Source organism: Cellulomonas sp. APG4 (assembly GCF_009996735.1).
Lineage (GTDB): Bacteria > Actinomycetota > Actinomycetes > Actinomycetales > Cellulomonadaceae > Actinotalea.
Genome location: NZ_JAACYI010000017.1, coordinates 1 through 57,671, shown reverse-complemented (window position 1 = coordinate 57,671; position 57,671 = coordinate 1). Strand labels below are relative to the sequence as shown.

General features: G+C 74.1%; 47 protein-coding genes (1 of these 47 running past the window's edge). 29 read left to right on the top strand and 18 right to left on the bottom strand.

Features of this window, described 5'->3' with window-relative positions; all coding sequences use genetic code 11:
• Nucleotides 1–983 carry the 5' portion of a cation:proton antiporter gene (locus GXB85_RS12810; RefSeq protein ID WP_161918050.1) on the bottom strand. The gene continues 235 nt to the left of window position 1, outside the view, so only the first 983 of its 1,218 coding nucleotides appear in the window; the start codon lies at nt 981–983; its stop codon lies beyond the left edge, outside the window.
• 180 nt (nt 984–1,163) lie between these two features.
• Here GXB85_RS12810 and GXB85_RS12805 point away from each other — a divergent pair, with 180 nt between their 5' ends.
• Nucleotides 1,164–1,820 carry a hypothetical protein gene (locus tag GXB85_RS12805; protein WP_161918049.1) on the top strand — a complete coding sequence of 219 codons (657 nt, stop codon included), beginning with the start codon at nt 1,164–1,166 and terminating at the stop codon, nt 1,818–1,820.
• 165 nt (nt 1,821–1,985) lie between these two features.
• On the opposite strand, the gene GXB85_RS12800 is transcribed toward GXB85_RS12805, so the two are convergent.
• On the bottom strand, nt 1,986–3,956 hold the full coding sequence (locus tag GXB85_RS12800; RefSeq protein ID WP_161918048.1) for a DUF4914 family protein: 1,971 nt from the start codon (nt 3,954–3,956) through the stop codon (nt 1,986–1,988).
• 361 nt (nt 3,957–4,317) lie between these two features.
• A complete protein-coding gene (locus GXB85_RS12795; RefSeq protein WP_161918047.1) occupies nt 4,318–4,755 on the bottom strand; it encodes a nitroreductase family deazaflavin-dependent oxidoreductase in 438 nt (145 codons plus the stop codon).
• A gap of 114 nt (nt 4,756–4,869) precedes the next feature.
• On the opposite strand from GXB85_RS12795, the gene GXB85_RS12790 reads away from it, so the two are divergent.
• Entirely contained in the window at nt 4,870–5,730 is an 861-nt protein-coding gene (locus tag GXB85_RS12790; protein ID WP_161918046.1) for a tetratricopeptide repeat protein, read from the top strand.
• Nucleotides 5,731–5,740: 10 nt separating this feature from the next.
• Nucleotides 5,741–6,127 (top strand): YciI family protein, encoded by a 387-nt coding sequence (locus tag GXB85_RS12785; protein ID WP_161918045.1) that lies wholly within the window; start codon nt 5,741–5,743, stop codon nt 6,125–6,127.
• Between the two features lie 9 nt (nt 6,128–6,136).
• Here the strand turns inward: GXB85_RS12785 and GXB85_RS12780 are convergent, their stop codons facing one another.
• Nucleotides 6,137–6,757, bottom strand: a complete 621-nt coding sequence (locus tag GXB85_RS12780; RefSeq protein WP_161918044.1) for an L-threonylcarbamoyladenylate synthase — start codon at nt 6,755–6,757, stop codon at nt 6,137–6,139.
• Nucleotides 6,758–6,794: 37 nt separating this feature from the next.
• On the opposite strand from GXB85_RS12780, the gene GXB85_RS12775 reads away from it, so the two are divergent.
• Nucleotides 6,795–7,280: a DUF2809 domain-containing protein gene (locus tag GXB85_RS12775; protein ID WP_161918043.1), complete on the top strand. Its 486-nt coding sequence runs from the start codon at nt 6,795–6,797 to the stop codon at nt 7,278–7,280.
• Here GXB85_RS12775 and GXB85_RS12770 read toward each other — a convergent pair.
• The 3 genes from GXB85_RS12770 to GXB85_RS12760 form a co-directional block, all read right to left on the bottom strand.
• Nucleotides 7,246–7,869, bottom strand: coding sequence for a bifunctional 2-polyprenyl-6-hydroxyphenol methylase/3-demethylubiquinol 3-O-methyltransferase UbiG (locus tag GXB85_RS12770; protein ID WP_161918042.1), 624 nt, complete (start codon nt 7,867–7,869; stop codon nt 7,246–7,248). The genes GXB85_RS12775 and GXB85_RS12770 overlap by 35 nt on opposite strands.
• A gap of 219 nt (nt 7,870–8,088) precedes the next feature.
• Complete coding sequence (locus GXB85_RS12765; protein WP_370524223.1) at nt 8,089–8,802, bottom strand: flavodoxin family protein; 714 nt, start codon at nt 8,800–8,802, stop codon at nt 8,089–8,091.
• A gap of 63 nt (nt 8,803–8,865) precedes the next feature.
• Nucleotides 8,866–9,846, bottom strand: a complete 981-nt coding sequence (locus GXB85_RS12760) for an ABC transporter ATP-binding protein (RefSeq protein ID WP_161918040.1) — start codon at nt 9,844–9,846, stop codon at nt 8,866–8,868.
• Nucleotides 9,847–9,848: 2 nt separating this feature from the next.
• Between GXB85_RS12760 and GXB85_RS12755 the strand changes: the two genes are divergently transcribed.
• From GXB85_RS12755 to GXB85_RS12745, 3 genes are all read left to right on the top strand, one after another.
• On the top strand, nt 9,849–10,535 hold the full coding sequence (locus tag GXB85_RS12755) for an ABC transporter permease (RefSeq protein WP_161918039.1): 687 nt from the start codon (nt 9,849–9,851) through the stop codon (nt 10,533–10,535).
• Nucleotides 10,532–11,311, top strand: a complete 780-nt coding sequence (locus GXB85_RS12750; protein ID WP_161918038.1) for an ABC transporter permease — start codon at nt 10,532–10,534, stop codon at nt 11,309–11,311. The genes GXB85_RS12755 and GXB85_RS12750 overlap by 4 nt, the downstream gene beginning before the upstream one ends.
• A gap of 197 nt (nt 11,312–11,508) precedes the next feature.
• Complete coding sequence (locus tag GXB85_RS12745) at nt 11,509–12,513, top strand: glycine betaine ABC transporter substrate-binding protein (protein WP_161918037.1); 1,005 nt, start codon at nt 11,509–11,511, stop codon at nt 12,511–12,513.
• Between the two features lie 39 nt (nt 12,514–12,552).
• Here the strand turns inward: GXB85_RS12745 and GXB85_RS12740 are convergent, their stop codons facing one another.
• Together GXB85_RS12740 and GXB85_RS12735 are read right to left on the bottom strand one after the other, a co-directional pair.
• A complete protein-coding gene (locus GXB85_RS12740; protein WP_161918036.1) occupies nt 12,553–13,371 on the bottom strand; it encodes a siderophore-interacting protein in 819 nt (272 codons plus the stop codon).
• A 34-nt stretch (nt 13,372–13,405) separates the two neighbouring features.
• Complete coding sequence (locus GXB85_RS12735; protein WP_161918035.1) at nt 13,406–14,254, bottom strand: siderophore-interacting protein; 849 nt, start codon at nt 14,252–14,254, stop codon at nt 13,406–13,408.
• A 139-nt stretch (nt 14,255–14,393) separates the two neighbouring features.
• Here GXB85_RS12735 and GXB85_RS12730 point away from each other — a divergent pair, with 139 nt between their 5' ends.
• From GXB85_RS12730 to GXB85_RS12715, 4 genes are read left to right on the top strand one after another with little or no spacing between them, the layout of a single operon-like run.
• Complete coding sequence (locus GXB85_RS12730; RefSeq protein ID WP_370524222.1) at nt 14,394–15,377, top strand: siderophore ABC transporter substrate-binding protein; 984 nt, start codon at nt 14,394–14,396, stop codon at nt 15,375–15,377.
• 46 nt (nt 15,378–15,423) lie between these two features.
• Nucleotides 15,424–16,458: an ABC transporter permease gene (locus tag GXB85_RS12725; protein WP_161918034.1), complete on the top strand. Its 1,035-nt coding sequence runs from the start codon at nt 15,424–15,426 to the stop codon at nt 16,456–16,458.
• On the top strand, nt 16,451–17,566 hold the full coding sequence (locus tag GXB85_RS12720) for an iron chelate uptake ABC transporter family permease subunit (protein WP_237728239.1): 1,116 nt from the start codon (nt 16,451–16,453) through the stop codon (nt 17,564–17,566). Before GXB85_RS12725 ends, GXB85_RS12720 begins: the two co-directional genes overlap by 8 nt.
• Complete coding sequence (locus tag GXB85_RS12715; RefSeq protein ID WP_161918033.1) at nt 17,563–18,321, top strand: ABC transporter ATP-binding protein; 759 nt, start codon at nt 17,563–17,565, stop codon at nt 18,319–18,321. Before GXB85_RS12720 ends, GXB85_RS12715 begins: the two co-directional genes overlap by 4 nt.
• Nucleotides 18,322–18,411: 90 nt before the next feature.
• Here GXB85_RS12715 and GXB85_RS12710 read toward each other — a convergent pair whose 3' ends face one another.
• A complete protein-coding gene (locus GXB85_RS12710) occupies nt 18,412–19,356 on the bottom strand; it encodes a type IV toxin-antitoxin system AbiEi family antitoxin domain-containing protein (RefSeq protein ID WP_161918032.1) in 945 nt (314 codons plus the stop codon).
• Between the two features lie 319 nt (nt 19,357–19,675).
• On the bottom strand, nt 19,676–21,784 hold the full coding sequence (locus GXB85_RS12705) for an elongation factor G (RefSeq protein WP_161918031.1): 2,109 nt from the start codon (nt 21,782–21,784) through the stop codon (nt 19,676–19,678).
• Between the two features lie 444 nt (nt 21,785–22,228).
• On the opposite strand from GXB85_RS12705, the gene GXB85_RS12700 reads away from it, so the two are divergent.
• Both GXB85_RS12700 and GXB85_RS12695 read left to right on the top strand, forming a co-directional pair.
• A complete protein-coding gene (locus GXB85_RS12700; protein ID WP_161918030.1) occupies nt 22,229–24,700 on the top strand; it encodes a GH36-type glycosyl hydrolase domain-containing protein in 2,472 nt (823 codons plus the stop codon).
• Between the two features lie 96 nt (nt 24,701–24,796).
• The gene (locus tag GXB85_RS12695) at nt 24,797–25,726 is read left to right on the top strand and encodes an aldose 1-epimerase (RefSeq protein ID WP_161918029.1); all 930 of its coding nucleotides are present in this window, start codon (nt 24,797–24,799) and stop codon (nt 25,724–25,726) included.
• Between the two features lie 66 nt (nt 25,727–25,792).
• On the opposite strand, the gene GXB85_RS12690 is transcribed toward GXB85_RS12695, so the two are convergent.
• Nucleotides 25,793–26,782 carry an FKBP-type peptidyl-prolyl cis-trans isomerase gene (locus tag GXB85_RS12690; RefSeq protein WP_161918028.1) on the bottom strand — a complete coding sequence of 330 codons (990 nt, stop codon included), beginning with the start codon at nt 26,780–26,782 and terminating at the stop codon, nt 25,793–25,795.
• Between the two features lie 132 nt (nt 26,783–26,914).
• Here GXB85_RS12690 and GXB85_RS12685 point away from each other — a divergent pair, with 132 nt between their 5' ends.
• The 3 genes from GXB85_RS12685 to GXB85_RS12675 all read left to right on the top strand — a co-directional run bounded on the left by GXB85_RS12685 (nt 26,915) and on the right by GXB85_RS12675 (nt 30,250).
• Nucleotides 26,915–28,045, top strand: a complete 1,131-nt coding sequence (locus tag GXB85_RS12685) for a Gfo/Idh/MocA family oxidoreductase (RefSeq protein WP_161918027.1) — start codon at nt 26,915–26,917, stop codon at nt 28,043–28,045.
• Between the two features lie 63 nt (nt 28,046–28,108).
• Entirely contained in the window at nt 28,109–29,089 is a 981-nt protein-coding gene (locus GXB85_RS12680; RefSeq protein WP_161918026.1) for a TIGR03557 family F420-dependent LLM class oxidoreductase, read from the top strand.
• A gap of 84 nt (nt 29,090–29,173) precedes the next feature.
• The gene (locus tag GXB85_RS12675) at nt 29,174–30,250 is read left to right on the top strand and encodes a VIT1/CCC1 family protein (protein ID WP_370524221.1); all 1,077 of its coding nucleotides are present in this window, start codon (nt 29,174–29,176) and stop codon (nt 30,248–30,250) included.
• Nucleotides 30,251–30,262: 12 nt separating this feature from the next.
• On the opposite strand, the gene GXB85_RS12670 is transcribed toward GXB85_RS12675, so the two are convergent.
• The gene (locus GXB85_RS12670) at nt 30,263–31,477 is read right to left on the bottom strand and encodes an MFS transporter (RefSeq protein WP_161918024.1); all 1,215 of its coding nucleotides are present in this window, start codon (nt 31,475–31,477) and stop codon (nt 30,263–30,265) included.
• Between the two features lie 140 nt (nt 31,478–31,617).
• Here GXB85_RS12670 and GXB85_RS12665 point away from each other — a divergent pair, with 140 nt between their 5' ends.
• Complete coding sequence (locus GXB85_RS12665; RefSeq protein ID WP_161918023.1) at nt 31,618–34,302, top strand: EAL domain-containing protein; 2,685 nt, start codon at nt 31,618–31,620, stop codon at nt 34,300–34,302.
• A gap of 51 nt (nt 34,303–34,353) precedes the next feature.
• Here GXB85_RS12665 and pgm read toward each other — a convergent pair whose 3' ends face one another.
• Entirely contained in the window at nt 34,354–36,042 is a 1,689-nt protein-coding gene (gene pgm / locus GXB85_RS12660; RefSeq protein ID WP_161918022.1) for a phosphoglucomutase (alpha-D-glucose-1,6-bisphosphate-dependent), read from the bottom strand.
• 94 nt (nt 36,043–36,136) lie between these two features.
• On the opposite strand from pgm, the gene GXB85_RS12655 reads away from it, so the two are divergent.
• Both GXB85_RS12655 and GXB85_RS12650 read left to right on the top strand, forming a co-directional pair.
• Nucleotides 36,137–36,973 carry a DUF5926 family protein gene (locus tag GXB85_RS12655; RefSeq protein WP_161918021.1) on the top strand — a complete coding sequence of 279 codons (837 nt, stop codon included), beginning with the start codon at nt 36,137–36,139 and terminating at the stop codon, nt 36,971–36,973.
• 73 nt (nt 36,974–37,046) lie between these two features.
• Entirely contained in the window at nt 37,047–37,835 is a 789-nt protein-coding gene (locus GXB85_RS12650) for a glycosyltransferase (RefSeq protein WP_161918020.1), read from the top strand.
• Here the strand turns inward: GXB85_RS12650 and GXB85_RS12645 are convergent.
• Nucleotides 37,821–40,181 carry a hypothetical protein gene (locus GXB85_RS12645; protein ID WP_161918019.1) on the bottom strand — a complete coding sequence of 787 codons (2,361 nt, stop codon included), beginning with the start codon at nt 40,179–40,181 and terminating at the stop codon, nt 37,821–37,823. The genes GXB85_RS12650 and GXB85_RS12645 overlap by 15 nt on opposite strands.
• Before the next feature lie 94 nt (nt 40,182–40,275).
• Here GXB85_RS12645 and pheA point away from each other — a divergent pair, with 94 nt between their 5' ends.
• Nucleotides 40,276–41,256 carry a prephenate dehydratase gene (gene pheA, locus GXB85_RS12640; RefSeq protein ID WP_161918018.1) on the top strand — a complete coding sequence of 327 codons (981 nt, stop codon included), beginning with the start codon at nt 40,276–40,278 and terminating at the stop codon, nt 41,254–41,256.
• Between the two features lie 26 nt (nt 41,257–41,282).
• Here the strand turns inward: pheA and GXB85_RS12635 are convergent, their stop codons facing one another.
• Nucleotides 41,283–42,464, bottom strand: coding sequence for a diacylglycerol kinase family protein (locus tag GXB85_RS12635; RefSeq protein ID WP_161918017.1), 1,182 nt, complete (start codon nt 42,462–42,464; stop codon nt 41,283–41,285).
• A gap of 113 nt (nt 42,465–42,577) precedes the next feature.
• On the opposite strand from GXB85_RS12635, the gene serS reads away from it, so the two are divergent.
• The 7 genes from serS to GXB85_RS12600 all read left to right on the top strand — a co-directional run bounded on the left by serS (nt 42,578) and on the right by GXB85_RS12600 (nt 50,641).
• Nucleotides 42,578–43,861, top strand: a complete 1,284-nt coding sequence (gene serS / locus GXB85_RS12630) for a serine--tRNA ligase (protein ID WP_161918016.1) — start codon at nt 42,578–42,580, stop codon at nt 43,859–43,861.
• Nucleotides 43,858–44,673: an HAD family hydrolase gene (locus tag GXB85_RS12625; RefSeq protein WP_161918015.1), complete on the top strand. Its 816-nt coding sequence runs from the start codon at nt 43,858–43,860 to the stop codon at nt 44,671–44,673. Before serS ends, GXB85_RS12625 begins: the two co-directional genes overlap by 4 nt.
• Before the next feature lie 215 nt (nt 44,674–44,888).
• The gene (locus tag GXB85_RS12620) at nt 44,889–45,926 is read left to right on the top strand and encodes a LacI family DNA-binding transcriptional regulator (RefSeq protein WP_161918014.1); all 1,038 of its coding nucleotides are present in this window, start codon (nt 44,889–44,891) and stop codon (nt 45,924–45,926) included.
• A 221-nt stretch (nt 45,927–46,147) separates the two neighbouring features.
• Complete coding sequence (locus tag GXB85_RS12615; protein WP_161918013.1) at nt 46,148–47,533, top strand: ABC transporter substrate-binding protein; 1,386 nt, start codon at nt 46,148–46,150, stop codon at nt 47,531–47,533.
• Nucleotides 47,534–47,661: 128 nt separating this feature from the next.
• Nucleotides 47,662–48,702, top strand: coding sequence for a carbohydrate ABC transporter permease (locus GXB85_RS12610; protein ID WP_370524218.1), 1,041 nt, complete (start codon nt 47,662–47,664; stop codon nt 48,700–48,702).
• A complete protein-coding gene (locus tag GXB85_RS12605; RefSeq protein ID WP_161918012.1) occupies nt 48,699–49,685 on the top strand; it encodes a carbohydrate ABC transporter permease in 987 nt (328 codons plus the stop codon). The genes GXB85_RS12610 and GXB85_RS12605 overlap by 4 nt, the downstream gene beginning before the upstream one ends.
• Before the next feature lie 71 nt (nt 49,686–49,756).
• Nucleotides 49,757–50,641, top strand: a complete 885-nt coding sequence (locus GXB85_RS12600; protein WP_370524217.1) for a DMT family transporter — start codon at nt 49,757–49,759, stop codon at nt 50,639–50,641.
• On the opposite strand, the gene GXB85_RS12595 is transcribed toward GXB85_RS12600, so the two are convergent.
• Complete coding sequence (locus GXB85_RS12595) at nt 50,638–51,207, bottom strand: bacterial proteasome activator family protein (RefSeq protein WP_161918011.1); 570 nt, start codon at nt 51,205–51,207, stop codon at nt 50,638–50,640. The genes GXB85_RS12600 and GXB85_RS12595 overlap by 4 nt on opposite strands.
• A 128-nt stretch (nt 51,208–51,335) precedes the next feature.
• On the opposite strand from GXB85_RS12595, the gene GXB85_RS12590 reads away from it, so the two are divergent.
• Nucleotides 51,336–52,580, top strand: coding sequence for an AGE family epimerase/isomerase (locus GXB85_RS12590; RefSeq protein WP_161918010.1), 1,245 nt, complete (start codon nt 51,336–51,338; stop codon nt 52,578–52,580).
• A gap of 15 nt (nt 52,581–52,595) precedes the next feature.
• Here the strand turns inward: GXB85_RS12590 and GXB85_RS12585 are convergent, their stop codons facing one another.
• Nucleotides 52,596–53,570, bottom strand: a complete 975-nt coding sequence (locus GXB85_RS12585) for an NAD(P)H-quinone oxidoreductase (RefSeq protein ID WP_161918009.1) — start codon at nt 53,568–53,570, stop codon at nt 52,596–52,598.
• 185 nt (nt 53,571–53,755) lie between these two features.
• Between GXB85_RS12585 and GXB85_RS12580 the strand changes: the two genes are divergently transcribed.
• Nucleotides 53,756–57,671 (top strand): nitrate- and nitrite sensing domain-containing protein (locus GXB85_RS12580; RefSeq protein WP_161918008.1); only part of this gene is annotated, 3,916 nt, incomplete at its 3' end.

Below are 57,671 nucleotides of genomic sequence, written 5' to 3'. Positions count from 1 at the left end.
AGCCGTCGCAGCAGCAGCACCCCGACGACGACGGCGATCGCGGCCGGCCCCAGCGCGGCCCAGCCCGACCACGGCACCGTGGCGCCGAGCACCACGAACAGCGGCAGCACCGCGTAGCGGTTGATCGCCTCGTCCACGCGGTCCTGGGTCGAGCGCTCCTCGTCGGCCGCTCTGCCGCCGCGCTCGAGCACCGCGTTGTAGGCGAGGCCCGCGATGAACACGGCGAGCACGCCGCCGGTGTGGGCCACGCGCGCGATCCCGAGAGTCCCGAGGGCGAGCAGCAGGGTCAGCACGAGCTCGGGCCCGGCCTCGAGCGCACGGTCCACCGTGGCGCGGCGCGTGGCCCGTGCGGTGAGGACGCCGAGCGCGAGGCCGATCGCCGTGCCGCCGAGCACCTCCCACGTCACGCGTCCGAGCGCGTCGCCGAGCCCGCTCCCCGGCAGCGCGGCGGCGACAGCGACACCCACGAGCGCGAGGGCGAGCCCGTCATTGGCCCCGCTCTCGACGGTCAGCATGCGGCGCACGCGTCCGGGCAGGTCACGCTCGGCGGGTTCCCCCGTCACGACCGAGGCCGCGAGCACCGGGTCGGTGGGCGACATGCACGCGCCGACCACCGCCGCGAGGGCCAGGGGGAGCCCGAGCAGCAGCGTCAGCGCGCCCGTCACGACGGCGGCGAGGGGCATCGCGACGGCGAGCAGGATCGCGACGGGGCGCACCACGTCGCGCAGGTCGCGAGCGCGGAAGCGGAGCGCGGCCGCCATCACGGAGGCCGCCAGGAGGAGGCGCGAGCCCTCGAGCAGCACCACGTCGCGCGCCTCGGGGCTCACGACGAACCAGCCGAGGGCCGCGGGCCCCAGCAGCACGCCGAGCACGAGGGCGACCAGCGGTTCGCTCACCGGGGCCTCGCGCAGCCGCCGGCTCACGAGCGCGAGCGCCACGGCCGACCCACCCAGCACCGCGTACAGCACATGGAGCTCGGGCATCCCCCGACGCTAGGCCGCACACTCGCCCCCCGCATCCGCGCTCGCGCTTCCCCCGCCCTCGCCCGCCCCCTCCCGCGCCGGTGCCGGTGGCGGTGCCGCCGGTGGCGGGCCGGGTCGGGCGGGAGGGTGGGAGCGCGGGCGGTCGGGTGAGAGGGTGGAGGCCCCCTGCCGAGGAGAGCCGTGGAACGTCGTCAGACCGTGCGGTGGCGCGCCGCCGCGCTCGCGCTGCTCGTGCTCGCCATCGGCGTCGCTGTCGGCGCGCTCGTGGGCGCGTGGGCGGCGTCCCTCGTCGAGCCCGTGCCGTTCACCGAGCCCGAGGCCGACGACGAGTGGACCGGCCTGCTCTTCACGCTCGCCCTGCTCGAGCTGCCCGAGACGCCCGCGCTCGTCGGTGGGGTGGTCGGCGTGCTGGTGGGCGGCGCCACGTGGGCGGTGGGCCTGCTCGGGGTCGCGCGCAGGCTGCTCCCGCGCCGGCGGACCGGCGCTCCGGTGCTGGCCGCGCTCGCGACGGCATGGGGCGGCTCGGCCGTCGTCCTGCTCGTGTGGGGTGCGGCGCGCGGTGCAGAAGCCCCGCCCTCCCTCGCCGCCGTGACCGCCGTCGTCGGCGTGCTGACCCTGGCCGGGTGCGCCGTCTTCGGGCAGGTCGCGGCCCGCGTCGCGGCGGGACCGGCCGAGCGGGTCGCGAGCCTCGAGGTCATCGACGGCTGGCTCACCCGCGAGCCCGCGCACCCCGTGCCCGACGGCGACGCGGCGCCCGCGCCGACGGCGTCCGCGCACCGCGGCCCCGGCGGCCCCGACGCCCCGCCCGTGGAACCGCACGACCACCCCCACGCCTGAGGCCCCACCTGCGGGTCCTGCCCGCCGCCTGGCTGAGATCGCACTCCTGCATCGAGTTCGCACTGTGGGGCGTGCGAACTCGATGCGGGTGTGCGAACTCGCCGGCGGGGAGGGGCCGCGTGACGGGCGACGGCGACGACGGGCGCGAAGGGCGCGCGGGGCCGGTCAGGCCTGCATCGGGGTGAGCTCGGCGTAGCGGTCCACCGGCGCGTCGGCGAGGCAGGCCTCGATGATCGCGCGGCCCAGCGGGTCGAGCTCGGGCGTGAGGAACGGCGCGAGCTCGGCCTTGAAGAAGCCCGTGAGGATCGCGGCGCCCGCGTCGTAGGCCTCCTCGCCCACCTGCGACTGCTGGTCGGGCCGCAGGAACGTGGGCCGGATGAGCTGCCCGTCGATCTTCATCTCGCGCAGCGTGTACCCGAACAGCGGGCACCGCGACGGCACCAGGTGCTCGGGCCGGATGCGCCCGGCGCCGCGCCGGGCCAGGTACTCGCGCGTGAGCCACTCGGCCGCGAAACCCACGCGGTAGGCGCCCACGTGCTGGTTGGGCGTGAGCACGTACCGCACGCGCGGTGCGTCGACGATCTGCCGCAGCAGCAGGTTCGCGGCCGCGACGCGCGTGCCGGTCGAGAACGGCCAGAACGAGCCGACCCCCTCGGCCACCATGCCCCCGTGCGCCAGGACGGCGTCCGCCGAGCTCTCACCGATCGACGGGTTCTTGTCCCCGCGCGGCGCGATGAGCCGCCACAGCCAGGCCACCGACGGTGGCACCAGGTGCATCATGCCCATGATCCCGTAGCTCGGCGCCGTGCGCGTGCACGCCGGCATCCGCACGCCGAACGTCCGCACGTCCACCTGCTCGGGCTCGTCCACCACGTCGCGCACCAGACGGCGGGGCACGACGACGCGCGGGTTGGGGCACGGCTTGCCGGTCGAGTCGAGCGTGTGCTCCCACGGCAGCACGGTCGCGTCCGGCATGCCCTGGAGGTTGAAGAAGACCAGCGGCTCGGCGGGGTGGATGATCACGCGCTCGAGGTGCACGTCCTCCCCGTACTCGGTGAGGTTGTCGACGCGCACGAACCAGCCGTCCTCGGCGTCGGCCACCGTGAGCGTGCCGTCGCCGGCCTGGAGGTCGCGGTGGCACAGCGTCATGTCGTCCGTCACGGGCTCGAGGCGGCTGGTCTCGCCCAGCGTGATGACGTACGGCTCGTCGGTCACCACGTTGGTGCCGAGCAGGATCCGACCGTCCTCGCGCCGCCGGAGCTCCTGGCACATCTCGGACTTGCCGCCGCCCGAGGCGCCCTCGTGCATCACGACGGTCTCGTTCTCGTACGGCGTGGTGACGCGCACCGACGACGCGTGGGCGGTGAGCCAGCCCTCGTGCTCGCCGATGTCGAGCAGCACCGAGAACACGCCCTTCTTGGCGCTCGGCCCCGGGTACAGGTTGTAGGCGAACACCTCGTGCAGCGTCTCGGAGCGGTCGTGCACCACCACCTGCCGGCCCGCGAAGTGCGTGTGCCGGAACGGCGGTGCGACGTACAGGATCGACCGCGGCTCCCACGCGCCCACCTGGGTCTCGAGCTCGTCGAACGTCACCCAGCCCTGCAGGTCCACGAGCGCGAGCGCGAAGAACGCGGCGTTGAGCGGGCACACCGCGAGCGACGGCGAGCCGAGCCGCGGGCCCCCGGCGCGGAACGGCACCACCACCAGCTCCTGACCCGCGAGCCAGTCGAGCGTCTCGGCCTTGACGGGCGCGAAGTCGTGGCCGTAGACGTCGCGGTAGCGCGGCTTGTCGGTGGGCAGGGAGTCCGCGATCCGCATGCAGTCCGGGTCGCGCCGGCGCATGTAGTCCTCGGGGTAGTTGACCGCGATCCCGTTGCGGCAGCGCACCACGTCGGCCTCGACCACCGCGCGCCCACCCGCGTCGTAGACGACGTCGAACCGCGGGCCGCAGTCGGGTCCCAGGGCGAGCGCGTACAGCTCGGCACGGGTCGCGGGAACGACGACGCGCGGCGCTGCCTCGATCGCGGCCCGCACCGCTGGTGGGAGCAGCACGCCGTCGGGCACGCGCCCGACGGCGGTCCCGGCGTACGTGCTCTCGAGGGCGGCGGACAGGGCGGGGGCGACGGGACGGCTCATGCCGGACTCCTCGGTGGCAGGCGGTGAGGACTGCGAGCGACGCTGCTCTGCTGCCGCGCCCGAGGGGTCTCCTGCTGCCCGGCTTTACCCGGACGTTACGACTCGATGGGACGGTGCCGGTGGGACCTAGGGCCACTCTTCGCGAACGGGCTCGGGACGTGGGTCGAGGGTCCCGGAATCCCGGCCGGCCGGGCGCCGATGGTAGAGGTGACCTGCTGGAACGAACCCGAAGGCACCCCCGTGAACGACACGCTCACCCCCGACGTCATCCTCGACGAAGAGCTCGTCCACCCGTTCTGGGACTGACCTCTCCCCGTCCCCGCGTGCCCGCGTCGGCCGCCCGGCACGCCGTCGTCGTCGGTCAGTCGACCGGCGTGAGCACGAAGACCGGGATCAGCCGGTCGGTGCGCTCGGCGTACGCGGCGTAGTCGGGCCAGACCGCGACCGCGCGCTCCCACCAGACGGCGCGCTCGTCCCCGGTGACCTCGCGCGCCGTGTAGTCGCGCCGCACCGGACCGTCCTGGAGCTCGACCAGCGGGTTCGCGACGACGTTGTGGTACCAGACCGGGTGGGTCGGGGCGCCGCCCATCGACGCGACCACCGCGTACTCGCCGTCGTGCTCGACCCGCATGAGCGGGGTCTTGCGGAGCTTGCCGCTGCGCGCACCGAGCGTCGTCAGGATGATCACGGGCACGCCGCGCATCGTGGTGCCCTCGGTGCCGCCCGAGCTCTCGTAGAGCTCGGCCTGGCTGCGGGCCTGGTCGGACGGGCTGGGTGCGTACTCACCGGTCAGAGGCATGCCATCGCCAACCCCGGGCGCGGCACGCGCATTCCGGGCGTGCAGCAGGCGGTTCGTGACATCTCGGACGCCCGCACGGTTCCGCCGCGCGGGTCGAGGTGCCACCATCGGGGCGTGGAACCGCCCCTGACGGCGCAGGACGTGCGCGCGATGTGGGACGTCCACGACCCCGAGGGCACCGCTGCGAGGTTCGCGCAGGCGGCGGCCGACGACGCCCGGCCGCCGCGCCAACGCGCCGAGCTCGCGACCCAGCACGCGCGCGCCCTGGGTCTGCTGGGTCGTTTCGCCGAGGCGCACGCCGTGCTCGACCAGGTGGTCTCGAGCACCGGGCCCGACGACGTCGCACGCGTCCGGGTGCTGCTCGAGCGCGGGCGCCTGCACCGCTCGGCGGGCACGCCACGGCTCGCGATGCCCGTGCTGCGCGAGGCCGTGCGCGCGGCCGAGGGCGCCGGACTGACCGTGCTCGCGGTCGACGCGCTGCACATGCTCGCGCTCATCCACCCCGCGGGCGCGGAGAGCTGGACGGTGCGCGCGCTGAACCACGTGCGCGCGTCGGCGGACCCCGAGGTGCGGCGCTGGGCGGTCGCGCTGCACACCAACCTGGGCTGGGGACTGCACGACGAGGGCCGCCTCGCCGAGGCGTTCGCGCACTTCGAGGACGCGCACCGCGCCGCGCTGGACCGGCTGCACGCGCCGTCGGCCGTGCCGGGTGTGCCGGACGCGGACGCGGTCGAGACCGAGCAGGTGGCGCGCTGGGCGATCGGGCGGTGCCTGCGCTCGTTGGGCCGCACGTCGGAGGCCCTCGCGATGCAGCGACGCCTGCTGGTCGAGCGGCCCGACGACCCCTTCGTGCGCGAGGAGATCAAGGCCCTCGGCGAGAGTCCGGGCGCGCGCGTGACGGTCGAGGGCGAGGATGAGGATGTGCCGGACGCGCACGAGCGCGTGCCGGGCGGGCGAGTCGACGACGGCGGCTGAGGGGGAGACGATGCGCTACCTGCTGGTGCTGACCTACGGACGGATCCACGGCGTGCCGCCGGCCGACGAGTGGGAGGCCGACGACGTGCGCGCGCACGCCGCGTACCAGGAGGACCTCGCGGCCGAGCTGCGGGGTCGCGGCGAGCTCGTCGAGACCCAGGCGGTCGCGGGGCCCGACGGCGCGCTCGTGGTCACGGGCGACGGCGCGAATCCGCCGGTGCTGCGTGACGGTGCGCTGACCGAGCCCGCGCTCGCCGGGTACTGGTTGGTCGAGGTCGCGAGCGAGGACCGCGCGCTCGAGATCGCCGGGCGCGTGTCGGCCGCTCCCGGTCCGCGGGGTGAGGCCCTCCAGCAGCCGGTCGAGGTGCGCGCCGTCGTCGGGCCCCGGCCGCAGTAGGTCCGGGCGCTACTCGAAGCGGGACGGGTCGCCCGCGCCCACGCGGACCACCTCGGGGTAGCCCTCGGACCAGTCGACCACCGTGGTGGGCTCGGTGCCGCAGTCACCGGCGTCGATCACGACGTCGACCACGTGGTCGAGCTCCTCCTTGATGAGCCAGCCCTCGGTCATGGGCTCGTCGTGGTCCGGCAGCAGGAGCGTGCTCGAGAGCAAGGGCTCGCCCAGCTCGCGCACCAGCGCCTGCGCGACGCGGTGGTCGGGCAGGCGCACGCCCACGGTCTTCTTCTTCTCGTGCGCGAGCCGCCGCGGCACCTCCTTGGTGGCCGGCAGGATGAACGTGTACGGGCCCGGGGTCGCGGCCTTGATCGCGCGGAACGCCGCGTTGTCGAGGTGGACGAACTGGCCGAGCTGCGCGAAGTCCGCGCAGACGAGCGTGAAGTGGTGCCGGTGGTCCAGGTGCCGGATGCGGCGGATGCGCTCGACGGCGGTGTGGCTGTCGAGGCGTGCGCCCAGGGCGTAGCACGAGTCGGTGGGGTAGGCGATGAGCGCGTCGTCGCGCAGCATCGCCGCGACCTGCGCGATCGTGCGCGGCTGTGGGTCCTGCGGGTGCACGTCCAGGTAGCGCGCCATGGTCCGAGCCTAGGACCACGTCGCCTACCGTGCAGGGGTGCGTGTGCGGGCGGGGGACGGATCGCGCCCGACGGCGTGGCCGGGCGGCGGGGGTGCCGTGGTGGCCGGAGCGGGCGGTGGTGCCCGACGGCGGTCGCGCGTGCGCTGGGCGGGCGTGCTCGCCCTGGTGGTGGCGACGGGGCTGGTGACGGCGCTGCTCGGCGACGGCTGGTGGGCAGATGCGCTCGGGAGCGTGCTCTACACCGCGGCGGTCTTCGTGGGGCTCGTGCTGCTGCGCCCCGGCGCGCGCGGGTGGGTGCTGGCGACGCTCGCATGCGCAGTCGCGGCGGCCGTCGAGCTCGCCCAGCTCACGCCCGTGCCGGCCGCGCTCGCGGAGGCGTGGCCGCCCGTGCGGCTGCTGCTCGGCACGAGCTTCGACCCGCGTGACCTCGCCGCGTACGCCGTGGGCGCTGGCGTCGTCGGAGCGCTCGACGCGCTCGCGGCACGCGTCAGCGCCCGCCGCGCCCGCCCGTCGCACGGCTGAGCACCGCGACCACGAACTCGGACTCGCGGTCGAACGACCGCAGGTCCCACGTCGAGAACACCTGGTCCAGGCGCAGCCCGGCGCGCTCGACGTCGGCGAAGAAGTCGCCGAACGCGTAGCCGCGCCCCGCGCCGAAGCCCACCACGGCACGCCCGTCGGGCCGCAGGTGCGCGGCGAACCGGCGCAGCACCTCGACCTCGGTGCCGGCGGCGAGGAACGTCATCACGTTGCCCGCGCACACGATCAGGTCGAACGGCTCGTCGATGCCGCGCGCGGGGAGGTCGAGCTCGGCGAGGTCGCCCACGAGCCAGGTGGGCCCGGGGTGGTCCGCCTGCGCGGCCTCGATCAGCACCGGGTCGACGTCGACGCCCACCACGTGGTGCCCGCGGGCCGCGAGCTCGCCGCCGACACGACCGGGCCCGCACCCCGCGTCGAGGATGCGCGCCCCGCGGGGCACCATCGCGTCGACGGTGCGGGCCTCACCGGCGAGGTCGGCGCCGTCGGCCGCCATGCGCCGGAACCGCTCGACGTACCAGTGCGAGTGCTCGGGGTTCGCCTCGACCTTCTGCTGCCACCGCGAGATCGCCATCCCCCGACCGTAACCCCCTCCCGAGAGCCGCCCCACGCCCGCCCAAAGGTTCGAAGGCGAACCTCTGCGCGGGATGGGGCGTACTGAACGGCAACATCTGCGTAGGAGCTCGAACCTGGCGCGGGTCGCGTGTCGCCGGGCGGAGCCACCCGCATCCGGGCGAGGCCGACCGCGTCCGGGCGGAGCCCGCGTCTGGCCGTGCCCGACGTCGTCCTGGGGTCAGAGGGCGTCGCCGCGGGGGTGGTCGAAGCGCGCGCCGTCCTGCCACGCTGTCGTCGACGTGCCGTGCGCAGGGATCCCGTCGGACCGCTTGAGCAGCGCGGCCATGTGCATGAGGTTCCAGGTCATGAACGTGAGCGTCTGCTGGGTGAACGAGCTCTCGGGGCCGCCCGAGCCGTCGTCGGCGTAGGACGGGCCCGGGCCGATCTCGCCCACCCAGGCGGTGTCGGACTGCGGTGGGACGGTGAAGCCCAGGTGCTGCATCGAGTAGGTCAGGTTCATGCCCACGTGCTTGTACCCGTCCTCGTTGCCGGTGACGACCACGCCCGCGACCTTGCCGTAGTACAGGTACTGGCCACGGTCGTTCGTCTCGCTCGAGTGGGCGTAGAGCCGCTCGACGACGCGCGTGCACACGCTCGACTTCTCACCGAGCCAGATGGGTGAGCCGAGCACCACGATGTCGGCCGCGCGCACCTTGGCCATGAGCTGCGGCCACTCGTCACCGGGGAACTGGTCGGACATGTCCGGCTGGACGCCGGGCGCGATGTCGAGGTCCACCGCGCGCACCAGCTCCGTCGCGACGCCCTGGCGTCGCATGATCTCGATGCTGTCCGCCATGAGCGCCTCGGTGTTCGACGGCGCGGGCGACGGGGTGAGCGTGCAGCTGACGAACAGGGCACTCAGGTCGGAGTAGTCGTACGGGCGTTCGGTCACGGTGGCCTCCTCGGGGTCGACGGCCACGCAACCACGGCCGCCGTGGGCCCGCACCCGGACCGGTCAGGGGGTGGGGTCGGGTGGGTAGTCGATGCTCAGGATGCGGTGCCGGGTGACGAGGCCGACGACGGCGTCGCCGTCCGTCACGCGTGCGACGTCGGCGTTGGTGCGCAGCAGCACCGCGAGGGCCTCGTACAGGGACGTGCCCAGCGCGACCGCCGGGACGCCGTCGGGCACGGGCGCGACCGGGTCGAGCAGGTCCTCGGTCACGGGAGTCACGGACATGCGCCGGATGGCCCGGTCGCGGCCCACGAACTCGCGCACGAACGGCGAGGCCGGCTCGCCCAGCAGCTCGCGCGGGGTCGCGAGCTGCTCGAGCACACCGCCCTGGGAGAGCACCGCGATGCGGTCGCCGAGTCGCACGGCCTCGTCGAGATCGTGCGTGACCAGCACGATCGTGGTGCGCACGCCGTCCTGCAGGCGGAGGAACTCCTCCTGGAGGTTGCCGCGCGCGATCGGGTCGACGGCCGAGAACGGCTCGTCCATGAGCAGCACCACGGGCCGGGCCGCGAGGGCCCGCGCCACGCCGATCCGCTGGCGCTGACCGCCTGAGAGCTCGCTCGGGTACCGACGCCCGTAGGTGGCCGGGTCCAGGCCGACGAGCTCGAGCACCTCGGCCGCGCGCTCACGCACGTCGGCCTTCGACCAGCCGAGCAACCGCGGCACCGTGCCGACGTTGGTCAGCACGTCCTGGTGCGGGAACAGCCCCACGTTCTGGATCACGTAGCCGATCCGACGCCGCAGGGTCACCGGATCCACGGACGTGACGTCCTCGTCGCCCAGCAGCACGCGCCCGGCGGTGGGCTCGATCAGCCGGTTCATCATCCGCAGCACGGTCGACTTGCCGCAGCCCGACGGCCCGATGAGCACCACGACCTCACCCGCAGGCACGTGCAGGTCGAGGCCCGTGACCGCGACCGTCCCGTCCGGGTACTCCTTGCGCACTCCCTCGAGAGTGATCGGTGCCGCCGCTGTAGCGTCCATGCATGCGCTCCCTGCTCCTGGCCGCCGACCCCGGCAATCCCTGGGTCGACCTCGGCTACGTGCAGGACAACTCCACCACGGTGCTGTCGGCGCTGCGCGAGCACGCCGAGCTGACCGGCCAGGCCGTGCTGGTCGCCGCGCTCGTCGCCGTGCCGCTGGCCGTCCTGGCCTTCTGGTTCCGGTCGCTGACGGGCCCGATTCTGGCACTGACCGGCGTGCTCTACACGATCCCGTCGCTCGCGCTGTTCGCGTTCGTGGCGCCCTACCTCGGGACGGGGACCCGCACCGTCGTCGTCGGACTCGTGCTCTACGCGCTGCTGCTGATCGTGCGGAACACCGTGGCCGGGCTCGCCCAGGTGCCCGACGACGTGCGCGACGCCGCGGCCGGGATGGGGTACAGCCGGTGGGGCAGGCTGCTGCGCATCGAGCTGCCCCTGGCCCTGCCCGGCATCCTCACGGGGCTGCGGCTCGCGACCGTCTCGACCGTCGCGCTGGTCACCGTCGGGGTGCTGGTGGGGCACGGCGGCCTGGGCCAGCTGATCCTCGGCGGCTTCCGCAACAACTTCTACCGCGCGGAGATCCTCACCGGGACCGTGCTGTGCGTGGTCCTCGCGCTCGTGCTCGACCTCGCGTGGGTGGCGGTCGGGCGCGCGCTGACGCCGTGGACCCGGCGGGGGGTGCCGGCATGAGCGCGGGGCTGGTCGTGGCGGGGCCGACGGCGGTGGGTGCCGCGGTGCGCCCGTCGCCCGTGGAGCAGGCGGTCGTGTGGCTCAACGACCCGCTGAACTGGACCAACCCGGGCGGGGTGGTCGACCGGCTGACCGAGCACCTGACCATCTCGGCGCTCGCGGTGCTGCTGGGGTGCGCGGTGGCGTGGCCGCTCGGGCTGTGGCTCGGGCACGTGCGTCGCGGCGGTGGGCTCGTGGTGGTCCTGTCCAACGTGACGCTCGCGATCCCGGTCATCGCGATGCTCACGATCCTGCCGTTGACCTTCCTCGGGTTCGGGCAGGCGCCCGTGGTGGTCGCGCTCGCGGTGTTCGCGGTGCCGCCGCTGCTCGCGACCGCGCACACCGGCGTGCGCCAGGCTGATGCCGAGGCGCGCGACGCCGCCCGCGGGCTGGGGCTCTCGGGTGCCCAGGTGCTCTGGCGCGTCGAGCTGCCGCTCGCGGTGCCGTACCTCGCGGCGGGCTTCCGGACGGCGGCGGTGCAGGTGGTCGCGACGGCCGCGCTCGCGTCGTTCGTCAACGGCGGCGGGCTCGGGCAGATCATCAGCGCGGGCTTCGGGCTGGGTATGGCCGTGGGCGGCGGGCAGATCCTCGCGGGCGGCGTGCTGGTCGCGGTGCTCGCGCTGCTGGTCGAGGGTGTGCTCGCCGTGGTCGAGCGCGCGGTGACACCCCGCCCGCTGCGCAAGCCGTCGCGCTGGGCGGCGGTGCTGCGGCGCCCGACGGCGACCGGTCGCGCCTGAGCAGCACGACCTGTCCGTCCCCGCGGGGGCTCGCCGTCACGACGACGCCGCGCCCACCGAGGTGTCGGATAGGTCACGATCCGGCCGCTGGCCGCGCCGGTGTCGGAGGTGGCTCGTAGCGTGATCCTCGGTGGGCGAGCGGCCCGCCGGACACGCGGCGCCGGGACCACGGCGCCGGGACACAGAAGGCGAGAACCGTGCGCACCACACGTCGGCCGTCGGTGACGGCAGCAGCAGTCCTGGGCCTGGGCCTCGTGCTCGCGGCCTGCGGCCAGGAGGGGTCCTCGGGCACCAAGGCCGCACCCGAGGCGACGTCGGGCAGCGAGGGCTGCGCGCCCGTCGCCGGGGAGCAGCTCGTCGTCCTCGAGGACGACAAGATGCTCCAGAACACCGACAACGTGATCCCGGCGGTCAACGCCGAGGTCGCGACCCCCGAGCTGATGGCGGCGCTCAACGCCGTCTCCGCGGCGCTCGACACCGAGCAGCTGATCGAGCTCAACCGTGCGGTCGACGTCGAGCGGGAGACCCCGCTCGTCGCTGCGCAGACCTACGCGGAGGAGGTCGGGCTGACCGAGGGCCTCGAGGCCGGTGACGGCGGTTCGATCGTGATCGGCGCCGCCAACTTCTCCGAGAACCAGACCCTCGCGGAGCTGTACCGCATCGCGCTCGAGGGCGCCGGCTACACCGTGACGGTCCAGACCATCGGCAACCGTGAGCTCTACGAGCCCGCGCTCGAGGCTGGTGACATCCAGGTGGTCCCCGAGTACGCGGCGACCATGGCCGACTTCCTCAACGGCAAGGTCAACGGACCCGAGGCGGAGCCGGTCTCGTCCTCGGACCTCGAGGAGACCGTCGCCGCGCTCGAGGACCTGGGTGAGCAGGTGGGCCTCGTCTTCGGCGAGGCCTCGCCGGCGCAGGACCAGAACGCCTTCGCCGTGACCCAGGAGTTCGCGGACACCTACGGCGTCTCGACGCTCACCGAGCTGGCCGAGAAGTGCTCGGGCGAGGCGACCGTGCTCGGCGGCCCGCCCGAGTGCCCGGAGCGACCCAAGTGCCAGGCCGGTCTGGAGGAGGTCTACGACTTCCGCGCCGGCTCGTTCAGCTCGCTCGACGCCGGCGGCCCGCAGACCAAGACGGCGCTGACGGACGGCACCATCAGCGTGGGCCTCGTCTTCTCGTCGGACGCGGCGCTCGGCGGCTGACCCTCAGGACGCACCTGCGGGGCCCGGGGTGCCGACGCGTCAGGCGTCGGCGCCCTGGGCCTCCGGTGACTTGTGGTCGAAGTTCGCGGTGCCGCGGCGCCAGTAGCCCGTCATCGAGCACGACGCGCGATCGATCCCACGGTCGGTGACGACCTTGCGCACGGCCTGCACGGCTCGCGCCTCGGCGCCGGCCCACACCCAGCCGGGGGCCGCGGTGTCGAGGTCGAGCGCAGCGACCGCATCGGCCAGCAGCGTCGTGGAGCCGGCAGCGGCGCCGTCGCGGTGGAGCCACGTGACCGGGAGGCCGCCGGGCAGGGGGACCTGGGCCGCGGCGTCGTCGACCTCGGCGAGAGCCAGTACGCGGGCCTCGGCCGGGAGACGCTCGAGCCAGTTCGTCAGGGCCGGCAGGCCCGTCTCGTCCGCGACGAGCAGGTACCAGGCGCGGTCCATCGGTGGGAGCTTCGACGTCTTCGGTCCGTACACGCCGAGCGTGTGCCCGGGCTCGGCCGCGGCCGCCCACCTGCCGGCGGGGCCGTGGGCGTGGGTCGCCATGTCGAGCACGAGCGCCCCCGCCGCCGGGTCCCACGTGCGCACGGTGTAGTCGCGGCACACGTAGCGCGGGTCCTGGCGGTTGGTGAACCGGCCGTCCGTGAGCTCGGGGAGCTGGGGTACGCCGCCCGGTTCGGCGGGGAAGAAGACCTTCGCGTGGTCGCTCGGCCCGAAGCACTCGAACCCGTCGAGATCGGGCCCCTCGAGCTCGACGCGACGCATCGCGCTGCTCAGCGTCGTGACGGTGCGGACGGTCAGGTGACGCAGGCGCGCGTCGAGCGCGATCCGCTGCGTGGGGCTGGTGCTCATCGGGCCCATCCTCCCCCGCGCTGCCCCGCAGCGCTCAGGCGTCGGGTGCGTGGTGGTCGAAGTTCGCCGTTCCGCGCCGCCAGTAGCCCGTCATCGCGAACGACGTACGGTCGTGGCCGTCGGCGGTGAGCAGCTCGCGGATCGCGCGGACGGACGACGTCTCGGCCGCCGCCCAGCTCCAGCGCCGCGCGGGCGGGACGTCGCGTAGGCCCTCGTGCGCCGTGCGTACCGCGTCGACCAGCAGCGTCGTCGTGCCCGGCTCGGCGCCATCGCGGTAGACCCACGTCACGTCGACGCGCGCGAGCGCGGGCAGGTCCACGTGGTGCTCGGGTGAGTCGACCTCGACGACGGCGTGCACCCGCGCCGACGCAGGCAGGCGGTCGAGCCAGTTGAGCAGCGCCGGGAGGCCCGTCTCGTCGGCAGCCAGCAGGTAGTGGGTGCGGTCGAGGGGCGGGAGCATCGAGCCGCGCGGGCCGAGCACCCCGAGTGAGAGTCCCGGCTGTGCGGCTGCCGTCCAGCGCCCCGCGGGGCCGTGCCCGTGCACCACCATGTCGAGCGTCAGCCGCTCGCCGTCGAACGTGCGCACCGTGTAGTCGCGGTACGTGAAGCGCGGGTCCCCGTGGTCGAGCCACCGGCCGTCGCTCACGGTCGGCAGGTGCAGCACGCCGTCGTCGGCGGGGAAGAAGACCTTCACGTGGTCGGCGGGTCCGTGGGACGCGAAGCCGAGCAGGTCCGGGCCGGTGAGGTGCACGCGGCGCAGGGAAGGGCTGAGGTCCTCGACGGCCTCGACCACCAGCTCGCGTGCGACGAGGGAGAGGGGCACCCGCCGCACCACGTCGTCCGTCCCGGGTCGCGTGCGGGTGCGCGTGGCGTCGACGGTCATCTGCTCTCTCCGGGGTTGTCGGTCGCGGCGTGGCCACGGGCGGCGTGCGGTGGGACGGGCCTTGCGAACCTCGTCGTTGCTTAGGCTAACCTAACTCGCGCCAAGCAAGATGAGGCTCACCTAACTTCGAGGAGTACCCGTGCTCACCCATCGTTCCGTCGCCCGGCGCAGTGCCGCCGCCGTCGTCGTCGCAGGTCTCGGCCTCGCCCTGACCGCGTGCGCGAGCACCGCCGAGCCGGGCGCTGAGGTCGACGAGTCGCCCGCCGAGGTCGAGGAGGGGCCGAGCGAGATCACGGTGACGCACGCGCAGGGCGAGACCACCGTGCCGGTCAACCCGGAGACGGTGCTGACCTTCGACCTCGCGACGGTCGACACGCTCGACCAGCTGGGCATCGAGGTGGACGGGCTGCCCAAGTCGAACCTCCCCGGCGACCTCGAGCGCTTCGCGACCGACGACGTGCTGGACATCGGCACCCTGTTCGAGCCCGACTACGAGGCCGTGGCTGCGGCCGCGCCCGACCTGATCATCGTCGCGGGACGCTCGTCCGAGGCACTGCCCGAGCTCGACAAGATCGCCCCGACGATCGACCTGTCGAACGACTGGGCGGACTTCCGCGGCAGCATCGAGGAGAACTCGCGCACCCTCGGCGAGATCTTCGACCGCGAGGACGAGGTCGAGGAGCTCATCGGTGACCTCGACACGAAGATCGAGGAGACCAAGGCGCTCGCGGCCGACGCCGGCAACGGCCTCATCGTCCTGACCAGCGGCGGCGAGGTGACCGCCTACGGCCCGGGGTCCCGCTTCGGGTTCCTGCACGACGAGCTGGGCCTGACCCCGGCGGTCGAGGACGTCGAGGCCGCGACCCACGGCGAGGCGATCAGCTTCGAGTTCCTCGCCGAGACCAACCCTGACTGGATGTTCGTCGTCGACCGCGACGCCGCCACGGGTGAGGCGGGCGCCGCGGCCGCGCAGGTGCTCGACAACGAGCTCGTGCACGGCACGACGGCGTGGAGCGAGGACCAGGTCGTCTACGTCGACTCGGTCGACTGGTACATCGTCAACGGTGGCCTCGGCACGCTCGGCCGCATCACCGACGAGGTCGCGGCGGCCCTCGCCCCGTGACGACCTCCCCGCACGCGAGCCGTCGGCCCCGGCTCGACCAGGCCCGATGACGGCGATCCTCACCGCCGCCCGACGGCCGGACGACAGCGCCCCGGTGGGTCCGCGGACCCGCCGGGCGCTGTTCGTCGTGCTCGTCGTCGTCGTGCTCGCGCTCTCGGCGGTGAGCCTCGTGGTCGGCGTGAGCGACGTGACCCCCGCGAGCGTGCTGCGCGCGCTGCTCGGCGCCGCGGACCGCGAGGCCACCGTGGTGCTGGTCTCCCGCGTCCCGCGCACCGTCGCGATCCTGCTGGCGGGGGCCGGCATGGCCGTCGCCGGGATGATCATGCAGATGCTCGCGCGCAACCGGTTCGTGGAGCCGTCGACCGCGGGCACCGTCGAGTTCGCGGTGCTCGGGATCCTCGTCGCGACGCTCGCGGTTCCCGGTGCGCCGCTCATGGTCAAGATGGCGGCCTCGGTGGTGTTCGCCCTCGCCGGGACGGCGCTCTTCCTGCGGATCCTGCGCGCGGTGCCGCTGCGCTCGGTGCTCGTGGTGCCGCTCGTGGGGCTCATGCTCGGCGGGGTGGTGAGCTCGGTCGCGACGTTCCTCGCGTACCGCAACGACCTGCTCCAGTCGCTCGTCGCATGGACCACGGGCGACTTCTCGGGCGTGCTGCGCGGCCGGTACGAGCTGCTGTGGGTGGTCGCGGGGCTCACGCTCGTGGCCTACCTCGCGGCCGACAGGTTCACCCTCGCCGGCATGGGCGAGGACTTCACCACCAACCTCGGCCTCAACCACCGGGCCGTCCTCAACCTGGGGCTGACGATCGTCGCGCTGGTGAGCTCGGTCGTCGTCGTGACCGTCGGCGTGATCCCGTTCCTGGGCCTCGTCGTGCCCAACGTCGTCTCGATCCTCCTGGGTGACAACGTGCGCCGCACGGCCCCGTGGGTCGCCGTCGGCGGTGCGGGACTCGTCCTCGTCTGCGACCTGATCGGCCGCGTGGTGCGCTACCCCTACGAGGTGCCCGTGGGCGTCGTCGTCGGCGTGGTCGGCAGCGTCCTGTTCCTCTTCCTCCTGCTGCGCAAGGGGGCCCGCGTTGCGTGACCCGGTCCGCGTGCACCTGGACGAGCAGGACGGCGACGCGCCTCCCGGCGCTCTGCCGGACGGCGGCGTGCGCGCGACGGTCGCGAGGGGCCAGGCCCCGCCCTCGCCTGGGACGCCGTCGGGCGACTCGCCCGTCGCCTCGACGCGACCCGCCTGGGCGCTCGCGGGGATCTGGGGCCTCGTGCTCGTGGCCGCCGTGGCGTTCATGACGGTGGGCGCGAACGGCGCCTGGGACTTCGTGCTGCCGTTCCGCGGCACCAAGCTCGCGGCGCTCGCGCTCGTCGCCTACGCGGTCGCCGTCTCGACCGTGCTGTTCCAGACCGTGACTGACAACCGCATCCTCACGCCGTCGATCATGGGCTTCGACACCCTCTACGTGCTGCTGCAGACGGTCCTGGCGTTCACGCTCGGCTCGGCCACGGTCGCCGGGCTCGACCACCGGCTGCGGTTCGCGGTGCAGGTGGTGCTGCTGGTCGCGTTCGCGGGCCTGCTGTTCCGGTGGCTGTTCACGGGCGCTCGGCGCAGCCTGCACCTGCTGCTGCTCGTGGGGCTCATCCTGGGCGTGCTGTTCCGCTCGCTGGCGTCGTTCATGCAGCGGCTCATCGACCCCAACGAGTTCGCGGTGCTCCAGGGCTCCTTCTTCGCGAGCTTCAACGGGGTGGACCCGGCGTTGCTCGGCGTCGCGACCGTGCTCGTGGCGGGTGCGTCGGTGCTCGCCTGGCGGCTGCGGAGCACCTTCGACGTGCTGCTGCTCGGCCGGCCCACCGCGACCATGCTCGGCGTCGACCACCGCCGCGTGGTGACCCTCGTGCTCGTCGTCGTGGCCGTGCTCGTCGCGGTGTCGACCGCCCTGGTGGGACCCGTGACGTTCTTCGGCCTGCTGGTCGCCCACCTCGCCTACCTGCTCGCGGGCTCGCACCGGCACCGGTACGTGCTCCCGGCCGCCGTCGGCGTCGCCGTCCTGTGCCTCGTGGGTGGCCAGACCGTGCTCGAGCGCGTGCTCGGCTACGACACGACGCTGAGCGTGGTGATCGAGCTGCTCGGCGGCCTGACCTTCCTGACCCTGCTGCTGCGAGACGCCCGTCGGGCGAGTGGAGGTGCCCGATGATCGACGTCGCCGGCGCGACCAAGGTGTACGGCGAGCTGCGCGTGGTCGACGACGTCGACCTGCAGCTCCCGCGCGGGGGGATCACCTCCGTGATCGGGCCCAACGGCGCGGGCAAGTCGACCCTGCTGTCGATGATGAGCCGGCTGCTGCCCATGGACGGCGGCACCGTGACGCTCGAGGGCCACGACGTGCACCGCGCGCCGGGTGACCTGCTCGCGCGCCGGCTCGCGACGCTGCGGCAGGACAACCACGTCACCGCGCGGCTCACGGTGCACGACCTCGTGACCTTCGGGCGCTACCCGTGGTCCAAGGGCCGGCCCACGGTCGAGGACGCCGAGCACGTGCGTCGCGCGCTCGAGTTCCTCGACCTCGAGCCGTTCGCGGGGCGGTTCCTCGACGAGCTCTCGGGTGGGCAGCGGCAGCGCGCGTTCGTCGCGATGGTGCTCTGCCAGGACACCGACTACGTGCTGCTCGACGAGCCGCTCAACAACCTCGACCTGCGCCACGCCGCCCAGATGATGCGCCTGCTGCGCCGCGCGGCGGACGAGCTGGGCAAGACGATCGTCCTCGTGCTGCACGACATCAACTTCGCGGCGCGCTGGTCCGACCACGTGGTCGCGATGCGCGACGGCCGCGTGGTCCACCAGGGCACGCCGCGGCAGATCATCGAGCCCACGGTGCTGCGCGACGTCTACGGCACCGAGATCGCCGTCCACCTGCTCGACGGCTCCCCCGTCGCCGTCTACTTCGGCTGACCCGCGCGCACACGCGGCGCGCCTGGGCCGGTGGCGCGAGCTGGTGGGGCTTCCCGCCGATCGCGCGGGGATCCTCACCCGATCGCACGGTCAGAGGGTGCGGCCGACGGCACAGGTGGGGGAGCACGCGCGCGGTCGTCCGCGCCAACCCCGTGAGCGCAGCGCGGCGCCGACCTGCGCCGCTGTCGTGCAGGGTGAGCGACGCACGTGCGACCAGCGGTAGCGGAGCGTGAGGTCACCGCGCTCGATCAGGACGGCGTTGTCCCGCCAGGTGTCGCGGTCGGTGCGACCTGCCGGGTGGGCCAGTGCGCCATCGAGCTCGACACGCACTCCCAGGCCGTCGTAGACCGCATCGGCCCTGATCCAGTGACCGTCGACGAGCTCCCGCCGCTGCCGGGTGGATCGGGGCAGGCCGTGTCGCCGCTCCACGTCACGGTGGTACCGACGTTCGAGCGGGGACTCCGCTCCGTCGTCCACAGCTGCCAGGACCTCGAGCAGCAGGGGGCGCCCTGGCAGTCGGGAGCGCCTGGACATCGCGGCCAGCAGGGTCTCCGGCCGCAGGCCCGCCCGGACGCCGCGGGTCACCAGCCCCACGGCGTCGTCGTCAGACCTGGCCGATGCGACGAGGTCCAGGACGGTCGTCGGCAGCGAGGTGACTGAGAGCCCGTTCAGGACGGCGACCTCGAGCTCGGTCCGCCGCCGGATGCGCACCTGGGACGTCGCGGTGACCTGGCGCGGCCGCCGGACGCTCACCTCGACCAGCCGCGGGGGGCGGTCGACGAGACCGTGGACGTACGCGGCCGAGCCGTGGCTGAGTGCGGCACCCGCTCCGGCGTAGAGCAGAGCCGCGACGGCGCGGACCCGCCACGTGAGCGGGCCGTTGTGCGTGACCATGACGCCGCGGTGCAACCGACGCCACTCACCCCGCCGGACCAGACGCTCGAAGCGGTCCGCCGACATCCCCGCCCGCAGGCACTGGGCCGTGGTCACCACGCCGTGCTGTCGATCTGCGACGGGGATGCGGATGCGTGGCACAGCGCGACGATGGCTCGCTCGTCCGGCCGGGGCGCAGGGGGCCCGCGGTACCTGTGGACCCGGCGCACGCCCTGACCCGGTGGATCATCGACGCGACCGTCCCGACCCCCCGCCTGAGCGCTCCGCCATGTCCGGGTGGGCTTCGCGCCTGATCGGGTGACCTTCGCCGCGCGATGCGCGGAGATGTCCACCCGTTCCCCCTGTCAGGCGGCGGGCGGGCGGGCCCACGGGAGATCGGGCGTCACGCTGAGCCGGAGCCGGAGCCGGAGCCGGAGCCGGAGCCGGAGCCGGAGCCGGAGGGTGCGGGTCGGCGCCGGTGTCACACCAGGGCGGCGCCCAGCACGCGGTCGACGAGGTTCGCGGGGACGGCGTCGTAGTGGTCGTGCTCGGCGGTGAACGAGCCCCGGCCGCCCGTGAGCGAGCGGAGGTCGAGCACGTACCGCGCGAGCTCGGCCTCGGGGACCATCGCCTCGATCACGCTGCGCCCGTCGGGCAGCACGTCCGAGCCGCTGATCCGCCCGCGCCGGCCCGAGAGGTCGCCCAGCACGTCGCCCTGCAGCTCGCCGGGCACCACCACGCGCACGCGGGACACGGGCTCGAGCACCACGGTGCCGGCCTTGGTGAGCGCCTCGCGCAGACCGTGGGCCGCCGCCGTCCGGAACGCCATGTCCGACGAGTCGACCGAGTGGTACTTGCCGTCGTAGGCCTCGACCTGCACGTCGACCACGGGGAACCCGTGCAGACCGCCGGCCTCCATCGCCTCCATGGCCCCGCGTTCGACGGCGGGGATGTAGTTGCGCGGGATGGCTCCGCCCACGATCGAGTCGACGAACGTGTTGCCGTGACCGCGCGGGGTCGGACCCACGCGCAGCTGGCAGACCGCGAACTGCCCGTGCCCGCCCGACTGCTTCTTGACCTTGCCCTCGGCCTCGGCCGTCCCGGCGATCGTCTCGCGGAAGGCCACGCGCACCGGCTCGGTGGTGACCTCGACCGAGAACTTGCGTGCGAGCCGCTCGAGCGCGACCGCGAGGTGCACGTCGCCGGTGCCACGGAGGACCGTCTGGGCGTGCAGCACGGGCTGGGACGAACCGGGAGCTGCGGCCGTCCCGGGGATCCGGTCCACCGACAGCGTCGGGTCCTCGGCGACCAGGCGCGCGAGCGCCCCCGACAGCTTGTCGTCGTCCTGCTGGGTCACGGGGACCAGGGCGAGCGCGTACGCGGGGGCGACTGCGGGTGGCGCCGGGACGCGCACCGGCGTGCCGCGTCGCGCGAGCGCCGAGCCCGTGGGCGACGCCGTCAGCTTCGCGACGGCCGCGATGTCCCCGGCGACGACGGCGCCCGTGGGCAGGTGCTCCTTGCCGCGCAGGTGGAACAGGCCGTGCAGCCGCTCGTCGGTGCCCGTCGCCGTGTTGACCAGGTGGTCGTCGTTGCGGATGGTCCCCGAGAGCACCTTGAGCAGCGAGACCTGCCCGACGAAGGGGTCGGCCACCGTGCGGAACACGTGCACCAGGGGGTCGCCGTCGGGGTCCGGCTCGACGCTCAGCTCGGTCTCGTCGCCGACGACGACGCGCGTGGCCCGTGGGGCTGGGCCCACCTCGCACAGGTAGTCGGCGAGTCGGTCGACGCCGACCTCCGAGAACGCCGAGCCCACCAGCACGGGCACCTCGGTCCCGGCGAGCACCTCGTGGGCGAGGGTCGCCTCGAGCTCGACCGCCGTCGGCACCTCGCCCGCGAGGTAGCGCTCGAGCTGCTCGTCGTCGCCCGAGACGATCTCCTCGGTGACCTCCTCGTGCAGCGCGCGCTCCTCGGCCGCGACGTCGTCGGGCATGGTCGCGGTGTGGTGCGTGCCGTCGGCGTCGTACTCGAAACCCTGGTCCGAGAGCACGTCCGCGACCCCGTGGAACGCGTCCTCCTCGCCGATCGGCAGCTCGAGCGGCACCAGGCCCGCGCCGAACGTCGACCGCAGCTGGGCGAGCACGCGGTGGAAGTCCGCGCGGGGCTTGTCCTCCTTCGTGACGAAGACGAGGCGGGGGATCCCCGCCTCGACACACCTGCGCCACACCGTCTCGGTGCCCACCTCGACCCCGTCGACGGCGCTCACCACCACCACCGCGAGGTCCACCACCGCCAGAGCCGCGTCCACGCCGCCCACGAAGTCCGCGTACCCCGGGGTGTCGACCAGGTTGACCTTGTACGTCTCGCCGTCGGACGCGGTCCACGTGAACGGCGCGACCGCGGGTGCGAGGGTCATCCCGCGTCTGGCCTCCTCGGGCTCGGTGTCGCACACCGTCCCGCCGTCCTCGACGCGCCCGGCGCGGGGGATCACCCCGGCCCTGTGGAGGAGTGCCTCCGCGAGCGTGGTCTTGCCGACACCGCTGTGGCCCACCAGGGCCACGTTGCGGATCCTCGGCGTCGCTGCCTGGTCCATGTCGGATCTCCTTCGTCGGAGTGGCCCTAGGTCGCCAGGCTAGCCACGCCACCTCCCCACGTGAACAGGACCATCGCCCCTCCCGCCCACCCCTCCACCCCGCCGACCCCTGCCCAGCGCACCACCTCCGCCGAGGTCGCCACTTCACGCCGAGGTCGTGGCTTGCACCTGGCGACCTCGGCGCGGACTGGCGACCTCGGCGGGTGGTGGCGGGCGGTGGGTGGCGGCGGGGGTGGCCGCGAAGCGCGGAGAAAGGGCCTGCCGGGGGCCGGGCGTGTGTGGCTATCATGGGCGCGGCCGCATGGGAGCGCTCTCGCGCGCGGCGGAGCAGGTCGTCGACGATCAGCCCGCCCGCCGGGGCCGTCGCTCCCGGCGCCAGCTGGGGAGCGCTCCCGCGCCCCGCTCGGCCACGACGAGGTAGAGAGAGCAAGGGGCTGCACCGCTATGCGCTACGGGCACTTCGACGACGAGAGCCGCGAGTACGTCATCACGACGCCGCACACCCCCTACCCGTGGATCAACTACCTGGGCTCCGAGCAGTTCTTCTCGCTCGTCTCGCACCAGGCCGGGGGCTACGCGTTCTACCGCGACGCCAAGATGCGCCGCCTCACGCGCTACCGCTACAACAACGTGCCCACCGATGAGGGCGGCCGCTACCTCTACGTCCACGACGACGGCGACGTGTGGACCCCCTCGTGGACGCCGATGAAGGCCGAGCTCGACCACTTCGAGGCGCGCCACGGGCTCGGCTACACGCGCATCACCGGCGAGCGGGGCGGCGTGCGCGCCGAGACCCTGCTCTTCGTCCCCATGGGCGAGACCGCCGAGGTCCAGAAGATCACGGTGACCAACACCTCGGACGCGACCAAGAAGCTCACGCTCTTCACGTTCGTCGAGTTCTGCCTGTGGAACGCGCAGGACGACCAGACCAACTACCAGCGCAACCTGTCGATCGGCGAGGTCGAGGTGGAGCCCGACGGCCCGCACGGCAGCGCGATCTACCACCGCACCGAGTACCGCGAGCGCCGCGACCACTACGCCGTCTACGGCGTGAACACACGTGCCGCGGGCTTCGACACGGACCGCGACACGTTCGTGGGCGGCGTGTACCGCGGGTTCGCGGACCCGGAGGTGCCCCTGCGCGGCACGGCAGGCAACTCGGTGGCGAGCGGCTGGTACCCGATCGGCTCGCACGCGCTCGAGGTCGAGCTCGAGCCCGGGGCCTCGCAGACCTTCGTCGTGGTGCTCGGCTACGTCGAGAACCCGCAGGACGAGAAGTGGGCCGACGACGCCCACCAGGTGATCAACAAGGAGCGTGCGCACGCGCTGCTCTCGCGTTTCGCGACCACCGCCCAGGCCGACGAGGCGTTCGAGCGCCTGCGCACCTACTGGACCGAGCTGCTGTCGACGTACTCGGTCGAGTCGACCGACGACAAGCTCGACCGGATGGTCAACATCTGGAACCAGTACCAGTGCATGGTCACGTTCAACATGTCGCGCTCGGCGTCGTACTTCGAGACCGGGATCGGCCGCGGCATGGGCTTCCGGGACTCGAACCAGGACCTGCTGGGCTTCGTCCACCTGGTGCCCGAGCGCGCGCGTGAGCGCATCCTCGACATCGCGGCGACGCAGTTCCCCGACGGCAGCGCGTACCACCAGTACCAGCCGCTCACCAAGCGCGGGAACAACGACATCGGCTCGGGCTTCAACGACGACCCGCTGTGGCTCATCGCCGGCACCGCGGCGTACCTGAAGGAGACCGGCGACTGGTCGATCCTCGACGAGCAGGTGCCGTTCGACAACGACGACGCCCTCGCGGACACGCTGTTCGAGCACCTCACCCGCTCGTTCCGGTTCACGGTCGACAACCGCGGCCCGCACGGCCTGCCGCTCATCGGGCGCGCTGACTGGAACGACTGCCTGAACCTCAACTGCTTCTCGAACGAGCCCGGCGAGTCGTTCCAGACCACCGAGAACCAGGCCGGCGGGGTCGCCGAGTCCCTGTTCATCGCGGCGCAGTTCGTGCTCTACGGCGCCGAGTACGCCGAGATCGCCGAGCGGCGCGGCCTCGCCGACGTCGCGGCGGCGGCGCGCGCGGAGGTCGAGGCGATGCGTGAGGCCGTGCTGACCCACGGCTGGGACGGCCGCTGGTTCCTGCGCGCGTACGACTACTACGGCAACAAGATCGGCACGGACGAGCACCCCGAGGGCAAGATCTGGATCGAGCCCCAGGGCTTCGCGGTCATGGCCGGGATCGGCGTGGGCGAGGGGCCCGACGACGCCTCGGCGCCGGCCGTGCAGGCGCTCGACGCCGTGGGCGAGATGCTCGCGACCGACCACGGCATGGTGCTCCAGTACCCGGCGTACACCACCTACCAGGTGCACATGGGCGAGGTCTCGACGTACCCGCCCGGGTACAAGGAGAACGGCGGCATCTTCTGCCACAACAACCCGTGGGTGATCATCGGCGAGACCGTCCTCGGCCGCGGTGAGCGCGCGTTCGACTACTACCGCCGGATCACGCCTGCCTACCGCGAGCAGATCAGCGACGTGCACCGGCTCGAGCCGTACGTGTACGCGCAGATGATCGCGGGCAAGGAGGCCGTGCGGCACGGCGAGGCCAAGAACTCGTGGCTCACCGGTACGGCCGCGTGGAACTTCGTCGCGGTCTCGCAGTACCTGCTGGGCGTGCGCCCCGACCACGACGGCCTCGTGGTCGACCCGCAGATCGGTCCGGACGTCCCGCGCTTCACGGTGCGTCGCGTGGCCCGCGGGGCGACCTACGAGATCACCGTCGTGAACTCGGGGGCCGACGGCGCCCGCGCCCGCCTCGAGGTGGACGGCGTCGCGGTCGAGGGGACCACGGTCCCCTACGCCCCGGCCGGCTCGGTCGTCCGGATCACGGCGACCCTCTGACGGCGGTCGGGCGCTTCATCCAGGGGGGCGCCCGACCGCTCCCACCCCCGCGGCCACGCGGCCGCCGGGGTGGGCCTGCGAGGCCCGGGAGGCCCGATGCGTGACGACAGGGTGCTCGCGATCGCGAGCTCGGTGTGGGAGGTGGGCGTGCTGCCCGCCGCGGGTGCGTCGCTCTCGCACGGCCGCGTGCGCGGGCCCGACGGCGAGTGGCGGGATCTGCTGCGTCCCACGCGCGCGGCGGCGCGGCGCACCCCGTGGGGCTGCTCGAGCTACGTGCTCGTGCCGTTCTCGAACCGTGTGCGCGACGGCGTGCTGCGCTGGGACGGCCGCACCTGGCAGCTGCGCCCCAACTCGCCCGACGGCAACGCGATGCACGGCACGGGGCTCGAGTACCCGTGGCGCGTCACCGCGCACTCACCGGTGGCCGTGACCCTCGAGCTCGACACGCGCGAGGCGGTGGGCGCGAACTTCCCGTGGCACTTCCGTGCGACGGTCACGTACGCGCTCGACGGGCCGCGCTTCACGGTGCGCACGCACGTGCGCAACCTCGCGGACGAGCCGTTCCCCGCGGGTTTCGGCCACCACCCGTTCTTCCGCCGCGGGCTCGTGGACCCGGCCCTCTCGGAGCTCAGCCTGCGACTGCCCGCGCGCGCCGCGTACCCGCTCGACGCGGGCCTGCCGACGGGCCCGGCCGGGCCGGTGCCGCGGCTGCTCGACTTCCGTGAGCTGCGTCGCCTCGACGGCGAGCTGCTCAACGACTGCCTCGTGCGTGACCCCGCGGGCGGCCCCGTGCGCCTCGAGTGGCCGGAGTCGGGTGTGGGTGTGGACCTCGTGGCCGACGACGTGCTCGCGCACACCCTGGTCTACGCACCGCGCGGGCGCGGCTACGTGGCCGTCGAGCCGGTGACCAACGCCAACGACGCGTTCAACCTCCTCGCCGACGGCGTCGAGACGCACGGCCTCCAGGTGCTCACGCCGGGCGAGGAGCTCGTGGGCGCGTTCCACCTGGACCTCGAGCACCTCTGACGCGGCCGACCCCCGCCGCGACGTGCGCGACGGGGGTCGGTGCGGTGACGGGTGGGCCCGCCGAGGTCAGGAGCCGACGGGAGCCGTCGCCTCGAGGATGTCGACGACGAACACGAGGGTCGCGTCGCCCGGGATGGTTCCGCTGCCCTCGGCGCCGTAGCCCTTCTCGGGCGGGACCACCAGCAGCACCTGGCTGCCGACCGTCTGTCCCACGACGCCCTCGTCCCAGCCCTCGATGAGCTGACCGGCGCCGATCACGGCCTCGAGCGGCTGCCGGCCCCACGAGGAGTCGAACTCGGTGCCGTCCCACAGCACGCCCGTGTAGTGGATGCGCACGTTCTGACCGGCCTCGACCACGGCCCCGTCGCCCTTGATGAGGGGCTGGACCACGAGCTCGGTCGGCTTCTCGGCGTCGGCCGGGATCTCGATCGACGGCTCGCCGTTCTCGCCGAGCTCGACCGTCGGCAGGCCCGCGGGCGGCTCGACCGGCTCGCCCTCGGCACGCGGGAAGGTCGCCTCGACGACCTCCATCGCGATGACCGTCGCGGGGCTCGCCGGGATCTCCTGCGTGGTCTCGGTCGCAGCCTGGCCCTCGGTCCCGGGCGCGGCGAACAGCAGGCGCGTGCCCACCTGCTGGTCGGTGAGGGCCTCGATCAGCGCGGGGACGAGCGCCTGGTCGGTGAACGACAGGCGCTCGGGCGAGCCGAGCTCCCACGTCGAGGCGAGCTGCGAGCCGTCCTCACCCGAGAGCACCACGTAGTTCACCTGGAGCTCCTGGCCGAGCTCGAGCGCGTCACCCGTGCCCTCGTCGACCACGCGGGCGACGGCCGCGCTCACGTCGAACGGCTGGTCGAAGGTGACCGTGGGCGGGGCGCCCGCCTCACCCTCGAGCGTGACGTCGTCGAGGGCCGCGACGTCGTCCGCGCTCGGCTCGGGGACGGTGGGCGCCTCCTGCGTGGGCGACGGCGTCGCCTCGGGCTCGGCGTCGCCCGAGCAGCCCGCGAGGAGCAGGGCCGTGGCGATCAGGGCGACAGGGGCGGCGGCGAGTCGGCGCACAGGCGCGATCCTTCGTCTGGGGAGCGTGCGGGGGAGTCCCGCGGGACGTCCGCGGCGCGGACCGCTCGATCGTACGCTCTGGACCTGGGAGCCACCTGGGCGCCTGGGGTCGCGCGGCCTCAGGATGGGGTGATGACCTCCTGGAGCGAGACGCCCGCCCACCCGCTGCGCTACGCCGTCGTCGGCAGCGGGTGGCGTGCACAGTTCTTCCTCCGCATGGCCCGTGCGCTGCCCGAGCGATTCGAGCTGCTCGGTGTGGTGACCCGGACCGCCGAGCGGGGCCAGGAGGTCGCCGCCGCCCACGGCGTGCCCACGTGGAGGTCCGTCGCAGACCTGCTGCGGGCGCATCCCGTGCTCCCTGACCTCGTCGTGACCTCGACCCCGTGGTCGGTGACGCCCGGCCTGGTCCGCGAGCTCGTCGCGGCGGGCGTCCCGGTGCTCGCCGAGACCCCTCCCGCGCCCGACGCGCCCGCCCTGCGCGACGTGTGGCACGACGTCGGCGCGTCGGGCCTCGTGCAGGTGGCCGAGCACAGCCCGTTCCTGCCGGGCCACACCGCCCGCGCACGGGTGCTCGCGGACGGGGCCGTGGGCCGTGCGACGTCGGTGCACGTCTCCTCGACGCACCAGTACCACGCGCTCGCGCTGGTGCGTGGCCTGCTGCGCGCGGGTGGGGCGGAGGCCGACCTGTTCGGGCCGGTCGAGGTGACGGGTCAGCAGCACACCGCCCCGCTCATGGACCCGCGCTCACGGGCGGGCTGGACAGGGGCGACGGAGCCGTCGGACGTCACCACGACCCTCGCGCTGCTCGACCTGGGCGACGGGCTCAGCGCGTTCTACGACTTCACGACCAACCAGCCGCGCAACGACCTGCGCCAGGACCGCGTGCTGGTGCGCGGGAGCCACGGCGAGCTCGCCGACGACGCGGTGCAGCGGTGGGTGGACCCGCGCGCGAGCGTCACGTCGCTGCTCGCGCGCCGGCAGCACGGCATCGGTCAGGACATGGAGCGGGCCGACCTCGAGCACCTCTCGTTCGAGGGGCGCGTCGTCTACCGCAACCCCTACCTGGGCGCGCGGTTGTCGGACGACGACATCGCGGTCGCGACCCTGCTCGACCGCTCCCGGGCCTGGGTGCGCGGCGACGGGGAGCCGCCGTACCCGCTCGCCGAGGCCGCGCAGGACCACCTCGTGGGCCTCGCCGTCGTCGAGGCCGCCCGCACGCGCCGCGTGGTCCGTACGTCCCGCGAGCCCTGGGCCCCGGCCTGACCGTCCTCGCCGCCGCCCGCGGGCTCGAGGTGCCGGACGGGCGATCCCGGGTGAGGCTGAGGCATGAGATTCGGGTACACGCTGATGACCGAGCAGAGCGGGCCGCGCGAGCTCGTCGACTACGCCGCCGCCGCCGAGCGCGTCGGCTTCGACCTCGCCGTGGCGAGCGACCACTACTTCCCGTGGCTCGACAGCCAGGGCCATGCGGGCTACGTGTGGAGCACGCTGGGCGCCGTCGCGCACGCGACGCAGCGGATCGAGCTCATGACCTACGTGACGGCGCCGATCCTGCGCTACCACCCCGCCGTCGTCGCGCAGAAGGCCGCGACCCTGGGCGTGCTGAGCGATGGGCGGTTCGGCCTCAACCTCGGCGCGGGCGAGAACCTCAACGAGCACGTGGTCGGCGAGCGCTGGCCCGCGGTGGGCGAGCGGCACGACATGCTCGAGGAGGCGATCGAGATCATCCGGCCACTGCTCGCGGGTGAGCGCGTGACGTACTCGGGTGAGCACTACCGGGTCGACTCCGCGCACGTCTGGGACCGCCCGGAGACGCCCGTCGAGATCGGTGTGGCGGTGTCCGGCCCGCAGTCGGTGTCGCGGTTCGCACCGCTCGCCGACAGGTTGGTCGCGGTCGAGCCCGACGGCGACCTGATCACGCGCTGGGACGCCGCGCGCGAGGACGCCGGGAAGGGCCGTACGCGCAAGATCGGGCAGATGCCGATCAGCTGGGACCCGGACCGTGAGGCCGCCGTCGCGCGGGCGCACGACCAGTTCCGCTGGTTCGCGGGCGGTTGGAAGGTCAACGCCGACCTGCCGACCACCGAGGCGTTCGAGGCGGCGACGCAGTTCGTCACGCCCGACGACGTCGCGGCGTCGATCCCGTGCGGGCCCGACCTGGACGCCGTGGTCGAGGCCGCATCGGCCTTCTGGGACGCCGGGTTCACGGACCTCGCGCTGGTGCAGATCGGGGACGAGAAGCAGCAGGAGTTCCTCGACACCGCCGCCGGTCCGCTGCTCGAGCGCCTGCGCGCCGCCGCCCCCTGACGTCTGCGTCCCACCGCCCGCGCGCGGTGGGGCCCGGGACCTCGGGGCCGGGATGCCGGCAGCGAGGTGGCAGGCTTGGGCGTCGTGACACCGACCCCTGCCCAGCTGCGCCGGTGGCGCCGGCACCTGGCCGACGAGCGCGCCGAGGCCGCGGTGTACCGCGAGCTCTCGCGGCACCGCCACGGCGAGGAGCGCGAGATCCTGCTCGCGCTCGCCGAGGCCGAGGGCCGCCACGCCGCGCACTGGGAACAGCTGCTGGGCGACCACGTGGGTGAGCCGCGCCGCGGCGACGTGCGGTTCCGCATCCTCGCGCGGCTCGCGCGGTACTTCGGCTCGGTCTTCGTGCTGGCGCTCGCGCAGCGGGCCGAGGCCCGCGCGACGTACGAGCTCGACGCCGACGCGACGCCTGCGATGGCCGCCGACGAGCGCATCCACGAGGAGGTGGTGCGCTCCCTCGCCACACGGGGTCGCCAGCGCCTCGCCGGGACGTTCCGCGCCGCCGTCTTCGGCGCCAACGACGGCCTCGTCTCCAACCTGGCGCTGGTCATCGGCGTCGCGGCCGCCGGGACACCGACGGCGACCGTGCTGCTGACCGGCCTCGCGGGGCTGCTCGCGGGTGCGCTGTCGATGGGTGCGGGCGAGTTCATCTCGGTGCGCTCGCAGCGCGAGCTGCTCGCGGCCTCGACCCCGAGCCCCGCGGCGCACGAGGCGCTGCCGCACCTGGACCTCGACGCGAACGAGCTCGAGCTCGTCTACCGCGCCCGCGGGCTGGACGCGACCGAGGCCCGCGCACGCGCCGATGCGGTGCTCGACGACATCGCGCGCCTCGGCCACGAGAGCCGCGAGTTCCACGCCGACACGGTGGTCGACGCGCACGAGGAGGTCGGCACGGCGACGGGCGCCGCCGTCTCGAGCTTCCTCTTCTTCGCGTCGGGCGCGCTCATCCCGGTGCTGCCGTGGCTCGTCGGCCTCGAAGGGACGGTCGCGGTGCTCGTCGCCCTCGGTGCCGTGGGCCTCGCGCTGCTCGCCACGGGCGCCGTCGTCGGCCTGATCTCGGGCGCCCCGCCGCTGCTGCGTGCGCTGCGTCAGCTCGCGATCGGTGGCGCCGCTGCCGCGGTCACCTGGGGCCTCGGCTCGCTGTTCGACACGACGCTCGGCTGAGGCGGGAGCGCCTCAACCCGCGTGGGGGATCGCCGGCACGGCCGTGCGGCTGCGCAGCGCGGGCAGTCCCGCGAGCGCGGCGACCGCCGCCGCGACACCCGAGAGCGCGACGACGGCGAACCCCGCGTGCGCACCCCGCGCGTCGATCACCGCACCAGCGATCGACGCGCCGAGCGACACCCCGACACCGAGTGACGTGCCCACCCAGGTGAGCCCCTCGGTGAGCTGCGTCCGAGGGACGAGCTGCTGCACCAGTCCGTTGCCGTTGACGAGGGTCGGCGCGATCGCGAAGCCGACCACGAACATCACGGCGGCGAGCGCGACGAGGTTCGTCACCACGAAGAACAGGGTCACGCCGAGGGCGAGCGCGACCACCCCGATCGCGAACCTGCGCCACAGCGGGCTCACCCAGTGCCGCACGCCGTAGCCGAGGCCCGAGATCATGGACCCCGCCGCGAAGATCGCGAGCACCAGGCCCGCGGCGCCCTTGTTCTGCTGCTCCTCGGCGAAGGCGACCGTCGCGACGTCGGTCGCGCCGAAGACCGCGCCCATGCACACGAAGACCGCCGCGAGCGCGACCATGCCGCCCGAGAGCATCACGTGCCGGTGGCTCGTCCCGGGCTCGCGCGCGCTGGGCGGTGGCTCGGTGCCGCGCTGCGAGAGGAACCAGACGCCCCCGAGCAGCACCGCGACCATCGGCACCACCAGCCCCGCGACCGGGTGCACCCCGGTGGCCAGCAGCGTCGCGAGCACCGGGCCGACGATGAACACGAGCTCGTCGACCGCGGACTCGAGGGAGTACGCCGTGTGCAGGGTGCGAGGGTCGTGCAGCACGTACGACCACCGCGCGCGCACCAGGGCCCCGATCGAGCCCGCGCTCGCCCCCGCGACGACGGCACCCGCGTACAGGGTCCACGAGGGCCAGCCGAGCAGCGCGGGGACCACGAGGCCACCGATCCCGAGCGCGGTGAGCACGACGGCGGGCCGCATGACCCGGGCCTGGCCGCGGCGGTCGACGAGGCGCGAGAGCAGCGGCGAGCAGATGGCGTGCGTGATCACCTGGACGGCCGAGATGCGCCCCGCGAGGGCGTAGGAGCCGTACACGTCCGAGACCATGAGGACGATCCCGATGCCGACCATGGAGATCGGGAGCCGGGCGAGTGCGCCGGCCGCGGAGAACGCGACGGCGCCGGGGTGCGCGAGCACCTCGCGGTAGGGGCGGAGCACCCGAGGATTCTCCCAGCCCGCCGAGGGTGCCGAGGCCCGTGTTTTCACCCCTCGTGCGTGCGGGGCCGCGTGGAAGGATGCTGGGCACGATGGCGCCGTGGGGGCACCACGGCCGCGGTGGCCGTTCGGGAGGAGGCGCGATGGGACCGTCGTCGGTGCGTCGCGTGGCCGCAGCCCTGGCGTCCTACGGCCTGCTGACCTACGTGGGCCTCGGAGCCGCGGTCTTCGGCCTGGCCGCGGCAGCCGTCGCGCTCGCCCCTCCGGACACGGGCGTCGCCGCCTGGTGGCCGGCCGCGGGCGTCTCGGTCATCGCGATCGCCTGGGCCCCCACGCGTGCGCGCAGGCTCGTCGCGGTCGCCGTCGTCGCCGTGCTGAGCGCCGTCGCGAACGTCGTCGCGGGCCGGGAGCCGGCCGTTGCGGCGGGTTTCGGCCTGGCCAACGCCCTCGAGGCGTTCGTGGTCGCCTGGTGGCTCACGCGCGACGGCCGCCGGCCGAGCCTGCGCTCGCTCGAGGACGTGTTCCGTCTGTTCGTGGCGACGGCGATGGGGATCGTCACGATGGGCGCGCTGGCGGGCGCCACCGTGGCGTTCGGCACCGACGGCGGGTTCCTCGTGACCGCGCGCACCGTCATGACGAGCCACGGTGCCGCGATCCTCGTGATCGTGCCGTTCGGCATGCGCGTGCTCGGCTCGCGCGCACCGGGGCGCGGGTTCGAGGCCGCGCTCCAGTGGGCGGCCGTCGTGGTGGCGACCGTGGTGATCTTCGGCCCCGAGCAGACGCTGCCGCTGAGCTTCCTCACCATGCCGTTGCTGGTCTGGGGCGCGCTGCGGCTGGGCACGCGCACCGTGACCACGCAGCTCCTGGTGCTCGGCGTGCTGCTCACGTGGCTGAGCCGCACGGGCGGGGGGCCGTTCGCCGCGAGGCTGGGCGAGGCCAGCACCGCGAGCACCTCGCTCGTGCAGGCGTACATGGTGGCGGCCGCGCTGATCATGCTCCCGGTCGCGGTGTCGGTCGCGCAGCGGCGCGCGGCGCTCGAGCGGGTCGAGGCGAGCGAGCGGCTGTTCCGGCTGGGCTTCAGCGAGGCGTTGCTCGGCACGCTCCTGCTGCGGCGGTGCGAGGCGGGGCACGTGGACACGCGTGCCGAGGCGGACCTCCAGCGTCGTGGCGGTCGTCGCGAGCCGGGAGCCGAGCCCGCCGAGGCCCCGGCCGACGGCCTCGGCCGGCACCGTGGCGGCGGGCTCGACGTGGTCGAGCTCAACCCGGTGGCGGCGCGGATCCTCGGCAGCAGCGAGACGGACCTCGTCGGGACCTCGTGGACGGGGCGCCTCGAGGAGGGCGACCGCGCGATGCTCACCGACGCCGTCGCTGCGATCGCCGAGGGACGCCTCGCGGGCTGGCACGGCGAGCTCGCCCTCGTCGGCTGGGACGGCACGCGCTGGGTCGAGGTCGCGATCTCACCGCTGCCCTCGTCCGCGGGCGACGGGCTGTTCGTCGCGCAGATGGTCGACGTCACCTCGCGGCGTGCGGCCGAGGACAGGCTGACGGCGCAGGCCCTCCAGGACTCGCTCACGGGCCTGGGCAACCGCACGCTGCTGCGCGACAGGATCGACCTCGCGCTGCGGACGCTGCCCGAGGGTGCGGGCGTCGTCGTGCTCTTCTGCGACCTGGACGACTTCAAGCACGTCAACGACACCGCGGGTCACACCAACGGTGACGTGGTGCTGGTCGAGGTCGCCGAGCGCCTGCGCTCGCTGCTGCGGCCCGACGACGTCGCGGCCCGGCAGGGCGGGGACGAGTTCGTGGTCCTGCGTCCCCACGCACGCGGGCCCGAGGAGGGCGAGGAGCTCGCGGCCGAGGTGCTCGAGGCGCTCGCTGCGCCGACGATGGTGGGCGGCCGCCCCTTCTCCGTGGGCGCGAGCATCGGCATCGCGTGGGGAACCGCGGGCGCCCGGGCGGACGACCTGCTGCGCGACGCGGACGCCGCCATGTACGCGGCCAAGGAGGCCGGCAAGCGGCGTGCGGTCGTGTACTCCGACGAGCACCGGGCGCGGGCCACGCGTGCGGTCGAGCTCGAGGCCGAGCTGCGCGAGGCGCTCGACCGCGACGAGCTCGAGGTCTACCTGCAGCCCGTGGTCGACCTGCTCGACGGGCGCACCACCGCGGCCGAGGCGCTGGTCCGCTGGCGGCACCCGACGCGCGGCGTGCTCGCGCCGGCCGAGTGGCTCGACGTCGCCGAGGCGTCGGGGCTCATGCCGCGGGTGGGCGCGTGGGTGCTCGAGCGTGCGTGCCGCCTCGCGGTGGGCTGGCCGGCCGACGACGTCCAGGTGCACGTCAACGTCAGCGCGCGGCAGCTCGACGAGCCGGACTTCCTCGACGTGGTGAGCGGCGTCCTCGCGCGCACCGGCCTGCCGCCCGCCCGTCTGGTGCTCGAGTTCACCGAGACGCACCTCGACGCCGTGAGCGACGCGCTGCTGACCGACCTCGCGGCGCTGCGACGGATCGGCATCGGCCTCGCGGCGGACGACTACGGCACCGGGTACAGCCCGCTGACGCGCGTGATCGAGCTGCCGATCTCGATGATCAAGGTGGACCGGCTGTTCGTCGCGGCGATGCTCGACGACGTGCGCAGCCGGGCGATCGTGACGACCCTCGTCCGGCTGGGCCAGTCCCTGGGCCTCGACCTCGTGGCCGAGGGCGTCGAGACCGAGGCGCAGGCCGCCGAGCTTCGCCGGCTCGGCTGCACGAGCGCACAGGGCTACCTGTGGTCGCGCCCCGTGCCGGCCGACGAATTCCGGCTCAGCCTGCTCGCCCCGCCGGTCGCCTGAGCGGACGGGCCCCCGGGAGGTCCGAGGACGCCGTCGTCGTCGCCCGCGACGTCACGCGAGTGCCTGCGCGACGACGTCCCGAGCGGCCTGCTGCACCTGCGCGAGGTGCTCGGCCGAGACGAAGGACTCGGCGTAGATCTTGTAGACGTCCTCGGTGCCCGACGGGCGTGCCGCGAACCACGCGTTCTCGGTGGTCACCTTGAGCCCGCCGATCGCGGCGCCGTTGCCCGGTGCCTCGGTCAGGCGGCCCGTGACCTCCTCGCCCGCGAGGGTCGAGGCCGTGACCTGCTCGGGACGCAGCGCGCCGAGCGCGGCCTTCTCCTCGCGCGTGGCCGGCGCGTCGACGCGCGCGTACCAGGACTCGCCGTGCCGCTCGACGAGGCGCGCGTGCAGCTGCGAGGGCGACGAGCCCGTGCGCGCCGTGATCTCGGCCGCGAGCAGCGCGAGCAGGATGCCGTCCTTGTCCGTGGTCCAGACGGTGCCGTCGGTGCGCAGGAACGACGCGCCCGCGGACTCCTCGCCGCCGAAGCCCACGGTGCCGTCGAGCAGCCCGGGGACGAACCACTTGAAGCCGACCGGCACCTCGCGCAGCTCACGCGCGTGGTGCGCCGCGACGCGGTCGATCAGCGCCGAGGAGACGAGCGTCTTGCCGACCGCCGCACCCTCGGGCCAGCCCGGCCGCGCGCCGCCGAACAGGTAGTCGATCGCGACCGCCAGGTAGTGGTTGGGGTTCATCAGCCCGCCGTCGGGTGTGACGATCCCGTGCCTGTCGGCGTCCGCGTCGTTGCCGGTCGCGACGTCGAACGGGGCCGAGCCGCCGTCCTGCATCGCGCGCACCAGGGAGGCCATCGCCGACGGCGACGAGCAGTCCATGCGGATCTTGCCGTCCCAGTCGAGCGTCATGAACGACCAGCGCGGGTCCACCTCGGGGTTCACCACGGTCAGGTCGAGGCCGTGCCGCTCGGCGATCGCGCCCCAGTAGTCGACCGCCGCGCCGCCCATCGGGTCCGCCCCGATGCGCACGCCGCTCGCGCGCACGATCTCGAGGTCCAGCACGTGCGGCAGGTCGTCCAGGTAGGCCGTGAGGAAGTCGTGGCGGTGCGTCGTCGGCGCCGCGAGCGCACGCTCGACGCTCACCCGTCGCACCGAGCCGACGCCCTCGCGCAGCAGGCGGTTGGCTCGCTCGGCGATCCACGACGTCGCCTCAGAGCCCGCGGGGCCGCCGTGCGGCGGGTTGTACTTGAAGCCGCCGTCGCGCGGGGGGTTGTGGGACGGGGTGATCACGATGCCGTCCGCGAGGCCCGAGCCGCCGCCCGAGCTCGTGGTGCGCACGCCCTGCGCCGTACCCGCGCCGTTGTGCAGCAGGATCGCGTGCGACACGGCGGGCGTGGGCGTGTAGCCGTCGCGCGCGTCGACGTAGACGTCGACCTCCGCCGCGGCGAGCACCTCGAGCGCGGTGCGCCACGCGGGCTCGGACAGCGCGTGGGTGTCGCGGCCCATGAACAGCGGGCCGTCGGTGCCCTGCGAGCGCCGGTACTCCACGATCGCCGCGGTGATCGCGATGATGTGCGCCTCGTTGAACGCGCCGTCGAGCGACGACCCACGGTGGCCCGAGGTGCCGAACACCACCTGCTGGGCCGGGTCGTCCGGATCGGGCGTGCGGTCCGTGTACGCGCTCAGCAGCGCGTCGAGGTCGACGAGGTCCTCGGGGAGGGCGGGGGTGCCGGCGCGTTCGTGCATGGCCCGATCCTCGCACCGCCGGGTCCCCGAGCGCACGGGATCGTCCGCAGTCGCCCCGCCGGCGGCGCAGGCACGACGGGTACGCTCGCTGCCCATGGCCAAGAGAGCGACCGTCGACTTCGTCCTGCGCCCCTTCGAGGGGCTGCCCGGGGAGCCCGACTACGTGGCGATGCGCGAGGTGGTGCCCGCGGCGACGGGGACGGCCCGCACCACGGCCGAGCACGGTGCGCGCGACGTCGTCGTCACGACGGTCCTGCCCATGGCGTGGCCCGCGCTGCACCGCGGCGACGGCGCGATCATGCTCGCGCTCCAGCAGCACGCGGGCTCGGGGGACGCGTCGCGCGACCTCGCCGACCTGCTGCTCCGGGCGCTCGAGCTGCCTGCCGGCACGCCGCTCACCTCGGCCCCGCTGCCCGAGCCCGGGCCGCGGCTGCAGGACGTGCTCGACCTCGACGTCCCGTTCGAGGTCACGGTGCACGAGGGCTTCGACTACTGGACGGCGTCGGGGGTCGAGCTGCCGCCCGACGCGCAGGCCTCGCTGGACCAGCTCAACGAGACGGTCGTGCCCACGCGCCGCCTGACCTCGGTCGAGGCCGCCTACTGGGCGCGCATGGGTGAGCGCGAGTACCTGCGCTGGGCCGTGCGGCACGACGAGCAGGACTTCCTCGACGCGCTGGCCCGGCTGCACGCGCGCCGCGAGTCCGGCCTCGCGGGTGGCGACCTGGGCAAGTTCATCGGTGCGTTCCGCTCGTGCGGTCTGCTCGTGCCGGTGTGGGACCTGAGCCCCGGCACCGAGCCCGAGGAGGTCGAGGGGCCGCTCGCCGAGCTCGCCGGGCGACTCGACGCCGCGCTCGCGGTGGACGCCCCGCTCGACGCGAACGAGCGGCGCGCTCGCGCCGGCCTCGTGGCCCGTCAGCTCACGCTGCGCTGAGCCGCATGACCGGGCGTTGACCATCGCGTGGCGCCGCGCTGACGTGGCCTCGAAACGTCGTTAGGGTGGTGGCGTGGCCAGCACCCGGGGACGCCGAGACGGCGCACCCCCCACCCCGAAGCAGCGGGTCGCCGTCGTCATCCCCGCCAAGGACGAGTCGCGCCGCATCGCGGCCACCGTGCGTGCCGCTCGCGCGATCCCGCACGTCGACCTCGTGCTCGTGGTCGACGACGGCAGCGAGGACGCGACCCAGCACGTCGCACGCGAGGCCGGCGCCGTCGTCGTGCGCCACTCGCACAACCGGGGCAAGGCCGCGGCCATGGAGACCGGTGCGGCGGTGGTCGCGATGCGCGACACCGACGACCGTCCGGCGCGCCTGCTGCTCTTCCTCGACGGGGACCTGGGCGAGTCCGCCGTCAACGCGGCGCCGCTCGTCCCGCCCGTGCTCGAGGGTGCGGCCGACGTGTCGATCGCGCTCCTCCCGCCCCAGCCCGGTGCGGGTGGACGCGGCATCGTCGTGGGGCTCGCGCGGCGCTCGATCCACGCGATGACGGGGTGGACGCCCACCCAGCCGCTGTCCGGCATGCGCTGCCTCACACGCGAGGCCTTCGAGGCGGCGACCCCGCTGGCGCGCGGCTGGGGTGTCGAGACCGGCATGACGATCGACCTGCTCACCAAGGGCTTCGTGGCGGTCGAGGTGCCGTGCGACCTGCGCCACCGCGCCTCGGGGACGGACCTGCGCGGTCAGATGCACCGCGCGGCCCAGTACCGCGACGTGCTGCTCGCCGTGAACGCCCGCAAGATGCGCGGCGTGATGCGCGGGATCGGGCGCCGCACCGCGCCCCCGTCACCGCGCGCCTGACCGCTCCTCGACCGGGTCGGGCTCGGCCGCCTCGAGGTCCACGTCGGGGTGCGCGAGCCGCCACTGCGCCGCAGCCGCGACCAGGCACGGCACCGCGACGGCGATCCCGGTCGCGGGGACCACGATGCCCGAGTCGTTGATGAGGAAGCCGAGACCCAGCGCGGCGCCCACGGCCGCGACGGTCGTGCCGAGCAGCGGGACCGCCTGGCCGAGCCCGGCGAGCGGGCTGCGACCCGCGAGGATCCGGCCCCCGGGGTGGGGCCCGCGCAGCACGAGCAGCGTCACCAGCACGCCGCCGATGGCGAGCACGAGGTAGCGCCACGAGGTCAGCACGCGCAGGTTGACGCTGAGCTTGCGCACGACGACGTCCCACAGGCCGCCGTCGATCACGGTCGCGAAGAAGCGACCGAGGTGCGTGCGCTCGGCGGGAGGGCGCAGCCAGTCGAGCACCGCGAAGCCCATGACCACCACGGCCGCGACGAGCCCGACGAGCAGCAGGGTGCGCCAGCGCACCTTGCGGCCGCTCACGGCGAGCGTGAGGATCGCGAACCCGAGGATCAGGGCGGGCGGTCCGCCGAAGTCGCTGCCCAGGCCGGGCGTGCCGTTGACCACGGTCACCACGAGGCCGATCCCGGCGACCGCGAGGGTCGCGGCGCGTCGACGACCCCGGTCGAGGAGCGGCTGGGCGACCGCCGTCGCGACCAGCAGGCTCGCGGCCGTCAGCAGGGCGAACGCCTGGTTGCTCATCCCGTAGAAGCGGGCCGCCATGATCCTGTGCGCGCCCATCGGCGAGTCGATCACGAGCGTCGCGCCCGTCATCGCGTCGAGCAGCAGCACGAGCACGGTGACCCCGGCGACGACCCCCGCGGGGCCGAGCGGGCGGTGCCGCCACGGCCCGCGCAGCGCGACGGCCGTGATGAGCGCGATCCAGCCGAGGATCACGGCCCAGAAGGCCCACGTGGGCGAGCCAGCGTTCCACCACGGCACCAGGCCCGCCAGGAACGAGGCGATCGGCGCCGCCCCGAGCGCCAGCCCGGCCACGCGGAGGACGCGCAGCGCGGGTCGCAGCGGCCGGCCCGTGGGCACGGTCCGCACGGTCAGGAGCAGCGCGGCGAGCACGAAGAAGACGGCCTGCGCGAGGACCACGCGGGTCAGGTACGAACCGCTGACGCGGGTGACCTGCCGAGCCTCGGTGGCCATGTCCTCGAGCGCGTCGATGCGTGCGGTCGCTCCCGCAGGGCCCGCGGTGGGGACCATGGGCGCACCGTCGAACGCGTCCCCGGGGCGGTCGAGACCGAGCAGGCCGAGGACGGTGGGTGTGACGTCGATCGCCTGGACCAGCCCCGGCTGACGCGTCGCCCCCGACGTGAGCAGACCGCGGTACGGCTCGCCGTCGGGGGACGTGCCGTGGGCCGCAGCGAGCTGCAGCGTCGCGCGGCCCGAGTCCGCGAGCGAGACCACGAGCACCGTCGCGTGGGTGCTGCGCGCGGCACGGAGCACCGTCTCGATGCGCTCGTCGACGGCGCGCACCTGCTCCAGGCGCGTCGGCTCGAGGATCGCGCCCACGCCGTCGAGGTCGTCCTCGGGGGTGCCCGTGAGCGACTCCGACTCCTCGGCCTCGGGCTCCTCGGGCTCGCTCTGGAGGCCGCGCTCGGGGCGCGCCTCGGTCGCGCGGCCCGGGTCGCGCACGGTGCCGGCGTCGACCACCACGAGGTCGGTGGTCCGCAGGCCGGTGCGGACCATGGAGTAGAGCTCGGTGGACGTGGCGGGCGTGCGCTCGACCGGGCCCACGACGGTCCCGTCGACGTCGGCGAGCGCGATCGCGGCCCCCGGACCGATCCCGAGCACCTCGGTGCCGGCCTCTGCGAGCGTCGCGCCGAGCCGCCCGGGCTGCGCACGGTAGGGCTGCTCGTCGGCAGCGAGCACGTAGTCGGCCCAGCCTGCGACGGTCCCGTCGGTGCGCACCTCGCGCAGCGTGCGGCACCCGCGGTCCGGGTCCTCGAGGTCGCCCAGCCGCGTGCCCGCGCTCACTCCGAGCCACCCGTCGGCCGGGCACGAGGTCGAGCGGATGCTGCGCGCCGCGACGTTGCCCAGCGCACCCGAGCGGGACAGGTCCCACAGCCCCGGGGTCGCGAGCGTGCGCACGTCGTCCCAGCGGACGCCCGTGAGGCCGACCAGGACCACGGGACCCGCAGGGGTCGCCTCCTGCGCGGCGCCGTCGGGCGCGTCGTCGGCGAAGGCCGGCGCGGCGAGCACGGCGACCAGGCCGAGGACCGCGACGAGGGCGACCAGCACCTGCACCGTGCGGCCGCGCAGACGGCGCATGCTGCTGCTGGACCCGGGCACCCGCCAAGCCTAGGGCGCACTACGCTCGGGCGGCGGAGAGGTCGCGGCGGACGCGTGACGGTGGTGTGCGGATGCCGTCGGACAGGAGGCAGGGATGGCCGAGCAGGAGGACGCCGCGCCCGCGGACGGCTCGTCGCGGCGGCTCCGGTACGCGTACCTCGGGCCGGCCGGCACGTTCACCGAGGCCGCGCTGCGGCAGGTCGCGGGTCCCGACGAGGCCGAGTACCTACCCCAGGTCGACGTGGTCGCCGCGATCGAGGCGGTGCGCACGGGCGCGGCCGACCGCGCCGTCGTCGCGATCGAGAACTCGGTCGAGGGCGGGGTCACCGCGGTGCTCGACACGCTCGCGACGGGCGCCCCGCTCGTGCTGCTGCGCGAGGTGCTGGTGCCCGTCTCGTTCGTGCTCGCAGCGCGGCCCGGCACGCGGCTCGAGGACGTGCGCGGCATCTCGGCGCACCCGCACGCGTGGGCCCAGTGCCGGCGTTGGCTCGCGGCGCACCTGCCGCACGTGGTGCACGTGCCCGCGACCTCGAACACGGCCCCCGCGGCGCTGCTCGCGGGCGAGGACGGCGCGCTGCCGTTCGACGCGGCGCTCGTGCCGCCGCCCGCCGTCGAGCACTACGGTCTGACGCCGCTCGCCGCGCACGTCGCGGACAACGAGCGCGCCGTGACCCGGTTCGTCGTCGTCGGGCCGCCCGGGCAGGTGCCCCCGCCCACGGGCGCCGACAAGACGACGCTCGTGGTGCACCTGCCGAGCAACCAGGCCGGTGCGCTGCTCGAGATGCTCGAGCAGTTCGCGGCGCGCGGCGTGAACCTGTCGCGCATCGAGTCCCGGCCCATCGGCGACGCGCTCGGGCGCTACTCGTTCTCGATCGACGCCGAGGGCCACGTGGCGGACGAACGCATGGCCGAGGCCCTCATGGGGCTGCACCGCGTGTGCCCGCACGTGCGGTTCCTCGGCTCGTACCCGCGGGTCGACGCACCGCACGGGGACGTGCGCCCCGGGACGCACGACGCCGACTTCGCGGCCGCGCGCTCGTGGGTCCAGCAGCTGCGCGAGGGCCGCGCGCACTGAGCGGGCCGTGCGCGTGCGGCCGGGCGTCAGTCGCCGGGCACGCGCACCACGAGGGCGTGCCGGTCGACGCGCGCGGAGACCTCGAGGATCTCGCCGATCGTGTCCCCGTCCACCTGCACCTGCTGGGGCTCGCGCGAGCGCACGCGCACCTCCTTGGCGCGGGAGTGGTCGATGTGACCGATCTTGTTGGGCAGGTCCGTGCGCACCCCGAAGCGCTGCATCGCGACCTCGCCGAACAGCTGGGTCCAGCCCGCCAGGCCGCCCCGGGTGTCGATCGCGCCCAGGTCGAGCCAGCCGTCGTCGATCTCCGCCTCGGGCAGCAGGGTGATGCCGCCCGGGAGGCGTCCGACGTTGCCGAACAGCAGGCTGCGCAGCCGCACGGGCACCCAGGGGCCGCCGTCCTTGGCGATCTCGAGGCGCATGCGGCGCCCGCTGAGATGCTTCATGCCCGCGACGAAGTACGCGATCCAGCCCACCCGCGCCTTGAGCTCCTCGTCGGTGTCGGCGACCATCGCCGCGTCGAAGCCCAGGCCCGCGATGACGAGGAAGATGTGGTCGCGCGCCGGCTCGTCCACCTCGGGCGGGGTCTCGCCCGGCTCGACCGCCTCAGGGTCCGCCTCCGCGATGTCGTCGGCGACCTGCGACTCGTCGCGCACCACCGTGAGCCAGCCCACGTCGATGGGCCGCTCGGTGCCCGTGAGCGCGATCTTGAGCAGCTCGTCGACGTCGTTGATGGGCAGGTCGAGGTTGCGTGCGAGCAGGTTGCCCGTGCCCTGCGGGATGAGGCCCATCGCGGCCCCCGTGCCCGCGAGACCCTCGGCCACCGCGCGCACCGTGCCGTCGCCGCCCACCGCGATCACCACCTGCGCGCCCTGCTCGAGCGCCTGGCGCGTCTGCCCGATCCCCGGGTCCTCGACGGTGGTGTCGAACCACAGCGGCTCGGGCAGGTAGCGCGCGGCGCACGCGCGCACGGCGGCGTCGCGCAGCTCGGGGACCCCCGGCTTGGTGGGGTTCGCGACGAACGCGACGAGCGTGTGCGCGGCGTCGGTGTCATCGGTCGAGGCGGTGCCGGCGCGGCCCGGGGCGCCGATCGACGGAGACACCGCGACGCCGTGGCCCACGAGGGCGCGGCGGTTGAGGACGGCGAGGACGACCGCGACCACGGCCACCACCGCCGTGAGGATGGTGACCCACTCGACCCACGTCATGGCCGCACGCTAGTGCGCGCGGAGGGTTCCCGCACCGGGCCGTGGGATCGCTTCGACCCGCGGCACCACGAATCAGGTGCGGCGCGCCCGGCGGGGCTCGATACCCTCGGCAGGTGATCGACCTGCGCCTCCTGAGGGAGAACCCCGACGCCGTCCGCCACAGCCAGCGCCTGCGGGGCGACGACCCGTCCGCCGTCGACCGCGTGCTGGACCTCGACGCGCGCCGTCGGGCCTCGCTCACGCAGTTCGAGGAGCTGCGCGCCGAGCAGAAGGCGCTCGGCAAGCAGGTGGCCAAGGCCACCGGTGACGAGAAGGCGGCGCTGCTCGCGCGGGCCAAGCACCTCGCCGAGCAGGTCAAGGCCCTCCAGGCGGACGCGGACGCGGCGGCGACCGAGCTCGACGCGGCCCTCGCCGGGATCGGGAACGTCGTGCTCGACGGCGTGCCCGCGGGTGGCGAGGACGACTACGTGGTGCTGCGGCACGAGGGCACCCCGCGCGACCTCGCGGCCGAGGGCGTGCCCGTGCGCGACCACCTCGAGCTCGGCGAGATGCTGCGTGCGATCGACACCGAGCGCGGCGCCAAGGTGTCGGGCGCGCGGTTCTACTACCTGACGGGCATCGGAGCGCGCCTCGAGCTCGCGCTGCTCAACGCGGCGATGGACCGCGCGACGGCGGCCGGGTTCACGCCCATGATCACGCCGACGCTCGTGCGGCCCGAGGTGATGCGCGGCACGGGCTTCCTGGGCGCGCACGCCGACGAGGTGTACCGGCTCGAGGCCGACGACCTGTACCTGGTGGGGACCTCGGAGGTCGCGCTCGCGGGCTACCACGCGGACGAGATCCTCGACCTGAGCGGGGGCCCGCTGCGCTACGCGGGATGGTCGGCCTGCTACCGGCGCGAGGCCGGCTCGCACGGGAAGGACACCCGCGGGATCATCCGCGTGCACCAGTTCCACAAGGTCGAGATGTTCTCGTACACCACCGTCGAGGACGCCGCCGACGAGCACGCGCGGCTGCTCGCGCTCGAGGAGGAGATGCTCGCGCTCGTGGAGCTGCCCTACCGCGTCATCGACACCGCGGCGGGTGACCTTGGCTCGAGCGCGGCGCGGAAGTTCGACTGCGAGGCGTGGCTGCCGAGCCAGGAGCGGTGGCTCGAGCTGACGTCGACGTCGAACTGCACGACCTTCCAGGCCCGACGCCTCGGTGCGCGCGAACGCACGGGCACGGGTGAGACCCGCGCCGTGGCGACGCTCAACGGGACCCTCGGCACCACGCGCTGGATCGTCGCGATCCTGGAGAACCACCAGCAGGCGGACGGCTCGGTGCGCGTGCCCGAGGGGCTGCGCCCCTACCTGGACGGCCTTGAGGTGCTCACCCCGGTCGGGAAGGACGCGTGAGCGCGGGCCCGGGCCCGCACCTGGTCGCGCTCGACGTCGACGGCACGCTGCTGCACTACGACGGTGGCCTGGCGCCGGCGGTGCGCGCGGCCGTCGCCGAGGTCGCCGAGGCGGGCCATCACGTGGTGCTCGCGACGGGTCGGTCGGTGCACGGCACGGTCCCCGTGGCGCACGAGCTCGGGATCACGCGCGGCTGGGCGGTGTGCTCCAACGGGTCGGTCACGATCCGGCTCGACCCGGAGCTGCCGGACGGCTACGAGGCCGACGAGGTCATCACGTTCGACCCGGCGCCCGCGCTGCGGCTCATGCACGCCGAGTTCCCCGACGCGTACTTCGCCGTCGAGGAGCTGGGCACGGGCTTCCGGATGAACAAGCTCTTCCCCGACGGCGAGCTCACGGGCGTGCACCGGGTGGTGGACCTCGACGAGCTCGCGGGGGAGCACGTGACGCGTCTGATCGTGCGCAGCCCTGGCCACACGAGCGAGGAGTTCCACGAGCTCGTCGCCCGCACGGGTCTGGCCGACGTGACGTACGCGATCGGCTGGACGGCGTGGATGGACGTCGCGCCCGAGGGTGTGACGAAGGCGAGCGCGCTCGAGCGGTTGCGCGGGATGCTGCGGGTCGAGCGGGCGCGCACCGTCGCCGTGGGCGACGGCAGCAACGACGTCGACATGCTGCGCTGGGCCGCGCGGGGGGTCGCGATGGGCCACGCGGGCGACCACGTGCGGGCGGCCGCCGACGAGGTCACGGGTGCGATCGAGGACGACGGCGCCGCGGCCGTGCTGCGCAGCGTCGCCTCCGCGCGCGACTGAGCGCCGGGCTCTGCCCGCTCGCCGGGGACCGGGCCGCGCCGCGGCGCGAGGGGCGGACGTCGGAGGCTCCGTGGACGGCGGTGGGACGTCGCACGTCGTCGCCGCGGAAGCGTGGGAACCGGGTGGGAGACCGTGGGAGCGGCGTGGGAGACCGCGCACGACCTGCGACGGTGCGGGGTGGACCCCGACGGGCGTGAGGAGCACAATCAGCGCCCATGGCCGCCGGCATCGAGGACGTGGCCCGCGCCGCGGGCGTCTCGACGGCGACCGTCTCGCGGGCGCTGCGCGGCCTGCCGAACGTGACACCTGCCACGCGTGCCCGGGTCCGGGAGGTCGCGACCGCGCTCGGCTACGTCGCGTCCCCGAGCGCGGCGAGCCTGGCCTCGGGGCGCACGCGCACCATCGGGCTCATCAGCCCCTGGATCAACCGCTGGTTCTTCGCGAACGTGATCGAGGGGGCCGAGCGGACCCTGCGCGCGCAGGGCTTCGACGTCCTGCTCTACACCTTCGACATCCGGCGGCGGCGGGGTCGCCCCCGCGTCGACCCGGACGTGCTGCGTCGCCGGGTCGACGGGGTCCTCATCGTCGGCCTGCCCCTCGAGCAGGACGAGATGGACGCCCTCGTCGGGCTCGACCGACCGCTCGTGTGCGTCGGCTGGGGCGGCTCGGGGCAGGTCACGGTGCGTCTCGACGACGTCGCTGCCGGCTACGAGGCGACGGCGCACCTCGTCGGCCTCGGGCACCGGCGCATCGCGCACGTGACGGGTGCGCCGGGTGACGTCGCGCCGATGTCGCCGCCGGTGGGACGTGAGGCGGGCTGGCGGGCGGCGATGGCCGAGGCGGGCCTCGCGGCCGGCTCGGACCTCGAGGTCCCCGGGAACTTCGACCTCGCGGGCGGACGTGACGCGACCAGCCACCTGCTCGAGCACGTGCCCGACCTGACGGCGATCTTCGCGGCGTCCGACGAGATGGCGATGGGTGCGGTCCTCGCCGTCCGGCGGGCCGGTCTGCGCGTGCCCGAGGACGTCTCGGTGATCGGCATCGACGGCCACGACCTCGCCGAGCTCGCAGGGCTCACGACGATCGCGCAGGACGCCGGCGCCCAGGGTGCGCGCGCGGCGGAGCTCGTCCTCGAGATGATTGCCGGCGGTGCGCCGGACGACGAGACGATCGCGCCCACGCAGCTCGTCGAGAGGTCGAGCACCGGACCGCCGCCCGGGAGCCGCCGTCTGCACGTCCCGCGCGGGGCTTGACCTGCCACGTCGCTCGGAGCACGCGCGTCAGAACGATCCGACAGCCTCCGTGACCGAATCGTTACTGCCCTGTGGCTGCGATGTTGCCGCACGGGGTTGCCCCCCGGCCGTGCAAGCGCTTGCATGACAGGGATGCCCGACGGAGCGCCTCATGCAGGCGCGCGCCGTGACATTCCCCGGGGACGCGTGAGCGCCCCACGACGACGTGGAGGAAGCATCTGATGAGGAGCATGAGGAAGGGCCGCGCGGGCGCGGTCGCCATCACCGGGGGGCTCACCCTCGCGCTGGCCCTCGCCGCCTGCACCGCACCCCCCGAGGAGGAGGGCACCAGCGGCGGCGACGACGGCGACCGCGAGATGGCCGAGGGCTGCGAGGCCTTCGAGCAGTACGGGGACCTGAGCGGCACCACCGTGACGGTCTACACCTCGATCACCTCGCCCGAGGACCAGCCGCACATCGACTCGTACGTGCCGTTCGAGGAGTGCACGGGCGCGACGATCGAGTACGACGGCTCGCGCGAGTTCGAGGCGCAGCTGCCCGTCCGCCTGCAGTCCGGCAACGCGCCCGACGTCGCCTACATCCCGCAGCCGGGTCTGCTCGCGACGCTCGTGCGCGACTTCCCGGACGCCGTCGTGCCCGTGGGCGAGGCGGCCGAGGCCAACGTCGACGAGTACTACGACCCCTCGTGGAAGGAGTACGGCTCGATCGACGGGACGTACTACGCCACCCCGCTCGGCGCGAACGTGAAGTCGTTCGTCTGGTACTCGCCGTCGATGTTCGCCGACGCGGGCTACGAGATCCCCGAGACGTGGGACGAGCTCATCGAGCTCTCCGACCAGATCGTCGCCGACGGCGGCACGCCGTGGTGCGCCGGCATCGAGTCCGGTGACGCGACCGGGTGGCCCGCCACCGACTGGCTCGAGGACGTCATGCTCCGCACGGCAGGCCCCGAGGTCTACGACCAGTGGGTCAGCCACGAGATCCCGTTCAACGACCCGGCCGTGGCCGAGGCACTCGCGACGGTGGGCGGCATCCTCAAGAACCCGGAGTACGTGAACGCCGGCTTCGGCGACGTGCAGAGCATCGCGTCGACGCCGTTCACCGACGCCGGCTTCCCGATCCTCGACGGTGAGTGCTGGATGCACCGTCAGGCGTCCTTCTACGCCGCGAACTGGGAGAGCGCCCAGGAGGGCGTGACCGTGGCCGAGGACGGCGACGTCTTCGCGTTCTACTTCCCGACCAACGGCGACGAGCGGCCCGTGCTGGGTGGTGGCGAGTTCGTCGCGGCCTTCTCGGACCGTCCCGAGGTCGCGGCCTTCCAGGCCTACCTGACGTCTCCGGAGTGGACCAACGCCAAGATCGAGGCGACCGGTCCGGGCTGGGTCTCCGCGAACAGCGAGCAGGACACCTCGCTCTACGAGTCCCCGATCGACGCCCTCTCGGCCGAGCTGCTGGCCGCCGAGGACACCGTGTTCCGGTTCGACGCGTCGGACCTGATGCCCGGTGAGGTCGGCTCGTCCTCGTTCTGGAGCGAGATGGTCAACTGGATCGCGAACGACAAGGACGACGCAGCCGTCCTCGACGCGATCGAGGCTTCTTGGCCCTGATCCGATGACCGCAGCAGGGGCCTGCCGCACCGGCAGGCCCCTGCTGCGTACCCCGCGCTCACGGCTTCGGGCACAGCCCCCGTCCCGGCTCACGTGAGACCCCCGGCACGAGGACGACGGAGGACTGGATGGGCGAGATCTGGAACAACGCCGGTCTGTGGATCGAGTACATCACCCGACCGGTGCGCGAGTGGCTGCTGGACCCGAGCGGACCAGGCCACAAGATCGCGCTGATGGTGGTCGCGATCGCACTCTTCGGGGTCGTGATGGGCGGCATCCTGCTGCTCGTCGACCGCAGCCGACGGGCCCCTGGGTGGCTCGTGACCGTAGCCTTCGTCGGCCCCGCGCTCGCGGCTCTCGCGTTCGGCCTCGTCTACCCGGCGCTGCGGACCACCTACTCGTCGTTCTTCAACCGCAACGGCTCCGAGTACGTCGGGTTCGACAACTACGCCCAGGCGTTCACCCAGGCCGAGTTCCAGCTCGTCCTGCGCAACACGGCACTGTGGGTGCTCCTCGTGCCCCTGCTCGCGACGTTCATCGGGCTGGTCTACGCGGTGGTCGTGGACCGCACACGGTTCGAGAAGCTCGCGAAGACGCTGATGTTCCTCCCCATGTCGATCTCCATGGTCGGCGCGGGCATCATCTGGCGCTTCATGTACGAGTACCGCCAGACCGAGGCGGAGCAGACCGGTCTGCTCAACCAGGTGCTGGTGAGCCTCGGGTTCGACAGCAAGCAGTTCCTCCTCGACGCACCTGAGAACAACGTCTTCCTGCTGATCGTGATGGTCTGGATCCAGGCCGGGTTCGCGATGACCATCCTGGCCGCCGCGATCCGGGCGATCCCGGACGACATCGTCGAGGCGGCGCGGCTCGACGGCCTCACGGGCCTGAAGATGTTCCGCTACATCACGATCCCGAGCATCCGGCCGGCCCTCGTCGTCGTCCTGACCACGATCGCCATGGCCACCCTCAAGGTCTTCGACATCGTCCGGACGATGACGAACGGCAACTTCGGCACGTCGGTGGTCGCCAACGAGTTCTACGAGCAGAGCTTCCGCCAGTTCAACCAGGGTCTCGGCGCTGCGCTCGCGGTCATCCTGTTCATCCTGGTGATCCCGATCGTCATCTACAACGTCCGGCAGATGCGCCTCTCGGAGGAGATCCGATGACCACGACGCCCCCTCCCCCGCAGGCGTTCGAGAAGGCCGAGCCGGACGAGGTCGAAGGCGGCACGGCCCCGGGTGTCGACACGGGACGGAAGTCCGGTCGCACGTCACGCCGGCAGCTCGGCACGCTCGCCAAGCAGCGGTTGTCCAACCCCTGGGCCTCCGGCATCGCGATCGTGATCGCTTTGCTGTGGACGGTCCCGACCTTCGGCCTGCTCGTGACCTCGTTCCGGCCGTCCGGGGCCATCCGCGACAACGGCTGGTGGAATGCGCTCAACCCGTTCGACAGCGAGACCGGGTTCACGTTCACGCTGCAGAACTACAGCGACGCGATGACGGGGTCCACGAACCTCGCGGACTACTTCGTGAACTCGCTGGTCATCACGCTGCCGGCGGTGTTCATCCCGATCAGCATCGCGCTCCTCGCGGCGTACGCCTTCGCGTGGATCGACTTCCGCGGCCGCGACGTCCTCTTCGTCGCGGTGTTCGCGCTGCAGATCGTGCCCATCCAGATCACCCTCATCCCGCTGCTCACGCAGTACGTCGACTGGGGGCTGGCGGGCTCGTTCTGGACGGTGTGGCTCTCGCACTCGATCTTCGCGCTGCCGCTCGCGATCTTCCTGCTGCACAACTTCATGAAGGACATCCCGCCGTCGCTCGTCGAGGCGGCCCGCGTGGACGGCGCGGGTCACGTCAAGATCTTCTTCCAGGTGCTGCTGCCCCTGCTGGTACCGGCGATCGCCGCCTTCGCGATCTTCCAGTTCCTGTGGGTGTGGAACGACCTGCTCGTGGCCCTCGTCTTCGGCTCCGCCCAGGACGTACGACCGCTCACGGTGCACATCGCCGAGCTCGCCGGCACGCGCGGGCAGACGTGGCACCTCCTCTCGGCGGGTGCGTTCATCTCGATGGTGGTTCCCGTGATCGTCTTCCTGAGCCTGCAGCGCTACTTCGTCCGCGGGCTGCTCGCGGGGTCGGTCAAGGGCTGAGCCCAGCCCACGCGCACGTCGGCCGGTGGTCCGCTGCGGGCCACCGGCCGACGTGCGCCTAGCCTGGCCCGGTGATCCCGCGCCCCGGCCACCTGGTGGGCCGCGTCCCGGCACCGGCGCTCTTCGTCGTCTCGGGGCTCAGCCAGTACCTCGGGGCCGCGCTCGCGGTGGGGCTCTTCGCCCGCCTCGGGGCCGCCCAGGTGGGGTGGCTGCGTCTCGTGGCCGCGGCGGCAGTGCTGCTCGCGTGGCGCCGGCCGTGGCGTGCGCGCTGGAGCGGGGCCGACCTGCGCGCCGCGGCCGCGTTCGGCCTGACGCTCGCGACGATGAACATCGTCTTCTACCTCGCGATCGCACGGCTGCCGCTCGGCACCGCCGTCGCGATCGAGTTCATCGGCCCGGTGGCGGTCGCGGCGATCACGGGCCGCGGCTGGCGCGAGCGCGCCGGGATCGCCCTGGCCGCCGTCGGCGTCGTGCTGCTCGCGGGGGTGACCCTCTCGCTCGGCGGGCCCGAGGCGACGCAGGGGCTCGTGCTGATCCTGCTCGCCGCCGCGTGCTGGGCCGGGTACATCCTGCTCGGGCGGCGGATGGCGTTGCGGGGCGACGGCGTGACGCGGCTGTCCGTCGCGATGGCCGTGGGCGCGCTCGCGTGGGCGCCGGTCCTCGCGCCGCGCAGCGGTGCCGCCTTCGCCGACCCGGGACTGCTGCTGGCGGTGCTCGGCATCGCGGTGCTCTCGTCAGTGGTCCCCTACGCGCTCGAGCAGGTGGTGCTGCGCAAGGTGAGCGCGGCGACGTTCGCCGTGCTGCTCGCGATGCTCCCGGCGACGGCGGCGGTCATCGGCGCGGTCGTGCTGCGCCAGTGGCCGCACCCGCTCGACGTCGTCGGCCTCGTGCTCGTCTCCGCCGCGATCGCGCTGACCTCGGTGCGGCGTCGTCCACGGCCCGCGGGCCAGGACTAGAGGTACTGCCCCGGGTGGCGCTCGTCGGGCGAGCCGGGGCTCGCGCCGGGCGGGAGGGCCGTGCCGGCGTCGGGCGGGACGACCGTGCCCGGGGGCAGGGCGCGGCGCATCTGGGCGAGCTGGGCCCGGGTCGACATCTCCTGCGCGACCAGCGCCGTCTGCAGGCCGTGGAACAGGCCCTCGAGCCAGCCGACGAGCTGGGCCTGGGCGACACGCAGCTCGGCGTCCGAGGGGTTCGCGTCGTCCGAGAACGGCAGGGTGATGCGCCGGAGCTCGTCCACCAGATCGGGTGAGAGACCGTCCTCGAGCTCGCGCAGCGACCTGTCGTGCACCTCGGCGAGGCGGCCGCGCGCAGCCTCGTCGAGCGGGGCGTTGCGCACCTCCTCGAGCAGCTGCTTGACCATGGTGCCGATGCGCATCACCTTGGCCGGCTGGCCCACGAACGTCGCGTCGGGTACCTCGTCCGCGCGCGCCGCGTCGCGTCGCTCCGGGTCGGGTCCCTCGGCGCCGGGCGCGGGGGCGCGGTGCTCGTCGGCGGCCCGGGGCGTCGCGTCGGCGTCACTCATGCCTCCCATTGTCCCCACGGGCGGCCCGGTCCGCGCCCGGTAGCGTGACGGCGGGTCCGCGCCGACGCGGCCCTGTCGGGCGCTGCCGCACACCGGTCGCCCGTCCCGGTCGACCTGTGGAGCCCTCGATGACCTGGCTTTCGTCTGCCGCCCACCGCCGCTGGCTCGAGGGCGAGACGGACCGTCTGCTCGCCTTCGGCCGCGCAGCCCGCACCGCGGAGGGGTTCGGGCGCCTCGACGAGCGCGGCCGGCTCGAGGAGGGCCCGAGCGAGCTGTGGATCACATGCCGCATGACGTACGTGCAGTCGCTCGGTGCGCTGCTCGGACGTCCCGGGGCGGGTGCGCTCGCGGATCACGGCGTCGCGGCGCTCGCGGGCCCGTTCCGCGACCGCGAGCACGGAGGCTGGTTCTCGGCGGTGGGCGTGGGTGGGGCCGTCGCGGACGAGCACACCCTCAAGGACGCCTACCCGCACGCGTTCGTCGTGCTCGCGACCGCCAGTGCGGTCGCGGCCGGCCGGCCCGGCGCGCGCGAGCTGCTCGACGACGCGCTCGCGGTGCAGCTCGCGCACTTCTGGGACGACGACGCCGGCATGGTCGTCGAGTCGTGGGACCGCACCTTCACGACGTGCGAGGCCTACCGCGGCGTCAACGCGAACATGCACACGGTCGAGGCGTACCTCGCCGCGGCCGACGTCACGGGCGACCTCGCGTGGCTCGACCGTGCGGCGCGCATCACCGAGCGCGTGGTGCACGGGTTCGCACGCGGGAACCAGTGGCGCATCCCCGAGCACTTCGACCCGCACTGGGTGCCCGACCTCGAGTACAACCGCGACGCCCCGGCGCACCCGTTCCGTCCCTACGGCGCGACCGTCGGCCACTGGCTCGAGTGGGCCCGGCTGACCCTGCACGTGCGCGCCGCGCTCGAGGTCGCGGGGCGCCCGGCACCCACGTGGGCCGTCGAGGACGCGGCCGCGCTCTTCGACGCCTCGGTGCGCGAGGGCTGGTCGGTCGACGGGGCCGAGGGCTTCGTCTACACGGTCGACTGGCAGGGACGCCCCGTGGTGCGTGAGCGGATGCACTGGGTGCTCTGCGAGGCGCTCGGTGCGGCTGCCGCGCTGCACGCGGTGACGGGGGACCCGCGCTACGACGCCTGGTACCGCACGTGGTGGGACCACGCGGCCACGCACTTCCTCGACCACGACGGCGGTTCCTGGTGGCACGAGCTCGCGCCCGACGGCGAGGTCTCGCGCACGGTCTGGGGCGGCAAGGCCGACCTCTACCACGCGGTCCAGGCCACCCTGATCCCGCGGCTCCCGCTCACACCCGTGCTCGCCCCGGCCCTCGCCCGCGGACTCCTCGACAGCACCACCTGACCGGTGGGGCCCGGGTCAGGGCTCGAGCAGCACCTTGCCGAACACCTCGCCCGAGGCCATGAGGCGATGGGCCCGCTCCGCCTCGTCGAGGGGGATGCGCGCGTGCACCACCGGACGGATCTCTCCGCGGGTCACCGCGGTCCACAGGCGCGACTCGACGTCGGTGACGATCCGGGCCTTCTCGGCGGGCGGGCGTGAGCGCAGCGTCGTGCCCAGCACCGTCGCCCGCGTGGTCAGCAGGGTGCCCAGGTCGAGCTCGCCGCGGCGCCCCTTCTGCATGCCGATGACCGCGAGGCGGCCGCCCGTCGCGAGCGCGTCGAGGTTGCGGCCCAGGTACGCGGCCCCCACCACGTCCAGGACGACGTCGGCCCCGCGGCCGTCCGTCACCTGACGGACGCGTTCGACGAAGTCCTCGGAGCGGTGGTCGATCACGACCTCGGCGCCCAGCGCGCGGCACCGCTCGGCGCGCTCGGGCCCACCCGCGGTGGTCAGGACGCGCGCGCCCAGCGCGCGGCCCACCTGCACGGCCAGGTGGCCCACGCCGCCCGAGCCGCCGTGCACCAGGAGCGTCTCGCCCTCGGTGAGCCGGGCCGCGTCGAACGTCGACAGGGCCGTGCACAGCGCCTCGGGGAGAGCAGCGGCCTCGACGAGGGAGACGCCGAGGGGCGCGGGGAGCACCTGTGCCGCGCTGACGGCGACACGCGCGGCGTAGCCCCCGCCGTCGAGCAGCGCGCACACGTGGTCCCCGACGCGCCACCGCGTGACGTCGCCGCCCACGGCGCTCACGCGTCCGGAGACCTCGAGCCCCGGCCAGAACGGGGCCCCGGGCGGCGGTGGGTAGTGGCCTGCGCGTTGCAGCAGGTCAGCGTTGTTCACGCCCGCCGCGACCACGTCGATCACCACCTCGTGGGGCGCGGCCACAGGGTCCGGTACGTCAGCGGGGCCGAGGACCTCGGGCCCGCCCGGTCGAGCTGCCGTGACGATTCGCACGGGAGAATTGTTGCAGGCGGGTGAAAAACGACCTATATCGTGTGGCGCGGGCGATCCGGTTCGTGCTTCGGCCTAATGCCGGACAGGGTGCGGGCCGATGTTGTCTCGGACGGCAGGGCTGACGCTCCATGTCGTCGTCCAGCACCTCGTGCGGTGTGCGCACATCGCACAGTGAAGGAGACACCATGCTTCGCAGGTTGGGTATCCGCGGGAAGGTCCTCGCGGCCCTGTCGGTGCCTGTGCTCGTCCTCTTCGTCCTCGCCGGCGTCGTCTCGCTCGACGCGGTGCAGGCGGCGCAGACGTCGCGCACCATGACCTCGCTGCTCTCCGCGGTCCAGGAGTCCCGCGAGGTCGCGACGGCCCTGCAGGAGGAGCGTCGTGTCTCGCTGCAGTACCTCGCGGGTGACGACGCCGTGCGTGAGCAGGTCGACGCGGCCCGTGCCCAGACCACCGACGCCCTGCAGGCTTTCCGGCGCTCCGCCGACCGCGTGAACTTCTCCGCCCTCGACCCCTCGGTCGAGGCGGCGATCGACGACATGTACACGTCCCTCTCGCGCCTCGACGACGTCCGCAGCCGCGTCGAGAGCCGCGCCGTCGGCGTGCGCCCCGTCCTCAACGACTTCTCGCGCAACATCGACGCCGTCATCGTGCTGCCGCAGCGCATGGCGGACGGCCTCGACGACCGTCGCCTCGCGCAGATCCTGGACGCGCACACCGAGGTCGCGATCCTCGCCGAGTCCTACCTCGAGGAGCAGGTGCTCGGCGCGGAGGTGCTCCGCGGCAGCGAGCGCCAGGACTCGGACCTGGTCTTCCTGTCGACGCTCTTCCCTGCGACGGACCTGCAGCACACGACCGCGATCGAGGCGGTCGCGAACCTCGACCTCGGCGACCAGGTCGAGGTCCCGCGGCTCGGTGCCTCGTTCCGCGACAACCAGTCCTACGACAGCTTCCGCACCCTGATCGCGACGGGTCGTAACCAGAACCTCGACTTCGTCGAGGCGGCCGACTGGGTCGAGCGCGCGGGCGAGGAGGTCGAGGCCCTCGACCCCGTGCAGAACGAGCTGCGCCGCGCGGCCACCGCACGCGCCAACGAGGTGGCGGGCGCCGAGCTGCGCACGGCCATCCTGACCATCGCGATCTCGCTCGCCGCGGTGGTCGCGTCGATCGTCGTCGCGTTCGCCATCGCCCGCCAGATCGTCAACCCGCTGCGGCGACTCACCGAGGCCGCCGGCACCGTCCGCGAGGAGCTGCCGCGACTCGTCGACCAGGTGGCGATCCCCGGTCAGGGACCTGACCTGAAGCTGACCACGATCCCCGTCGACAGCCGCGACGAGATCGGCCAGCTCGCGACCGCGTTCAACGACGTCAACGCGACGACCATCCAGGTCGCCCAGGAGCAGGCCGCGCTGCGTGGCTCGATCGCGGAGATGTTCGTCAACGTCGCCCGCCGCGACCAGGTGCTCCTCAACCGCCAGCTGTCCTTCATCGACGCGCTCGAGCGCTCGGAGGAGGACCCGAAGACCCTGGCCGACCTGTTCCGCCTCGACCACCTCGCCACCCGGATGCGCCGCAACGCCGAGTCGCTCCTCGTGCTCGCGGGCATCGACACGGGCCGCCGTCTGCGGGACCCGCTGCCCACGTCGGACGTCATCCGCACCGCCTCGTCGGAGATCGAGCACTACGAGCGCATCCAGCTCGACCTGCCGGTGGACCCGGCGATGCTCGGTCACACGGCCCTGCCCGCCGCGCACATGCTCGCCGAGATCCTCGAGAACGCGACCGTCTTCTCCGACCCGGGCACGCCCGTGCACGTCTCGACGGGTGTCGAGGAGGACTGGGTCCTCATCACCGTGCTCGACCAGGGCCTGGGCATGACGCCCGACGAGCTCGCCGAGGCCAACACGAAGATCGCGACGACGTCGGCCGGCGACGTGCTCGGCTCGCAGCGCCTGGGCCTCTTCGTGGTCGGTCGCATCGCCGCGCGCCTCGGCGCGCGCGTCGAGCTGGCCCGCGGCCCGCAGGGCACGGGAACGCTCGTGACGGTGCGCATGCCGATCGTGCTCTTCGTCGACGCCGCGTCGATCCCGTTCACGCCGCCCACGCAGGTGGCTGCCCAGCCCGAGCGGTTCGTCCTGCCCGAGCAGGCGGCCGAGGTCGTCCACGAGGCCGAGTACGCGCCGGCGCCCGCGCACGTGCAGGACGTCGCTCCGGGTTCGGTGGGCTCCGAGCAGAACCCCGCGGAGGAGGTCGACCTCGCGGCCCTCACCGACGGCACCACGCAGCACGGCCTGCCCCGTCGCCGGTCCGTGCCCGCGGACCGTGGCGCGCCCGCCCCCAGCAGCTACGACCGCGACGCCGACGACGCCGCGGCCGCCCCGTCGATCCCCCTCGCGCCCCGCGCCGAGGCCTTCGCGGGCGTCACGCTGGACGACGAGGAGGTCTGGACGCCGCCCGTGGTCGACGCGTCGGCGCCGCCGCTCGTGCGCCGTCACGTCGAGCCCACGCCCGAGGTGCCCGCGGCCCCCACCGAGGCTCCTGCGGCAGCGCTGCCGACCCGTCGACCGACGGACACCGGCAGCCTCCCCCTCCGGACGCCCGCCGAGGCGGGCCCCGCCCTGCCCCCCCGTCAGCCCGCCGGGCCCACCCCGCCGGTGGTCGAGTCGGGGACCGCGCTGCCCACGCGTCAGCCCACGAGCCCGATGCTCCCTCCGGCCGCCCCTTCGGCGCCTGCGGCGGCGTCCGCTCCCGCGGCGCCCGAGGGCCGTGCCGCGATGTTCACCGGGTTCCGGTCGCGGCGCGCGGAGCTCGCGGCCGCCGCGGTGCGCGTCGAGCACGGCGACGAGGCCACCGAGGACCGCCCGTCCGCCGGCGAGCAGACGGACGGCGCCGAGCGTCTCGCCGCGGCCGCGGCCTTCTTCGGTCGTTCGCCCGCGGCCGAGCCGACGGCGGCCGAGGCCTCGCAGCCCGAGCCCGAGCCCGTCGACGAGCAGCCCGCGTTCGTGATCCCGGCGCTGGTCGAGGACGAGGAGAGCTACGGCGACCCGGTGTTCGCCCCGGGTGCCCCCGCCGTGGTCGTCGAGGGGCCCGAGTCGGCGCGCTGGACGCCGCAGGAGCCCCTGCCGCAGCCGGTGGCCGAGGCCGCCGACGAGGACGAGGAGATCCCGTACTTCGGCCGGCACGCCTACGTGCCCGAGGAGGTCGCCGAGCAGACCTGGACGGTCCCGGCCGTCGAGCCGGTCGAGGACTCCGCGGAGCACGCCCCCGCGTGGGCCGAGCCCGAGGCCCCGGCCGCCGAGGCGCAGCCCGCGGCCCCCGCCTGGGACGCAGGGACGGCCGCGGCCGCCGTCTGGGACCGTGACGCGACCGAGGTCCATCAGCCCGTCGCCGACGACGTCCCGTGGCCCCCCGCGACCGACGCGACCTGGCCGCCGTCGGCGCCTCAGGCCGAGCCCGTCGCCGAGCACCGGGACGAGGCCCCCGCCGCCGAGCCGTGGCAGCCGACCGAGGCCCCCGCCGCGGAGCCGTGGCAGCCGACCGAGCAGCCCGGCCCCGCCGCTGCGCAGGCGGACCCCTCGACGTGGGGTGCGCCGACGGAGCCCGCGTGGTCGCCGTCGGCCGCATGGTCCGCCCCGACGGGTCCGGCGGTCGACGCCGAGCCCGCACCCGCGACCTCGTCGGCGCCCGCGTGGGGCCCGGTCGCGGCGCAGCCCGCCGCCCCGGCCGCTCCGGTCCCGGCTCCGCAGCCCGCCGCGCAGCAGCCGGCGGCCGACTCCGGCAAGGGCAAGAAGAAGCGCGGCTGGTTCGGTCGCAAGCGTCGTGAGGACGAGGCCCCGGCACCCGAGGCGGCTCCCGCCGAGCCCACGATCCAGACCGGCTTCGCGCCGATCCCGACCGGCTTCAGCCCCACGGCGAGCCCGGTGCGGCAGTCCGCCTGGGGAAGCTCGGACGGTGCGCACGCGCAGCCCGAGGCGCCCGCGCAGCAGCCCGCTCCGGTCGCCGAGGTGCCGATGGCCCCCGAGGTGCCGACCCCGTGGCAGCCGTCCGCGGCGCCCGCCGCTCCCGCGACGCCGGCCGCGGCGACGCCGTCCTGGGGCGCGGAAC

Coding starts and splice junctions, on each gene's coding strand:
- GXB85_RS12800 (WP_161918048.1), bottom strand. CDS start 3,956: ATGAGCCGTCCCGTCGCCCCCGCCCTGTCCGCCGCCCTCGAGAGCACG.
- GXB85_RS12795 (WP_161918047.1), bottom strand. CDS start 4,755: ATGCCTCTGACCGGTGAGTACGCACCCAGCCCGTCCGACCAGGCCCGC.
- GXB85_RS12785 (WP_161918045.1), top strand. CDS start 5,741: ATGCGCTACCTGCTGGTGCTGACCTACGGACGGATCCACGGCGTGCCG.
- GXB85_RS12780 (WP_161918044.1), bottom strand. CDS start 6,757: ATGGCGCGCTACCTGGACGTGCACCCGCAGGACCCACAGCCGCGCACG.
- GXB85_RS12770 (WP_161918042.1), bottom strand. CDS start 7,869: ATGGCGATCTCGCGGTGGCAGCAGAAGGTCGAGGCGAACCCCGAGCAC.
- GXB85_RS12760 (WP_161918040.1), bottom strand. CDS start 9,846: ATGGACGCTACAGCGGCGGCACCGATCACTCTCGAGGGAGTGCGCAAG.
- GXB85_RS12755 (WP_161918039.1), top strand. CDS start 9,849: ATGCGCTCCCTGCTCCTGGCCGCCGACCCCGGCAATCCCTGGGTCGAC.
- GXB85_RS12750 (WP_161918038.1), top strand. CDS start 10,532: ATGAGCGCGGGGCTGGTCGTGGCGGGGCCGACGGCGGTGGGTGCCGCG.
- GXB85_RS12740 (WP_161918036.1), bottom strand. CDS start 13,371: ATGAGCACCAGCCCCACGCAGCGGATCGCGCTCGACGCGCGCCTGCGT.
- GXB85_RS12735 (WP_161918035.1), bottom strand. CDS start 14,254: ATGACCGTCGACGCCACGCGCACCCGCACGCGACCCGGGACGGACGAC.
- GXB85_RS12725 (WP_161918034.1), top strand. CDS start 15,424: ATGACGGCGATCCTCACCGCCGCCCGACGGCCGGACGACAGCGCCCCG.
- GXB85_RS12715 (WP_161918033.1), top strand. CDS start 17,563: ATGATCGACGTCGCCGGCGCGACCAAGGTGTACGGCGAGCTGCGCGTG.
- GXB85_RS12705 (WP_161918031.1), bottom strand. CDS start 21,784: ATGGACCAGGCAGCGACGCCGAGGATCCGCAACGTGGCCCTGGTGGGC.
- GXB85_RS12700 (WP_161918030.1), top strand. CDS start 22,229: ATGCGCTACGGGCACTTCGACGACGAGAGCCGCGAGTACGTCATCACG.
- GXB85_RS12695 (WP_161918029.1), top strand. CDS start 24,797: ATGCGTGACGACAGGGTGCTCGCGATCGCGAGCTCGGTGTGGGAGGTG.
- GXB85_RS12685 (WP_161918027.1), top strand. CDS start 26,915: ATGACCTCCTGGAGCGAGACGCCCGCCCACCCGCTGCGCTACGCCGTC.
- GXB85_RS12680 (WP_161918026.1), top strand. CDS start 28,109: ATGAGATTCGGGTACACGCTGATGACCGAGCAGAGCGGGCCGCGCGAG.
- GXB85_RS12665 (WP_161918023.1), top strand. CDS start 31,618: ATGGGACCGTCGTCGGTGCGTCGCGTGGCCGCAGCCCTGGCGTCCTAC.
- pgm (WP_161918022.1), bottom strand. CDS start 36,042: ATGCACGAACGCGCCGGCACCCCCGCCCTCCCCGAGGACCTCGTCGAC.
- GXB85_RS12655 (WP_161918021.1), top strand. CDS start 36,137: ATGGCCAAGAGAGCGACCGTCGACTTCGTCCTGCGCCCCTTCGAGGGG.
- pheA (WP_161918018.1), top strand. CDS start 40,276: ATGGCCGAGCAGGAGGACGCCGCGCCCGCGGACGGCTCGTCGCGGCGG.
- GXB85_RS12635 (WP_161918017.1), bottom strand. CDS start 42,464: ATGACGTGGGTCGAGTGGGTCACCATCCTCACGGCGGTGGTGGCCGTG.
- GXB85_RS12620 (WP_161918014.1), top strand. CDS start 44,889: ATGGCCGCCGGCATCGAGGACGTGGCCCGCGCCGCGGGCGTCTCGACG.
- GXB85_RS12615 (WP_161918013.1), top strand. CDS start 46,148: ATGAGGAGCATGAGGAAGGGCCGCGCGGGCGCGGTCGCCATCACCGGG.
- GXB85_RS12610 (WP_370524218.1), top strand. CDS start 47,662: ATGGGCGAGATCTGGAACAACGCCGGTCTGTGGATCGAGTACATCACC.
- GXB85_RS12605 (WP_161918012.1), top strand. CDS start 48,699: ATGACCACGACGCCCCCTCCCCCGCAGGCGTTCGAGAAGGCCGAGCCG.
- GXB85_RS12595 (WP_161918011.1), bottom strand. CDS start 51,207: ATGAGTGACGCCGACGCGACGCCCCGGGCCGCCGACGAGCACCGCGCC.
- GXB85_RS12590 (WP_161918010.1), top strand. CDS start 51,336: ATGACCTGGCTTTCGTCTGCCGCCCACCGCCGCTGGCTCGAGGGCGAG.